57 protein-coding genes (2 of these 57 running past the window's edge) are annotated in these 55,476 nt (G+C 61.1%); 31 read left to right on the top strand and 26 right to left on the bottom strand.

Features of this window, described 5'->3' with window-relative positions; translation table 11 throughout:
* Together ACPYOI_RS01860 and ACPYOI_RS01855 are read right to left on the bottom strand one after the other, a co-directional pair.
* A protein-coding gene (locus tag ACPYOI_RS01860; protein ID WP_481414982.1) for an AAA family ATPase crosses the window boundary here: on the bottom strand, positions 1 to 915 show its 5' portion. 9 nt of this gene lie to the left of the window's left edge; the window shows 915 of its 924 coding nt (coding positions 1-915); it begins with the start codon at positions 913 to 915; the stop codon falls past the left edge of the window.
* A 21-nt stretch (positions 916 to 936) separates the two neighbouring features.
* Positions 937 to 1,431 carry a flavin reductase gene (locus ACPYOI_RS01855; protein ID WP_481414981.1) on the bottom strand — a complete coding sequence of 165 codons (495 nt, stop codon included), beginning with the start codon at positions 1,429 to 1,431 and terminating at the stop codon, positions 937 to 939.
* 173 nt (positions 1,432 to 1,604) lie between these two features.
* Between ACPYOI_RS01855 and ACPYOI_RS01850 the strand changes: the two genes are divergently transcribed.
* From ACPYOI_RS01850 to purB, 4 genes are all read left to right on the top strand, one after another.
* Positions 1,605 to 2,684, top strand: a complete 1,080-nt coding sequence (locus tag ACPYOI_RS01850) for an ABC transporter substrate-binding protein (RefSeq protein WP_481414980.1) — start codon at positions 1,605 to 1,607, stop codon at positions 2,682 to 2,684.
* A 103-nt stretch (positions 2,685 to 2,787) separates the two neighbouring features.
* Positions 2,788 to 3,465, top strand: coding sequence for a ribulose-phosphate 3-epimerase (gene rpe / locus ACPYOI_RS01845; RefSeq protein ID WP_168831155.1), 678 nt, complete (start codon positions 2,788 to 2,790; stop codon positions 3,463 to 3,465).
* Between the two features lie 85 nt (positions 3,466 to 3,550).
* Complete coding sequence (locus ACPYOI_RS01840; RefSeq protein WP_168831302.1) at positions 3,551 to 4,036, top strand: hypothetical protein; 486 nt, start codon at positions 3,551 to 3,553, stop codon at positions 4,034 to 4,036.
* A gap of 63 nt (positions 4,037 to 4,099) precedes the next feature.
* Positions 4,100 to 5,401 carry an adenylosuccinate lyase gene (gene purB, locus ACPYOI_RS01835; RefSeq protein WP_481414979.1) on the top strand — a complete coding sequence of 434 codons (1,302 nt, stop codon included), beginning with the start codon at positions 4,100 to 4,102 and terminating at the stop codon, positions 5,399 to 5,401.
* 40 nt (positions 5,402 to 5,441) lie between these two features.
* Here purB and ACPYOI_RS01830 read toward each other — a convergent pair whose 3' ends face one another.
* Positions 5,442 to 5,906 carry a low affinity iron permease family protein gene (locus ACPYOI_RS01830; protein WP_481414978.1) on the bottom strand — a complete coding sequence of 155 codons (465 nt, stop codon included), beginning with the start codon at positions 5,904 to 5,906 and terminating at the stop codon, positions 5,442 to 5,444.
* Between the two features lie 85 nt (positions 5,907 to 5,991).
* The gene (locus ACPYOI_RS01825; RefSeq protein WP_481414977.1) at positions 5,992 to 6,789 is read right to left on the bottom strand and encodes a DUF2189 domain-containing protein; all 798 of its coding nucleotides are present in this window, start codon (positions 6,787 to 6,789) and stop codon (positions 5,992 to 5,994) included.
* Between the two features lie 165 nt (positions 6,790 to 6,954).
* Between ACPYOI_RS01825 and ACPYOI_RS01820 the strand changes: the two genes are divergently transcribed.
* The 7 genes from ACPYOI_RS01820 (at position 6,955) to ACPYOI_RS01790 (ending at position 12,555) form a co-directional block, all read left to right on the top strand.
* Positions 6,955 to 7,509, top strand: a complete 555-nt coding sequence (locus tag ACPYOI_RS01820) for an RBBP9/YdeN family alpha/beta hydrolase (protein ID WP_481414976.1) — start codon at positions 6,955 to 6,957, stop codon at positions 7,507 to 7,509.
* Positions 7,510 to 7,678: 169 nt separating this feature from the next.
* Positions 7,679 to 9,910 carry a putative bifunctional diguanylate cyclase/phosphodiesterase gene (locus ACPYOI_RS01815; RefSeq protein ID WP_481415003.1) on the top strand — a complete coding sequence of 744 codons (2,232 nt, stop codon included), beginning with the start codon at positions 7,679 to 7,681 and terminating at the stop codon, positions 9,908 to 9,910.
* Positions 9,911 to 10,124: 214 nt separating this feature from the next.
* Positions 10,125 to 10,889: a phosphoribosylaminoimidazolesuccinocarboxamide synthase gene (gene purC, locus ACPYOI_RS01810; protein WP_168831150.1), complete on the top strand. Its 765-nt coding sequence runs from the start codon at positions 10,125 to 10,127 to the stop codon at positions 10,887 to 10,889.
* Between the two features lie 30 nt (positions 10,890 to 10,919).
* Positions 10,920 to 11,162, top strand: coding sequence for a phosphoribosylformylglycinamidine synthase subunit PurS (purS, locus tag ACPYOI_RS01805; RefSeq protein ID WP_168831149.1), 243 nt, complete (start codon positions 10,920 to 10,922; stop codon positions 11,160 to 11,162).
* Between the two features lie 19 nt (positions 11,163 to 11,181).
* Entirely contained in the window at positions 11,182 to 11,439 is a 258-nt protein-coding gene (locus tag ACPYOI_RS01800) for a hypothetical protein (RefSeq protein WP_481414975.1), read from the top strand.
* Complete coding sequence (gene purQ, locus ACPYOI_RS01795; RefSeq protein WP_481414974.1) at positions 11,436 to 12,110, top strand: phosphoribosylformylglycinamidine synthase subunit PurQ; 675 nt, start codon at positions 11,436 to 11,438, stop codon at positions 12,108 to 12,110. Before ACPYOI_RS01800 ends, purQ begins: the two co-directional genes overlap by 4 nt.
* A gap of 46 nt (positions 12,111 to 12,156) precedes the next feature.
* On the top strand, positions 12,157 to 12,555 hold the full coding sequence (locus ACPYOI_RS01790) for a hypothetical protein (RefSeq protein ID WP_481414973.1): 399 nt from the start codon (positions 12,157 to 12,159) through the stop codon (positions 12,553 to 12,555).
* On the opposite strand, the gene ACPYOI_RS01785 is transcribed toward ACPYOI_RS01790, so the two are convergent.
* Entirely contained in the window at positions 12,556 to 12,804 is a 249-nt protein-coding gene (locus ACPYOI_RS01785; RefSeq protein ID WP_481414972.1) for a DUF1127 domain-containing protein, read from the bottom strand.
* Between the two features lie 82 nt (positions 12,805 to 12,886).
* Between ACPYOI_RS01785 and ACPYOI_RS01780 the strand changes: the two genes are divergently transcribed.
* The 4 genes from ACPYOI_RS01780 to ACPYOI_RS01765 all read left to right on the top strand — a co-directional run bounded on the left by ACPYOI_RS01780 (position 12,887) and on the right by ACPYOI_RS01765 (position 17,618).
* Positions 12,887 to 14,305: an aminotransferase-like domain-containing protein gene (locus ACPYOI_RS01780; RefSeq protein WP_481414971.1), complete on the top strand. Its 1,419-nt coding sequence runs from the start codon at positions 12,887 to 12,889 to the stop codon at positions 14,303 to 14,305.
* Between the two features lie 152 nt (positions 14,306 to 14,457).
* Positions 14,458 to 15,003, top strand: a complete 546-nt coding sequence (locus ACPYOI_RS01775; protein WP_481415002.1) for an acyloxyacyl hydrolase — start codon at positions 14,458 to 14,460, stop codon at positions 15,001 to 15,003.
* 126 nt (positions 15,004 to 15,129) lie between these two features.
* Positions 15,130 to 17,364, top strand: a complete 2,235-nt coding sequence (purL, locus tag ACPYOI_RS01770; protein ID WP_481414970.1) for a phosphoribosylformylglycinamidine synthase subunit PurL — start codon at positions 15,130 to 15,132, stop codon at positions 17,362 to 17,364.
* A gap of 20 nt (positions 17,365 to 17,384) precedes the next feature.
* On the top strand, positions 17,385 to 17,618 hold the full coding sequence (locus ACPYOI_RS01765) for a BolA/IbaG family iron-sulfur metabolism protein (protein WP_007789538.1): 234 nt from the start codon (positions 17,385 to 17,387) through the stop codon (positions 17,616 to 17,618).
* A 24-nt stretch (positions 17,619 to 17,642) separates the two neighbouring features.
* On the opposite strand, the gene ACPYOI_RS01760 is transcribed toward ACPYOI_RS01765, so the two are convergent.
* Positions 17,643 to 18,794 carry a hypothetical protein gene (locus tag ACPYOI_RS01760; RefSeq protein ID WP_481414969.1) on the bottom strand — a complete coding sequence of 384 codons (1,152 nt, stop codon included), beginning with the start codon at positions 18,792 to 18,794 and terminating at the stop codon, positions 17,643 to 17,645.
* A gap of 156 nt (positions 18,795 to 18,950) precedes the next feature.
* On the opposite strand from ACPYOI_RS01760, the gene ACPYOI_RS01755 reads away from it, so the two are divergent.
* From ACPYOI_RS01755 to ACPYOI_RS01740, 4 genes are all read left to right on the top strand, one after another.
* Positions 18,951 to 19,175 carry a hypothetical protein gene (locus tag ACPYOI_RS01755; RefSeq protein ID WP_481414968.1) on the top strand — a complete coding sequence of 75 codons (225 nt, stop codon included), beginning with the start codon at positions 18,951 to 18,953 and terminating at the stop codon, positions 19,173 to 19,175.
* A 147-nt stretch (positions 19,176 to 19,322) separates the two neighbouring features.
* Entirely contained in the window at positions 19,323 to 19,658 is a 336-nt protein-coding gene (grxD, locus tag ACPYOI_RS01750; protein ID WP_481414967.1) for a Grx4 family monothiol glutaredoxin, read from the top strand.
* A gap of 140 nt (positions 19,659 to 19,798) precedes the next feature.
* On the top strand, positions 19,799 to 21,004 hold the full coding sequence (locus ACPYOI_RS01745; protein WP_481422499.1) for a multidrug effflux MFS transporter: 1,206 nt from the start codon (positions 19,799 to 19,801) through the stop codon (positions 21,002 to 21,004).
* Between the two features lie 33 nt (positions 21,005 to 21,037).
* The gene (locus ACPYOI_RS01740; protein WP_481414966.1) at positions 21,038 to 22,318 is read left to right on the top strand and encodes a multidrug effflux MFS transporter; all 1,281 of its coding nucleotides are present in this window, start codon (positions 21,038 to 21,040) and stop codon (positions 22,316 to 22,318) included.
* 32 nt (positions 22,319 to 22,350) lie between these two features.
* On the opposite strand, the gene ACPYOI_RS01735 is transcribed toward ACPYOI_RS01740, so the two are convergent.
* From ACPYOI_RS01735 to ACPYOI_RS01690, 10 genes are all read right to left on the bottom strand, one after another.
* Entirely contained in the window at positions 22,351 to 23,175 is an 825-nt protein-coding gene (locus tag ACPYOI_RS01735) for an inositol monophosphatase family protein (protein WP_481414965.1), read from the bottom strand.
* 30 nt (positions 23,176 to 23,205) lie between these two features.
* Positions 23,206 to 24,087, bottom strand: coding sequence for a tRNA 2-thiocytidine(32) synthetase TtcA (gene ttcA / locus ACPYOI_RS01730; RefSeq protein ID WP_481414964.1), 882 nt, complete (start codon positions 24,085 to 24,087; stop codon positions 23,206 to 23,208).
* 59 nt (positions 24,088 to 24,146) lie between these two features.
* Entirely contained in the window at positions 24,147 to 25,076 is a 930-nt protein-coding gene (locus ACPYOI_RS01725) for a glutaminase (protein WP_481414963.1), read from the bottom strand.
* A gap of 69 nt (positions 25,077 to 25,145) precedes the next feature.
* Positions 25,146 to 25,763, bottom strand: a complete 618-nt coding sequence (gene rpsD, locus ACPYOI_RS01720; protein ID WP_168831134.1) for a 30S ribosomal protein S4 — start codon at positions 25,761 to 25,763, stop codon at positions 25,146 to 25,148.
* Between the two features lie 226 nt (positions 25,764 to 25,989).
* Positions 25,990 to 27,504 carry a helicase HerA domain-containing protein gene (locus tag ACPYOI_RS01715; protein ID WP_481414962.1) on the bottom strand — a complete coding sequence of 505 codons (1,515 nt, stop codon included), beginning with the start codon at positions 27,502 to 27,504 and terminating at the stop codon, positions 25,990 to 25,992.
* A gap of 156 nt (positions 27,505 to 27,660) precedes the next feature.
* A complete protein-coding gene (locus ACPYOI_RS01710) occupies positions 27,661 to 27,987 on the bottom strand; it encodes an MmcQ/YjbR family DNA-binding protein (protein WP_481414961.1) in 327 nt (108 codons plus the stop codon).
* Between the two features lie 79 nt (positions 27,988 to 28,066).
* Positions 28,067 to 28,870 carry a glutamate racemase gene (murI, locus tag ACPYOI_RS01705; protein WP_481414960.1) on the bottom strand — a complete coding sequence of 268 codons (804 nt, stop codon included), beginning with the start codon at positions 28,868 to 28,870 and terminating at the stop codon, positions 28,067 to 28,069.
* Complete coding sequence (locus tag ACPYOI_RS01700) at positions 28,851 to 29,681, bottom strand: RNA methyltransferase (RefSeq protein WP_481414959.1); 831 nt, start codon at positions 29,679 to 29,681, stop codon at positions 28,851 to 28,853. The genes murI and ACPYOI_RS01700 overlap by 20 nt, the downstream gene beginning before the upstream one ends.
* Before the next feature lie 57 nt (positions 29,682 to 29,738).
* On the bottom strand, positions 29,739 to 31,715 hold the full coding sequence (locus ACPYOI_RS01695) for an FUSC family protein (protein ID WP_481414958.1): 1,977 nt from the start codon (positions 31,713 to 31,715) through the stop codon (positions 29,739 to 29,741).
* Between the two features lie 88 nt (positions 31,716 to 31,803).
* Entirely contained in the window at positions 31,804 to 32,319 is a 516-nt protein-coding gene (locus ACPYOI_RS01690) for a hypothetical protein (RefSeq protein WP_481414957.1), read from the bottom strand.
* Between the two features lie 190 nt (positions 32,320 to 32,509).
* Between ACPYOI_RS01690 and ACPYOI_RS01685 the strand changes: the two genes are divergently transcribed.
* The 3 genes from ACPYOI_RS01685 to ACPYOI_RS01675 all read left to right on the top strand — a co-directional run bounded on the left by ACPYOI_RS01685 (position 32,510) and on the right by ACPYOI_RS01675 (position 34,956).
* On the top strand, positions 32,510 to 33,721 hold the full coding sequence (locus tag ACPYOI_RS01685) for an NADP-dependent isocitrate dehydrogenase (RefSeq protein ID WP_481414956.1): 1,212 nt from the start codon (positions 32,510 to 32,512) through the stop codon (positions 33,719 to 33,721).
* Between the two features lie 76 nt (positions 33,722 to 33,797).
* Positions 33,798 to 34,241 (top strand): N-acetyltransferase family protein, encoded by a 444-nt coding sequence (locus ACPYOI_RS01680; RefSeq protein ID WP_481414955.1) that lies wholly within the window; start codon positions 33,798 to 33,800, stop codon positions 34,239 to 34,241.
* 88 nt (positions 34,242 to 34,329) lie between these two features.
* Positions 34,330 to 34,956, top strand: a complete 627-nt coding sequence (locus tag ACPYOI_RS01675) for a glutathione S-transferase family protein (RefSeq protein WP_481414954.1) — start codon at positions 34,330 to 34,332, stop codon at positions 34,954 to 34,956.
* 41 nt (positions 34,957 to 34,997) lie between these two features.
* Here ACPYOI_RS01675 and ACPYOI_RS01670 read toward each other — a convergent pair whose 3' ends face one another.
* From ACPYOI_RS01670 to recA, 3 genes are all read right to left on the bottom strand, one after another.
* A complete protein-coding gene (locus tag ACPYOI_RS01670; protein ID WP_481414953.1) occupies positions 34,998 to 35,486 on the bottom strand; it encodes an STM3941 family protein in 489 nt (162 codons plus the stop codon).
* Positions 35,487 to 35,510: 24 nt separating this feature from the next.
* Complete coding sequence (gene alaS, locus ACPYOI_RS01665; protein WP_481414952.1) at positions 35,511 to 38,171, bottom strand: alanine--tRNA ligase; 2,661 nt, start codon at positions 38,169 to 38,171, stop codon at positions 35,511 to 35,513.
* 155 nt (positions 38,172 to 38,326) lie between these two features.
* Positions 38,327 to 39,415, bottom strand: a complete 1,089-nt coding sequence (gene recA, locus ACPYOI_RS01660) for a recombinase RecA (protein WP_168831121.1) — start codon at positions 39,413 to 39,415, stop codon at positions 38,327 to 38,329.
* A gap of 232 nt (positions 39,416 to 39,647) precedes the next feature.
* Here recA and ACPYOI_RS01655 point away from each other — a divergent pair, with 232 nt between their 5' ends.
* Positions 39,648 to 40,592, top strand: a complete 945-nt coding sequence (locus ACPYOI_RS01655; protein ID WP_481414951.1) for a carbohydrate kinase family protein — start codon at positions 39,648 to 39,650, stop codon at positions 40,590 to 40,592.
* A gap of 30 nt (positions 40,593 to 40,622) precedes the next feature.
* On the top strand, positions 40,623 to 41,549 hold the full coding sequence (locus ACPYOI_RS01650; RefSeq protein ID WP_481422496.1) for a pseudouridine-5'-phosphate glycosidase: 927 nt from the start codon (positions 40,623 to 40,625) through the stop codon (positions 41,547 to 41,549).
* Between the two features lie 27 nt (positions 41,550 to 41,576).
* On the opposite strand, the gene cckA is transcribed toward ACPYOI_RS01650, so the two are convergent.
* Entirely contained in the window at positions 41,577 to 44,183 is a 2,607-nt protein-coding gene (cckA, locus tag ACPYOI_RS01645) for a cell cycle histidine kinase CckA (protein WP_481414949.1), read from the bottom strand.
* 277 nt (positions 44,184 to 44,460) lie between these two features.
* Between cckA and ACPYOI_RS01640 the strand changes: the two genes are divergently transcribed.
* On the top strand, positions 44,461 to 45,492 hold the full coding sequence (locus ACPYOI_RS01640; RefSeq protein WP_481414948.1) for a flagellar biosynthetic protein FliO: 1,032 nt from the start codon (positions 44,461 to 44,463) through the stop codon (positions 45,490 to 45,492).
* 68 nt (positions 45,493 to 45,560) lie between these two features.
* Here the strand turns inward: ACPYOI_RS01640 and dksA are convergent, their stop codons facing one another.
* A complete protein-coding gene (gene dksA / locus ACPYOI_RS01635; protein WP_168831116.1) occupies positions 45,561 to 45,980 on the bottom strand; it encodes an RNA polymerase-binding protein DksA in 420 nt (139 codons plus the stop codon).
* 276 nt (positions 45,981 to 46,256) lie between these two features.
* On the opposite strand from dksA, the gene ACPYOI_RS01630 reads away from it, so the two are divergent.
* The 4 genes from ACPYOI_RS01630 (at position 46,257) to ACPYOI_RS01615 (ending at position 50,135) form a co-directional block, all read left to right on the top strand.
* A complete protein-coding gene (locus tag ACPYOI_RS01630; RefSeq protein WP_168831115.1) occupies positions 46,257 to 46,751 on the top strand; it encodes a SixA phosphatase family protein in 495 nt (164 codons plus the stop codon).
* 66 nt (positions 46,752 to 46,817) lie between these two features.
* Entirely contained in the window at positions 46,818 to 48,293 is a 1,476-nt protein-coding gene (locus ACPYOI_RS01625; RefSeq protein WP_481414947.1) for a YcjX family GTP-binding protein, read from the top strand.
* Positions 48,290 to 49,372, top strand: coding sequence for a YcjF family protein (locus ACPYOI_RS01620; RefSeq protein ID WP_168831113.1), 1,083 nt, complete (start codon positions 48,290 to 48,292; stop codon positions 49,370 to 49,372). Before ACPYOI_RS01625 ends, ACPYOI_RS01620 begins: the two co-directional genes overlap by 4 nt.
* A 211-nt stretch (positions 49,373 to 49,583) precedes the next feature.
* Positions 49,584 to 50,135 carry a hypothetical protein gene (locus ACPYOI_RS01615; protein WP_481414946.1) on the top strand — a complete coding sequence of 184 codons (552 nt, stop codon included), beginning with the start codon at positions 49,584 to 49,586 and terminating at the stop codon, positions 50,133 to 50,135.
* Positions 50,136 to 50,187: 52 nt separating this feature from the next.
* Here the strand turns inward: ACPYOI_RS01615 and folK are convergent, their stop codons facing one another.
* The 3 genes from folK to folP are packed head-to-tail and all read right to left on the bottom strand — an operon-like array spanning position 50,188 to position 51,931.
* Positions 50,188 to 50,691, bottom strand: coding sequence for a 2-amino-4-hydroxy-6-hydroxymethyldihydropteridine diphosphokinase (folK, locus tag ACPYOI_RS01610; RefSeq protein ID WP_481414945.1), 504 nt, complete (start codon positions 50,689 to 50,691; stop codon positions 50,188 to 50,190).
* Position 50,692: 1 nt separating this feature from the next.
* On the bottom strand, positions 50,693 to 51,067 hold the full coding sequence (folB, locus tag ACPYOI_RS01605) for a dihydroneopterin aldolase (RefSeq protein ID WP_168831111.1): 375 nt from the start codon (positions 51,065 to 51,067) through the stop codon (positions 50,693 to 50,695).
* On the bottom strand, positions 51,068 to 51,931 hold the full coding sequence (gene folP, locus ACPYOI_RS01600) for a dihydropteroate synthase (protein WP_481414944.1): 864 nt from the start codon (positions 51,929 to 51,931) through the stop codon (positions 51,068 to 51,070).
* Between the two features lie 99 nt (positions 51,932 to 52,030).
* Between folP and ACPYOI_RS01595 the strand changes: the two genes are divergently transcribed.
* Complete coding sequence (locus ACPYOI_RS01595; protein WP_481414943.1) at positions 52,031 to 52,657, top strand: DUF922 domain-containing Zn-dependent protease; 627 nt, start codon at positions 52,031 to 52,033, stop codon at positions 52,655 to 52,657.
* A 283-nt stretch (positions 52,658 to 52,940) separates the two neighbouring features.
* Here ACPYOI_RS01595 and ACPYOI_RS01590 read toward each other — a convergent pair whose 3' ends face one another.
* A complete protein-coding gene (locus tag ACPYOI_RS01590; protein WP_168831108.1) occupies positions 52,941 to 53,261 on the bottom strand; it encodes a 2Fe-2S iron-sulfur cluster-binding protein in 321 nt (106 codons plus the stop codon).
* A gap of 214 nt (positions 53,262 to 53,475) precedes the next feature.
* A complete protein-coding gene (locus ACPYOI_RS01585) occupies positions 53,476 to 53,844 on the bottom strand; it encodes an Hpt domain-containing protein (RefSeq protein ID WP_481414942.1) in 369 nt (122 codons plus the stop codon).
* A gap of 464 nt (positions 53,845 to 54,308) precedes the next feature.
* Here ACPYOI_RS01585 and ACPYOI_RS01580 point away from each other — a divergent pair, with 464 nt between their 5' ends.
* Positions 54,309 to 55,476, top strand: partial view of an apolipoprotein A-IV repeat region-like domain-containing protein gene (locus ACPYOI_RS01580; RefSeq protein WP_481422495.1) — the 5' end (the start) only. Its footprint extends 5,027 nt past the window's final position; the window shows 1,168 of its 6,195 coding nt (coding positions 1-1,168); the start codon lies at positions 54,309 to 54,311; its stop codon lies off the right edge, out of view.

Raw genomic sequence — 55,476 nt, 5'->3', positions numbered from 1 at the left:
CGCCCTGAGCTCGTCCTTGACGTCGTTAAGGACGCGAGCCCCTTCGCTGCCTTGGATACGAGCAATGTCGTCCTGGTATTTGAGCAGCGTACCGATCGTATCGGAGATCGTATCCGGATCGAGCGCCAGACGGTCGAGCTCGGTCAGCGCGGTCGCCCAGTCGATCGTCTCGGCGACGCCGGGATTCTTGAAAAGGTCGAGCGTGCGTAGTTTCTGCACGTAGGCCACGATCTGCTGCGAGAGAGCCTCATTGCAGCCAGGGACCTTCCGGCGGATGATTTCCAGTTCCTGCGCGGCTTGCGGATAATCGACCCAATGGTAGAGGCAGCGGCGCTTGAGCGCGTCGTGCACTTCGCGTGTCCGGTTCGTCGTGATGATGACGATCGGCGGCTCGGCCGCCTTGACTGTGCCGAGTTCGGGTATCGTCACCTGGAAATCCGAAAGCACCTCCAGCAGAAAGGCCTCGAACGCCTCGTCGGTGCGATCGAGCTCGTCGATCAGGAAGACAGGAGCACGGCCGTCGGCCGAGGAAAGCGCCTGCAACACGGGGCGGCGGATGAGATAGCGCTCGGAAAAGATATCGGACTCGATACGGCCGCGGTCGGTCAGGCCCGAGGCTTCGGCAAGCCTGATCTCCAGCATCTGGGCCGGATAGTTCCACTCGTAGACGGCGGATGCGATATCAAGGCCTTCGTAGCACTGCAGCCGGATGAGCGGACGATCGAGCGCCTTCGACAGGACCTTTGCGATCTCGGTCTTGCCGACGCCAGCCTCTCCTTCGAGAAACAGCGGCCGCTTCATCTTCAAGGCAAGAAAAAGAACCGTCGCGAGCGACCTGCCTGCCAGATAGTCCTGCGTAGCCAGCATGGCAATCGTCTCGTCGATGGACGCAGGCGGCAGCGAATGATCAGGCATTTCTCCTCCGATTCAGGGGAGTTATAGCGTGTGATAGTCCCGGTTCATATAGAGCAGCGCCGGTTTTGTTTCGTTGAAATGCACGCCCACGACCTCACCGAAAATGATGTGGTGGGTCGACATCTCCTTGATCTCCATGACCCTGCAATCGAACGAGGCAAGCGCATCCCAGAGCACGGGGGCGCCGGTGACGAGCTTGCCGAATTTGCCGGTCGCAAACCGCTCCTCGTCGTCCATCGGCGTGCGTCCTGAGAACGCGTCCGCGAGCGCCTGATGATGCGCGCCAAGCGTGTTCAGCGCGAAAATGCCGCTCCGGAAAAAGATCTCGTTCTTCGGGTTGCTGTTGTTGAGGCAGGCAAGCACGCAGGCCGGGCTATCGGAGACCGAGCAGGCCGCGGTGATCGTAACCCCACGCCGCGCCTCGCCGAGCGCCGTCGTCGCAAGTTGCACATGACCACCAAAGCGACTCATGGCATCGCGATAAAGCTGCGGATCGATCGGCTGCCTGCTTAGCAAATATGGTCTCCTGCGGCCCCCGCCGCTCGTTCTTGTGCCGCTAATATGGAGGTCATCCGTTATCTTTTCTACAACGAAGCCGACGAAATACGGCGTATTCGCCTGTTTTTCTTTGACGATTACCTCCGGGCAGATAAAAGAACATGAAGCACGAAAGGGAGCCGTCGATTTTCATGAACATTCTGCGTGGCATAGCTGCTTTTTCGATGCTGTTTCTTGCAGCGGCGGAAAGCCATGCCGCAGGTGTCACGATCGGCGTCGTCGCTCCCCAGAGCGGGAGCCTTCAACAGCTCGGTGCGCAGGTCTTTGCCGGGGCAAACTATCAGATCACCAAGGACGGCAATACAGTTATCACAATCAACGAACCTTGCGAGGAAAACAGCGGCGGCGCGATTGCCGATGCGCTGGTGAATGCCAAGGTGCAGGTCGCGATCGGCTTTCTCTGTAGCGAGACGCTCGAAGGGGCGCTGCCGAAACTGAAGGAAGCCAATATCCCAGCAATCACCGTCTCGGTGCGCGCCCGCATCCTGATGGAGGATGCATTGAAGAACGGCTGGCCGCTGTTTCGCCTGGCACCGCCCGATGGCGCCGAGGCTGCACGCATTATCGAAGTGATCCTCCGCGACTGGGCGGCGGACCCGATCGCACTCATCGAGGACGGCACCATCCATGGCCGCGAGTTGACCGAGGCCGTCAGAAATGCGCTCGAGGAAAAGGGGCTGAAGCCGGTCTTCACCGACACCTACCGTCCGGGTCAGGAGCAGCAGATCGCCCTCGTCCGCCGCCTGAAGAGAGCCGGAGCGACCAAGGTTTTCATCGGCGGCGATCGCGCCGACGTCGCAGTAATCGCCCGCGATGCCACAGCGGAAAAAATTCCGCTCGACATTCTGAGCGGGGATGCGATGCGCGCCGCAAACCAGCCCATAGCCATGAGGGATGGAGTGCGGGCCGTTACAATACCGGAATATGCCGACGCTCCGGCGGCAGAAACCGCGGTAAGGGCATTGCGGGCGCAGGGCATCGAGCCTGAAGGCTACGTCCTTCCCGCGGCTGCCGCCGCAGCGATCGCGCAGCAGGCGGCAACAGCGGCCGTGGCTGAAGGAAAGCCAATCGCCGAGAAGCTTATCGGCACGACCTTCCAGACGCCGCTCGGCGATCTGTCGTTCACCGCCGGCCACGAGCTTTCCGACAACCCTTACAGGCTGCTGGAGTGGCGTGATGGTGCATTTCGCGTTCCAGCCCTTCAAGACTAGAATAAGCCGCTTACGCGGAGTTTACTGAACACTGCCATGCTGTTGCCCGATTGGCCGCGCCCTGCTAAATGGCCGCGAGTTGCCTGACGAGAAAGAGAGTTTCATGACCCTGCCGATCCGGATCGCCCCCTCCATTCTTGCCGCGGACTTTGCAAAGCTCGGCCAGGAAGTGCGCGACGTCGTCGCGGCGGGCGCGGACTGGGTCCACCTCGATGTCATGGATGGCCATTTCGTCCCGAACATTTCCTTCGGCGCTGACGTCATCAAGTCGCTGCGCTCCTACACGGAGGCGACCTTCGACTGCCATCTGATGATTTCTCCGGCCGACCCTTATCTGGAAGCCTTTGCCAAGGCGGGCTGCGACCGCATCACCGTTCATGCCGAAGCAGGTCCGCATCTGCATCGCTCGCTGCAGACGATCCGCAACCTGGGCAAGCTGGCCGGCGTGACGATCAATCCGGCAACGCCGCTTTCGGCAATCGAGAACGTCCTCGACGATGTCGACCTCGTCCTCATCATGTCTGTGAATCCCGGCTTCGGCGGCCAGAAGTTCATTCCGGCAATGACCCAGAAGATTGCCGCCGCCAAGTCCCTGATCGGTGACAGGCCGATCGAACTCGAAGTGGATGGCGGCGTTGCGGTCGAAACCGCGCCGATGATCGCCAAGGCGGGCGCCAACGTGCTCGTCGCCGGCTCGGCGATCTTCAAAGGCGGCTCCATCGAAGCTTACCGGTCCACCATCAGCGAGCTGCGCAGCGCTGCGGAGGCCGGCCGTTCATGACACTACGCCGATCGGTCGCCCGTCCGGCAGGTCTGTGTGGCATGCGATCGAGAGCTGCGGCCAAAAGTCGGGTTCATTGCTGACGATGGGCCGGATACGCGCTGCCATACCGCCTTATCCCGATCTGCTCGGCGGCGCAGCACTCTGGGGCCTCATGATGATGGCGTCGGCGGTGACGGCCCTTTTTCTGCGCAACCGCCTGGAGACGCACCACGCGATCGAATTGGCGGTTCTTTATTTTGCCGGGGGACTTTTATCCTGGCCGTTCATGCTGCCGCTCGCCCGCTTCTTTGCCCATCGGCGCCGCATCGAAACGCGGTTTGCCGCCTTCTTCGTCTGCCTGACGGCGGGCACGATGCTGATGACGGCATTTCTCTTTTCCATGGACTACCGCTACTTCTACTCACGCTGGCACGCGCCCTTTGGTAGCCTCACATGGATGTTCCAGTTCATGGTCACGGGCGCGAGCTCGGTCTATCAGTTCCTGGTGCTTGGCATGCGGCTCTTCCTGCCCCTCGGCCTCGTCTGCCTGCTTGCGACCAGCTATGCGCTGGCACGACGCATGCGTTGAGATTGCCGCCCGTCTTTGGTACAGGGGCGCCAGAAAATTTTCTCTCAACGAAAGCAGTGAGCCATGATCCCGCGTTACTCCCGCCCAGAGATGGTCGCCATCTGGTCGCCCGAAACCAAGTTCCGCATCTGGTTCGAAATCGAAGCGCATGCCTGCGACGCTCTTGCCGAACTCGGCGTCATTCCGAAGTCGGCGGCAAAGACCATCTGGGAAAAAGGCAATGCCGCAAACTTCGACGTGGCCCGCATCGACGAGATCGAAGCCGTCACGAAGCATGACGTCATCGCGTTTCTGACCCATCTCGCCGAATTCGTTGGGCCGGACAGCCGCTTCGTGCATCAGGGCATGACATCGTCCGACGTGCTCGACACGACGCTCAACATCCAGCTAGTGCGCGCCGCCGACATCCTGCTCGCCGACATGGACCGCGTGCTCGCCGCCCTCAAGGCGCGCGCCTTCGAGCACAAGGACACCATTCGTATTGGCCGCAGCCATGGCATCCACGCCGAGCCGACCACCATGGGGCTCACCCTCGCCCGCTTCTACGCCGAGATGGACCGCAACCGCGCTCGCCTCGTCGCCGCGCGCGCCGAAATCGCCACCGGTGCGATCTCCGGTGCTGTCGGTACCTTCGCCAACATCGACCCGCGCGTCGAGGAGCATGTCTGCGCAAAGCTCGGCCTGACGCCGGAGCCGGTTTCAACCCAGGTCATTCCGCGCGACCGCCATGCGATGTTCTTCGCCACGCTCGGCGTCATCGCCTCCTCGATCGAAAACGTGGCGATCGAAATCCGTCACATGCAGCGCACAGAGGTTCTGGAGGCCGAGGAATTCTTCTCGCCCGGCCAGAAGGGCTCGTCGGCCATGCCGCACAAGCGCAATCCTGTGCTTACCGAAAACCTGACCGGCCTTGCCCGTCTGGTGCGCATGTCGGTCGTTCCGGCGCTGGAAAACGTGCCACTGTGGCATGAGCGGGACATCAGCCATTCGAGCGTCGAACGCGCCATCGGACCGGATACGACGGTTACGCTGGATTTTGCCTTGAACCGCCTCGCCGGAGTGATCGAAAAGCTCGTCATCTATCCCGAGAACATGGAGAAGAACCTCAACAAGTTTCGCGGTCTCGTGCATTCCCAGCGCGTGCTGCTGGCGCTGACGCAGGCCGGGGTTTCCCGCGAAGATGCCTACCGCCTCGTGCAGCGGAATGCCATGAAGGTCTGGGAACAGGGCAGGGACTTTCTTGAAGAGCTGCTCGCTGACCAGGAAGTCCGCGCGGCACTATCCGAAGAGGATATCCGCGAGAAGTTCGACCTCGGCTACCACACCAAGCACGTCGACACGATCTTCAAACGCGTTTTCGGTTAATCCTGACGCCATGCATAAAACGGCGCCGATGGCGCCGTTTTCACTTCTGCTTTCGCGATCTCGATAAGCCAGGACGCTTGCCGTTCTGCGATCTCTTGCCGTTTCCTTCGTCTTGTTGCCGCACGCGGCTCACCGCCGCCTGAGCCTGTCCCTTCGCAGCTTTCGCGACGAGTCGATCCAGATGCTCCAGGTCCTCTTCATCGAGATGCTCGATACCGATGAAGCGGTTCTCGGCCTGGCTTGTCAGGATGATCTCGTTGAGCTTCGCCTGGATCGCCCGCGTGTCGCGCGTCTGCGCGTTCTGCAGCACGAATACCATCAGGAAGGTGACGATCGTGGTGCCGGTATTGATGACCAGCTGCCATGTTTCCGAATAGTCGAAGACCGGGCCGAGGACAGCCCAAATAACAACTGCCACGAGCGCCAGGACAAAGATCACCGGCTTGCCCGCCCATTCCGATACCTTGGTGGCGAAGCGCGCAAAGACGTGCTGCGGCGTTCCCATGAAAAACCTCCCTCAAAGCACTGTTAAGTAACTTGGAAGGAGGTTTTCAGGTTCCATCAGGCTAACGTGCAGACTGCATTTCCTGTCAGGCCGGCGCGACCAGCTTTCTGTAGAGATGCCATGTCGCGTGCCCGAGGATAGGCATCACCAGCGCCAGGCCCACAAACAACGGGATCGTGCCGATGACGAGCGCCGCCGCGACAATCAGGCCCCATAGGAAAACCGGCACCGGATTGCGGACCGTCGCACGGATGGAAGCCGCCATCGCAGCGACCAATCCTACGTCGCGATCAAGCAGTAGGGGGAACGTGACGACTGTGGTCGCCAGAACGACAATGGCGAAGACCAAGCCCAGAAGATTGCCCCAGACAATCAGCTGCATTCCCTGAGGCGTGCTGAAAATCTGCGAGAGGAACACGCCGATCGATCGCGGGAAGACATCTCCGAACAAGCTCGTGTAAAGTGTCTGCGCTGCCACCAGCCAGACGATGAAAAAGCCGAACAACAGCAACCCGCCGACGATGATGGACGGCAAGGCCGGCGAGTGCCTGACTTCGAGCGCATGTTTCCATGAAGTATCGAGCCCAGCCTCGCGGCGGCGGCTGATTTCGTAGAGCCCGATTGCGGCAATCGGGCCGACCAGTGCGAAACCGGACATCAACGGGAAGATTATCGGCAGGAGGTTGGCGTCCGATGTCGCCAGCGCAAGGAAAATGCCGGCGATCGGGTACATGAGGCACAGGAACACGTAATGGGAAGGCTTCTCGCGAAAATCATCGATGCCGCGCCGCAGCGCGTCGAACACGTCCGAGATACTGATTTTGTTGATGGCAAGGCGTGCGTAGCGCTCGCCGGCTCCTGTCATTACATGAAATGCCGTCATGGCTTTCTCCTCCGTGAGCCGATCAACCGGCGGCGGAAAAGTATCGGCCATAACTCAGCCGACACGAGAAACCGCAACCGGCAATGGCGCGATGATAACTAATTTAGTGGCTGTTGTCGCCTTTCCCTTGACAGAAGGGCCAAGCTTTCTCACATCGGCGGCATCATGAAAGCGTCTGACGTAGATATTCTCATCATCCCGGGCTATACGAATTCCGGTCCGGAACACTGGCAAAGCCGCTGGCAAGCGAAGCTCAGCACGGCGCGGCGCGTCGAGCAGGCGGAATGGTCGAAGCCGGTACGCGACGATTGGGTGGCGCGCATCGCCGAGGAGGTGAATGCCTCCACGCGCCCCGTGGTTCTTGTCGCTCATTCACTCGGCATCCCCTCGGCGATCCATGCAATTCCGCAGTTCAGGAACAAGGTGGCAGGCGCCTTCCTCGTGGCGCCGCCCGAGGTCACCAACCCGAATATCCGCCCGAAGCATTTGATGACGTTCGGCCCCTACCCGCGCGATCCGCTGCCATTCCCTGCGATCATGGTGGCGAGCCGCAACGATCCCTTCGGCAGCTACGAACACGCGGACGACATTGCCGCAAGCTGGGGCTCGTTTTTGATTGATGCCGGCGAGTCCGGCCATATCAACGCCGAGTCCGGCCATGGCCCATGGCCGGAGGGGACGATGGTCTTCGCGCAATTTTTGAGCCGGCTGAAACCGTAACCTGTGGACATCCCAAGATTGAACAGCATTTCGGGATCCGCTTAAGAATTATTTTATTGAATGACTTCAGACTACCAGAACGCGAAATTCAGCGAGACGCCGTTTGAAGCAGCAAGAAAAGAAAAGCGCGAGCAAGATTGACGGCAAGCCCAAGGCTTCGGCAAAGCGGATGCAGGCGCGGGATCCATCCGATCTGGCCGATAGGGAGAGCCGCTGGAATTACGCCCTCGTCGGCTCCGGGCTTGGCGTCTGGGATCACAACGATCGCGCCGGAACCAAATACTATTCCGACACCTGGAAAGAAATCCGCGGCATGCCCGTGGACGAAGATTACCAGGGGAAATACGAGGAATGGCTGACGCTTCTTCATCCCGATGACCGCGATTACGTCATTGAGGCCATCCCGAAGCAGATCGCCGGCGACCCGGACTATCACGTCTTCGAATACCGCGAACGCCACAGGCAGGGCCACTGGGTTTGGATCGAATGCCGCGGCGCCTGCGTGGAATGGGACGAAAGCGGCGCCCCTGCCCGCATCGTCGGCACGGACACGGACATCACTGCCCGCAAGCGATCGGAGGAAATGCTCGAACAGCTTTCGCGCAGGCTCGATCTTGCACTCGAAATCACGCGGATCGGCGTATTCGAAGCCGATCTCGAGGCCGGAATGGTGGAATGGGATGATCGCCTCCTGACGATGTACGGGGTCGAAGGGACGCCACGCATAAAGCGCGCCGAAGAATGGGAGCAGGCGCTGCATCCCGACGATCGAGAGTGCACGCTGAACAGCCTCAGCGAAAGCCTGGAAAAGGATCGCGGTCTGCTGCAGGAGTTTCGCATCATCCGAGGCGACGGCGCCGAACGGGTCATTCGCTCCCGATCGGCCTTCTTCCTTGATGCGGAAGGCAAGCGAAAGTTGGTCGGCGCCAGCTGGGATGTCACTGAAGAAGTCAATCTTCGCAACGATCTGCAGAAGGCCAAGGAGCTGGCGGAAGCCCGCAATCAGGAGCTCGAAGCCGCCAGGGCAAGCATCGAACACCTGGCCCTTCATGATTATCTCACCGGTCTGCCAAACCGGCGTTATCTCGACCGCATGCTCGATGAACGCGCCGCCACGTGCCGCGAGAACGGCCTGACGCTCGCGGTCCTGCATATCGATCTCGATCGCTTCAAGCAGATCAACGACACGCTCGGTCATCGTGCAGGCGATGCGATGTTGAAACACGCAGCCAAGTTGCTGAAGGGGTGCGTACGCTCCACCGATTTCGTTGCCCGCATTGGCGGGGACGAGTTCGTCGTGCTCTGTACGATCGACAGTGCGTCCAAGAAGCTTTCCAACATCGCTGTCCGCATCATTCGCGAGCTCAACAAGCCGGTTCGCTACGAGGGGCACGACTGCCGTTTCGGCGCCAGCATCGGTATTGCCGCCGACGGCGGCCCGGAGCTCGACCCAAGGCAACTGCTGCTCAATGCTGACATTGCGCTTTACCGGGCCAAAGCCTCGGGCCGCAATCGGCATGAGTTCTTTTCAAAGGACGCCCGCCGCAACATCATCGCCGTCAAACGGCTATCGGATGAGATACTGCTGGGACTCGAGCGCGACGAATTCATTCCCTACTATCAATTGCAGTTCGATGCCCGCACCCTGGACGTCGCCGGAGTCGAGACGCTCGCCAGGTGGCGGCATCCGGAGCACGGACTGCTCGCACCGGACCACTTCTTGACGATAGCCGAAGATCTCGATGCGGTTTCGACGATCGATGCGCTTATCCTTGAAAAGGCGCTCGCCGATCGGGCCGGCTGGGCCGAGGAGGGTTTCGTCACGCCGAAAATCTCGGTCAACGTCTCCTCACGGCGGCTGGCCGATCCGGGCCTTGCCAAGAAGCTGCGGGCTCAGAAAATCGAACCGGGCGTCGTCTCCTTTGAGCTGCTGGAATCCATATCGCTCGACGACTGCGATGACGCGGTCCTCGCCAATCTGCGGCAATTCCGCAAGCTTGGTATAGATATCGAGATCGATGACTTTGGGACAGGTCGCGCCTCGATCGTCAGCCTGCTCAAGCTCAGCCCGCGCAGACTTAAGATCGATCGGGAACTGATCCGCATGCTGCCGCAATCGGCCGAGCAGAGAAAACTTGTCCGCTCGATCATCGACATCGGCCGTTCGCTGAACATCGGTGTTACTGCCGAGGGCGTCGAAACGACGGATCATGTCCGCATCCTTCGCGATCTCGGCTGCGACACGCTGCAGGGCTATGCATTGGCCCGGCCGATGCCGGCCTCGCAGGTTCCGGCTTTTGTACGCGACGAACACTGGCGGCAGGGCGAAACCGCCTCTCGCCGCCCCAAAGGCGCCGCCCGCCAGCCGCTCAATGGCAGCCGCGCAAATAAATCCGCATAAGCGGAGAGAACGGCTTTGATTCCACAGGTTCACGAAAAACTGTAAACTTGTCTTAGAAAATCTTCGATTCTCTTGAGCGGCGTTCCTAAATATCAGGAATCCGGGGAAGGAATGACAGGCACATTGTGAAACTCTCCCTTTTCCTTTATGGGGACGCCACGAGATCGATCCACTTGCGCCATCCCAAGAGCGCCAACGATAGAGAACAATTAAAATGAACCGTCGCCGCCGTATCTACGAGGGCAAGGCCAAGATTTTATATGAGGGACCGGAACCCGGCACGTTGATCCAGTTCTTCAAGGACGACGCCACGGCCTTCAACAAGAAGAAGCACGAAGTCATCGATGGCAAGGGCGTTCTGAACAACCGGATTTCGGAGTACATCTTCAGCCATCTGAACAAGATTGGCATTCCGACCCACTTCATCCGGCGGCTCAACATGCGCGAGCAGTTGATCCGCGAAGTGGAAATGATCCCGCTCGAGATCGTCGTGCGCAATGTCGCCGCCGGTTCGCTTGCCAAGCGGCTCGGCATCGAAGAAGGCGTCGTGCTGCCGCGCTCGATCATCGAATTCTACTACAAGTCGGATGCGCTGGACGATCCGATGGTTTCCGAAGAGCACATCACGGCCTTCGGCTGGGCGAACCCGGCCGAGCTCGACGACATCATGGCGCTTGCGATCCGCGTCAACGACTTCATGACCGGCCTCTTCCTCGGCGTCGGTATCCAGCTTGTCGATTTCAAGATCGAATGCGGCCGCCTCTTTGAAGGCGACATGATGCGCATCATCCTCGCCGACGAGATTTCGCCCGACTCCTGCCGCCTCTGGGATATCGAAACCCGTGAGAAAATGGACAAGGACCGTTTCCGCCGCGATATGGGCGGGCTTCTCGAAGCCTATTCCGAAGTCGCGCGCCGCCTCGGCATCATCAACGAAAACGAGCCTGTGCGCGGCACTGGCCCCGTTTTGGTCAAGTAAGACGTTCTGGTCAAAGACAGGGAAGAAGAAGTGATTAAGGCTCGTGTAACCGTCACGCTGAAAAACGGCGTTCTCGATCCGCAGGGCAAGGCAATCGAAGGCGCCCTTACCGGCCTCGGCTTCGCCGGCATCGGCCATGTCCGTCAAGGCAAGGTGTTCGACCTGGAGCTCGAAGGCGCAGACAAGGCCAAGGCTGAGGCCGACCTCAAGGCGATGTGCGAGAAACTCCTCGCCAACACGGTAATCGAGAACTATACTATTTCTCTCGACTAAAGGTTGCGGAGATTTTGAGATGGCTGAAGTGAATCAAGAGCTCACGTATGAGTTGTTGAGAAAGATGCACCAGCGTATCGACAAGATCGATGTTTCTCTCGGAGAAATCCGGAGCGAAATGCATAGCATGCGCGGTACGATGATTTCGATGCAGCAGGATATTCATAACATCTATGGAGTCCTTGCACGGCATGAAGATCGGCTCGAACGCATAGAAAATCGTCTCGAACTTCGAGAATTGGCAGAAGCACAAGCAAGGTTTGAACCGCACCCATGAAATCAGCCGTCGTTCAACTCCCGGGCCTCAATCGCGACCGCGACATGATCGCCGCGCTCACCAAGATTTCCGGCAAGGCGCCGGTCACCGTCTGGCAGACCGAGACCGAGATTCCGGATAGCGTCGACCTGATCGTCATACCGGGCGGCTTTTCTTATGGCGACTATCTGCGCTGCGGGGCGATTGCCGCACGCATGCCCGTCATGCAGGCGATCATCGACAAGGCTCAGAAGGGCGTAAAGGTACTTGGCGTCTGCAACGGCTTTCAGATCCTCGTCGAAGCAGGCCTCCTGCCCGGCGCGCTGATGCGCAACGCCTCGCTGAAGTTCGTCTGCCGCGAAATCAAGCTCGAAGTCGTCAACGCCGATACCGACTTCACCCGCGCCTATGCCAAGGGCCAGATCATCCGCTCTCCGGTTGCTCACCACGACGGCAACTATTTCGCGGATGCCGAAACGCTGGCGGCGATCGAAGGCAACGGTCAGGTGGTTTTCCGCTATGCAGAAGGCACCAACCCAAACGGCTCCATGAATGATATTGCCGGCGTGATGAATGCCAAGGGCAACGTGCTCGGCATGATGCCGCATCCGGAAAACCTCATCGAGGCCGCCCATGGCGGTTCCGACGGACGCGGCCTGTTTGCTTCGGCGCTCGACGTAATCGCTGCTTAACCTTCGCCGCGTAAGACGCATTCGACAGGTTCACCGGAGCAGATTGATGCGTCTTTCCACGAATATCGCCGCCGTCGCAACTATCGGTGCGATGGGCTTTCTGGTTTCGTCGTGCCAGTCCCACGCCCCGTCTTCGGGCCCTGCTCGCGATGCGCTGTCGACGATGGAGCGCGTTGCCGTCGGCGCCAATTCGTGCTGGTTCAAATCCGGCGACGCTGCCTTCGCAGCCTATCGCCTGGCACCGGAACTGACCTCCTTCTCCGGCCGGCCGCGCATCCTGGTCGTCCACAAGAACACTCCGGAAGGCAGGCCGCTGCTCGTTGTCCAGGCCGAAGGCAACCCTGCCCGGCTGCAGGCATTCGGTCCGATGATGTCCGAGCCGGTCGCCGGTCGCATTGCCGCCGACGTGACCCGATGGTCGGGTGGCGGCAAGGCTTGCCGTTGATCAATCCCAAAAGAACGACTTACTGACTTCCTTGGCTGCATCGGCGGGCTCAAGACCGATATCGCTCAATTGCCAATCCGACATCTCCCGCAAGACCTTGCGCCCTTGGCGTTTCTCGCTCCAGGAAGACAGCCTCTCTAGGATTCTCGCCAACAGCGTCCGCTGCCGGATGACGCCTTCCAATTTGTCCTGCTTGTTCACAGGCACAATCGTTACAATGCTCTGATCAATCTTCGGTAAGATGGACATCGCCGTCTAAAATCCGCGCCGTTGCTGATGATTGATTCATATCCTTGACAGTCGAATGGTGACAATCTATCGAATTGTTACCATGACAAATTGGCTCCCTGATCTATCGCGCGGCTCCGGCCCGGTCTATATGCGTCTGGCCGACAGCATCGAATCCGCCATTGCCGCGGGCACCCTCGCCGCAGGTAGCAAATTGCCGCCGCAGCGAAACCTTGCCTATGATATCGGCGTGACGATTGGCACCGTTGGTCGGGCCTATGCCCTTGTTCACGAGCGCGGACTGGTGGCCGGCGAAGTCGGCCGCGGGACCTATGTGCTTGATCGGGCGCAGACACCGCCGAGCGAGCAGGCCGATCCGTTGACGATTTCGCTTGGCGGCACACGTGTCCTCGACGCGCCGGCGGACAAGATCCGGTTCGACACCACCGCAGCACCTGATCTCGGCCAAGGCAGGATCATCGGTCAGATCCTGGCGGAGATCGGCGAGCAGAACATTTCCGAAATCTCCTCCTACTCCCGCAAGTTCCCGCGCAACTGGTTCCAGGCCGGTCAGCAATGGCTGGCACGAAATGGCTGGACGCCTCAGACGGAAAATATCGTTCCGACACTCGGCGCGCACGCGGCAGCCATCTCCATCATTTCCGCGGTGTCCTCGCCCGGTGACAAGATCGTCTTTGAAAACCTGAGCTACACGCAGGTAAGCCGCAGCGCCCGCCTGCTGGGGCGGCGAACGATCACGGTCGATTCAGATGAGAACGGCGTCCTTCCCGATGATTTCGAGCGCCTGTGTGTCCAGCAGCATCCGAAACTCGCCTTCCTGATGCCGACGGCGCACAATCCAACGCTGGCGACCATGCCGTACGAGCGCCGCGCGGCGATTGTGGCAACGGCCCGCAAGCATGGCGTCTGGCTCATCGAAGACGACCTCTACGGCGGCATGACCGGCGACGAAACACCATTGCTTACCTCGCTTGCGCCGGATCGTACCTTCCTCGTCAACGGGCTTTCGAAATCGGTCGCTGCCGGCGTCCGCGGCGGATGGGTCGCCTGCCCCCCGCATTTCGCCCAACGGATCAAGGTCACGCATAAGATGATCACGGGGGGCTTGTCGTTCATTCTGGCGGAGACTTGCGCGCGTCTCGTGGAAAGCGGCAGTGCGCACGCCATGCGCAAGGCAAGCGTCACCGAACTTGCCGCACGCGAGCGGCTAGCTCGTGAATCGCTGGATGGCTTCGATTTCGAATCGCATCCGCATGTTCCCTTCCTCTGGCTGAGGCTTCCGGACCCCTGGATGTCCGGTACCTTCAAGAACGCAGCCTTCCGCGACGGCGTGCTTGTCGATGACGAGGATGAGTTCAAGGTCGCCCGTGCGGACAGGGTCTATCACCGCGTGCGCATCGGCTTCTCCTCATCGAAGAGCAAGGATGAGCTTAAAAACGGCCTGATCATTTTGCGGAGCCTTCTTGAGGGCGGCGGTTCGGCGTATATCGGCGAAATCTGATGCTGCGGCAAATTGGAGTCACGAAGACAAAACGTCGACCGCACACTGGATCGCGCCTCGACTCATGCTAACACTCCCTCGTGGCGCGCGATTGTGCGGAGTGAGGAGAGCGGCGGATGGCGATACTTGATCGCGACTGCGTATTGCGTTCCATGGGTATCGTCTTGTTGGCGCTGCTGGCTGACATCACCGAGGTCTCGGCATCTGCCTATGCGCAGGACCAGATATTCGATGAGCTGCGCTTTGGCGCCTCGACGTCGATCCAGGGCGGCCACGAGCGGGAAGACGGCATCTTTCCGGAAGTTACCGTCTTTTTCGATCCGTTTGGTGCCGATTCCGCCACGACCTGGACCCAGACGCTTGCGCGCCCGCGTATCCATCTCGGTACGTCGATTGGAACGGAGGGTGAAGCGACCCAGTTCTTCACCGGCTTTTCCTGGACTGCCAACTTTACCGATAAGCTTTTTGCCGAGGCCGGTTTCGGCGGCGTCATTCACACTGGCGAACTCGACAAGAACGACGATGGCCCCGCGCTCGGCTGCCGCGTGTTGTTCCACGAGTATATCGGCGCGGGCTACCGTTTCGACAACCACTGGAATGTCATGGCGCAGGTTGCCCATTCCTCGAATGCAAATCTTTGCGACGGCCCCAATGAGGGCATGACCCGCGCGGGCGTCCAACTCGGGTACAAATTCTAGGCACTTGCAGCATTAAAAGGCCTGCCGCCCGCTGTTTGTTGACGGCGGGCATTTTCCTGTCGCGCGCCGCCCTTACATAAGCTAAAGACACCGCAAACGCGCAACGGCAGGGACTTTCGAGAGCTCATGACCATATCCAATACCCGCCCGATCACCCCCGAACTCATCGCCAGCCACGGCCTGAAGCCGGATGAATATCAGCGGATACTGGAACTGATCGGGCGCGAGCCGACCTTCACCGAACTCGGCATATTCTCGGCCATGTGGAACGAGCATTGCTCCTACAAATCCTCCAAAAAGTGGCTGCGCACGCTGCCGACCAAGGGTCCGCGTGTCATCCAGGGCCCCGGCGAAAATGCCGGCGTGGTCGATATCGATGACGGCGATTGCGTCGTCTTCAAGATGGAGAGCCACAACCACCCGTCTTACATCGAACCCTATCAGGGTGCGGCAACCGGTGTCGGCGGCATCCTGCGCGATGTCTTTACCATGGGCGCCCGCCCGATCGCCGCCATGAACGCCCTTCGTTTCGGCGAACCTGACCATCCAAAGACCCGCCACCTCGTTTCCGGCGTCGTTTCAGGTGTCGGTGGCTATGGAAATTCCTTTGGCGTTCCGACCGTCGGCGGCGAGGTGGAGTTCGACGAACGCTACAACGGCAACATCCTCGTCAACGCCTTTGCCGCGGGTCTCGCGAAGTCGAATGCCATCTTCCTATCAGAAGCCAAGGGCGTCGGCCTTCCGGTCGTCTATCTCGGCGCCAAGACCGGTCGTGACGGCGTCGGTGGCGCGACAATGGCCTCGGCGGAATTCGACGAGTCGATCGAGGAAAAGCGCCCGACGGTTCAGGTCGGCGACCCCTTCACCGAGAAGTGCCTGCTCGAAGCCTGCCTTGAACTGATGAAGACAGGCGCCGTCATCGCCATTCAGGACATGGGGGCCGCCGGCCTCACTTGCTCTGCGGTCGAAATGGGCGCCAAGGGTGACCTCGGCATCCTGCTCGAACTCGACAAGGTTCCGGTTCGCGAAGAGCAGATGACCGCTTACGAAATGATGCTCTCCGAAAGCCAGGAGCGTATGCTCATGGTCCTCCGCCCGGAGAAGGAAAAGGAAGCCGAGGCGATCTTCCACAAGTGGGGCCTCGATTTCGCAATCGTCGGCACGACCACGGACGATCTGCGGTTCCGCGTCGCCCATCAGGGCGAGGAAGTCGCCAACCTGCCGATCAAGGACCTCGGCGACCAGGCGCCGGAATACGACCGTCCGTGGCGCGAGTCCGGCAAGCGAGCTCCCCTGCCCGCAGAACTCGTTGCTGCACCGGAAGATTACAGCCAGGCACTGCTCAAGCTCGTCGGCTCGCCGAACCAGTCGAGCCGCCGCTGGGTTTACGAACAGTACGACACACTGATCCAGGGCAATTCGCTGCAGCTTCCGGGCGGCGATGCCGGCGTCGTCCGCGTCGAGGGCCACCCGACCAAGGCGCTTGCCTTCTCGTCCGACGTCACCCCGCGCTACGTCGAAGCCTGCCCGTTCGAGGGCGGCAAGCAGGCCGTCGCCGAATGCTGGCGCAACATCACTGCGACCGGTGCGGAGCCGCTGGCAGCAACGGATAACCTCAATTTCGGCAATCCCGAGAAACCGGAAATCATGGGCCAATTCGTCGAAGCCGTGAAGGGCATCGGCGAAGCCTGCCGTGCGCTCGACTTCCCGATCGTTTCCGGCAACGTGTCGCTCTACAATGAGACCAACGGTGTCGCGATCCTGCCGACGCCGACGATTGCAGGCGTCGGCCTGCTGCCCGACTGGAAGGCGATGGCCCGCATCGGCAGCGCTGCCGATGGCGACCAGCTGATCATGATCGGAACCGACGGCAGCCACCTCGGCTCCTCGATCTATCTGCGCGACATCCTAGGCAGCAGTGATGGCCCGGCACCGGACGTCGATCTTTTCGCGGAACGCCGCAACGGCGACTTCGTCCGTTCGGTCATCCGCAACGGCCAGGCAACGGCCTGCCACGACATTTCCTCAGGCGGCCTGGCGCTGGCGCTGGCCGAAATGGCGATGGCAGCGGGCAAGGGCATGCATGTCACGCTTGCCGAAGGCAAAGGCGCCCCGCACGCGCTCCTCTTCGGCGAGGATCAGGCGCGCTATGTCATTGCCGTCAAGGCCGACGTCGCCAACTTCATCTGCGCCAATGCGGAAGGTGCTGGCGTGCCCTTCCGGCGCCTGGGACCGGTGACCGGCAGCGAACTCGTTATCGATGATCTGCTCTCGCTATCCATTCAGGAATTGCGCAGCGCCCATGAATCGTGGTTCCCTGATTTCATGAATGACGCCGCAGCCGTTATCGCTGCGGAATGATGCGCAAGGAGTAAACGATCATGCCAATGAAGCCCGGCGATATCGAAGACATGATCAAGGCCGGGATCCCCGGTGCCAAAGTGACGATCCGCGACCTCGCTGGCGACGGTGACCACTATGCCGCCGAAGTCGTGGCCGAAGCCTTCCGAGGCAAGAGCCGCGTACAGCAGCACCAGATGGTGTACGAGGCGCTGAAGGGAAACATGGGTGGCATCCTGCATGCGCTGGCGCTGCAGACATCGGCCCCCGATTGATGCTTCGAGAATAGGAATGCCCGGTTACAAGCCGGGCATCTTCTGCAGTCCGCCGTCGGCGAAACGGGCGGCGGGTACAGGCCCGGCTGTCAGCAGCGTGAAGTCGAAGGCTGCCCTCAGATCCGGTCCCAGCACATACTGCCGGTGCACCCGAAGGAAATCCCGCTTGATCTTCCTGTAATGATCGGACGTCAGCATCTGCTTGACGCGGATGAACTGCATCTTAGCCTGCGGCGCGTCCGGATGACCTGCCACGGCAACGACCGGCACCTTGTAAAAGTGAATGGCGTCAGTCAGGCATTGCACGTCGAGCCAGAAGACGGATTGGCAACGCGCGATCAGCCCTACACGCGCCCGCAAGGTCTTTGCCGACGATAGCAGCGCGCATTGCAGGACCGCCGAACCGAGCGACGCAAACACGACCGTCTTGCCGTCGAAGATCGCCGGCTCTTTTTCGAGCAGCGCTCCGATCACGTGCGCAGCCGCGCTCGCACCCATGCTGTGCGACGAGATCACATATTCGTCGGCCTCCTCCTGCAGCGCCTCTCGCACCGCTGCCGCACAACGCTCGAGCCATTCGTTGAACTCGGGGCGATCCATGCGGGCGAGCGCAACCGCCATTTCCCAATCCGAGAACAGATGCAGCGTGTAGAAGCGCTCTGCGAACGGCAGGAAGAGATTGACGAAGAAGGCCGCAGCCCCCGGCAGGCTCCATGCAAGATGCCAGGCCGGGAGGCCGAAGCCCGCCGGCGCGAGCGCAATCGTCACAGCCAGAAGCAGCCCGAGCAGCATCTGCAGAAACGGAAAGATGAAGAAAAGACCGAAGCGCCACGCGTGACGGAAATACCCAGCCAATCCCCCGTCTGTAACGATGCGTCCGCAGGCGAAAAAGCCGTCGAGCATGCGCTTGGCCGTCGACTTCGCCCGAAGGTGCTGGACCAGCACATCATGATCGAAAACATGAACCTTGCTCACCGTCCGCCACAGATGGGAGGCGGCAGCCACGTCGAAACTGCTAAACCCGTGGAACGCATTCAACTCGCAGATCTTTGCCTCGAAGCGCCAGACTTTTCCGCTCTGACTCGCCGCTCGTTCGTAACGCATCCGATGGGCGTTGCCATCCAGGGGCTCGAAACCGGGGAAGTGAAGCACGACCCTCTTCTTGATCAATTCCACAAAATATCTTTCCGGCAGGCTCGGGCCTCGCCAATTCGCAAATAGCGCATGCATCTGAAATACGGCGGAAAAAGCGCCGAAGCGCTGAAGGCCGCTTGCTAACGGAAAGCATCAGGAATTCAATAGCCAGACAACGCTTTTGGTGCGGGAGGGTTCATGGCCGATATCGTAAAGGAACTGGTGAGTGGCGTGGTGGAAAGCGTGCTAAAGGAGATCCTCAAGAAAACGACGGGCCGCACCGCAACGAAGCGGAAGAAGCGCCAAACGCGCTCACCCACGACCGGCCGTTTCACGCGCAAGGCCGCAACCGCAAAACCCGCGAGGAAGCAGGTCAGCAAGCGCCGCACCGCCGCCGGCCGCAGCAGGCAGCGCAGCCGCTAGTTTTCCAGCTCCTATCGCCGCCGCATTCCCGCAAAAGACACGTTCTTTTTTGGTCGGGGCGGGTGGAATTTGAGCCAGCGCATGCTATTTAAGGCTAGCGATTGAAACGGCGGGCCTTTAACTCGCCTGTTGAAAGGATTAGGTCTCATGAGCGGTATCAACGAATTCATCGACAACGAAGTCAAGACGAACGACGTCGTCCTTTTCATGAAGGGCACGCCGCAGTTTCCGCAGTGCGGTTTCTCCGGCCAGCTCGTCCAGATTCTCGACTATCTCGGCGTCGATTATAAGGGCATCAATGTGCTCGCCGATTCGGAAATCCGCCAGGGCATCAAGGATTATTCGAATTGGCCGACGATCCCGCAGCTTTATGTGAAGGGCGAGTTCATCGGCGGCTGCGACATCGTGCGGGAAATGTTCCAGGCCGGTGAATTGCAGCAGCACTTCCAGGAAAAAGGCGTCGCGCTTCGCGGCGCCGCCTGACAGGTCACCGGGCGTCCGTCCGGTTTCCATATTTGTTCTAATTTGAGTCCGAGGCGCTGTGCTGAACAGCGCCTTAACCTGTTTATGGGAATTGCATTGTGACACATTCATCACAAGCCGTGTCCGCGGGCCAGAAGCCCATGGGCAGGCGTGAATTTATCGCGCTTGCGGCCTTCCTGATGGCGACCAATTCGCTGGCGATCGACATCATGCTACCGGCTCTGCAGCAAATCGGCGCCAATCTAGGCGTCGAGAGCGAAAACCACCGCCAATTCGTCGTCTCTGCCTATCTTCTCGGTTTCGGCGGCGCCCAGCTTTTTTTCGGGCCGCTTTCCGACCGTTTCGGCCGCCGCCTGCCGCTTCTCATCGGTTTGGTGATCTATATCGCCTCGGCGATTGGAATCGCTTTCATTCCTTCTTTCACCGGCTTGCTTGCGTTGCGCCTCATCCAGGGCATCGGGTCAGCCGCAACGCGCGTCATTACCATTTCGATCGTCCGCGACATCTACGGCGGCCGGCAGATGGCAGAGGTCATGTCGCTGATCATGATGGTTTTCATGATCGTCCCGGTCATCGCGCCGGGTAGCGGCCAGGTCATCATGCTCTTTGCTAGCTGGCACATGATCTTCGTGTTCATCGCCGCGTTGGCGGCCATGATCGGCGTCTGGGCCTATCTACGCCTGCCGGAAACACTCGATCCGCGCAACGTCCGGCCCTTTACCGCCCGCTCCGTGCTGGGCGGCTTCAAGCTTGTCCTGATGAACCGCATCGCGCTCTGCTACACGCTCGCCACCACCTTCATTTTCGGCTCGCTGTTCGGCTTCATCAATTCCGCCCAGCAGATCTACGTCGGCATCTACGATCTTGGCGTCTATTTTCCCTTCGCCTTCGCCGGTGTTGCAGCCTTCATGTCGATATCGTCCTTCCTGAACTCGCGCTTCGTCGGCAAATTCGGCATGCGGCGCCTGTCGCATGCATCGTTGCTCGGCTTCCTCACCGTCAACACCATCTGGATGATCGTGCAGGTGTCGAGCTCTGAACCGATGCCCTTCTTCCTCTTCATCACCTTCTTCGGCCTTGCGATGTTCCATTTCGGCTGGATCGGCTCGAACTTCAACTCGCTGGCAATGGAACCGCTGGGTCATGTGGCAGGCACCGCCTCCTCCGTTCTCGGTTTCATGAGCACGGTCGGCGGGGCAATCATCGGAGCAGGTATTGGCCAGGCCTACGACGGCACCGCCCTGCCGATGGTTGCCGGCTATTTCACCGTGTCGATTATCGGGCTCGTATTCGTCCTCATCGCGGAAAAAGGCCTTCTGTTTCAGCCGCAAAACTCGCCTGCCTGAGCGGGCCATTTTTACAATGACAGGATTTCAGAAATGACGCCGCAGCATAAGCCGCATATTGAAAATCAGGGCTCCAGCCGGATCGGCATGGGCTTTGCGGAATTTGTGATCACGATCGCCATCATGACTGCCAGCATCGCCATGGCGATCGACAGCATGCTGCCGGCGCTGCCTGCCATCGGCCATTCGCTGGGCGTGATGAGCACCAATGACGCGCAGCTGGTCATCGGCGTCTTCTTCTTCGGCTTCGGCATCTCGCAGATCGCCTTCGGCACGCTCTCCGATACTTTCGGCCGCCGCAAGATCCTGCTTGGTGGCATGGCCGTCTATGTCGTTGCCATGTTCGCCGCTGCCTGGACCAGCAGCTTCCACATGCTGCTCGTCATGCGCTTCATCCAGGGCATCGGCGGCGCGGCGGTCCGCATCACCACGATGTCTATCGTGCGGGATTGCTTCGGCGGCCGCGAGATGGCGCGCGTCATGTCCTTTGTGATGATCGTTTTCATGATCGTACCGATCGTCGCGCCGTCTGTTGGCCAGCTGATCATCACCTACGCCGACTGGCACTGGATCTTCATTCTGCTCGGCATCGTCGGCTCGATCCTCTTTACCTGGGCACTGCTGCGTCTCAAGGAGTCGCTGCCTGAGAACGAGCGCATTCCGCTCTCCGTCGGCTCGGTCGTCGACGGTTTCAGAACCGTCCTCACCAACCGCGTCACCTGCGGCTACATGATCGGCCTGACGATGTTCACGGGCGTCATCAGTGCCTATGTGATCTCTGTCCAGCAGGTCTTCGGCGAGGTCTATGGCCTCGGCGACTGGCTGCCGATTGCCTTCGCGGCAACGGCGGGCGGCATCGCGGTCGCGAACTTCGCCAACGGCTTCTTTGTCCGCCTCTTCGGCATGCGCCGCATCTCGCACACCGCGATGGTTCTCTTCACGATCGTTTCGGCCTTCGGCTATGTCATGGCGCTCGATACCAGCGTCAATTTCGCGCTGGACTACGCTCTGTTTTCGGTCCTGCTGATGATGTTTGCGGTCATCGCCACCAACTTCACGGCGATCAGCCTGGAGCCGATGGGCAACCTTGCGGGCACGGCAACCTCCATTACCGGTTTCGTCTCGACGACCGTCGGCGCATTGCTCGGCGGCACCGTCGGCCAGCTTTTCAACGGGACGGTTCAGCCGCTTTTCGGCGGCTTCGCTGTCTTCGGCGCGATCAGCATTTTGGCGACACTCTGGGCTGAGAAGGGCAAGCTCTTCACCCACCCCGGCGACAGCCCGCAGCTCGAGCCGGGCGCCGCACACTTCTAATGAAAAGCCCGCCGATCTGGCGGGCTTTCTTTTTAGATGGTGAAGACCTCGCGCCGCAGCAGCTCCCAGGACGCCCTGTCCGGTGCGATCAGCAATCCGCCGTCGACATGGTGCGGCAGGTAGGGCGTTCCATCGAAGCGGGCGGCATAGGCACCCGCCTCCTGGCAGATCAGCGTGCCCGCCAGATGGTCCCAGGGCATCAGCTTGTTGTACATGAGGTAGTGCACGTGGCCGGATGCAAATGTCCGGTATTCATGCGCTGCACAGCGGTAGTTCGCAAGGAAGCGAACCTTCGCGAGGTTTGCTAGGATTTCCGCACGCCGCCCCTTTGGCAGATAGCCGACCGATGCCATGCCGACCATTTGTTCCAGCGGAACCGGAGCCGTCACGGAAAGCCGCTCCGCCTCGCCTTCCGGCCGCCGCAGCCAGGCACCGCCGCCCTTCTCCGCCATCACCCAATCGTCGCCCATCGGGTCATAGATGATGCCGGCAACGGTTTCGCCCCGCGACACCACGGACGCCATGACCCCGAAGGCGGGAATCCCGGAGGCGAAATTGAACGTGCCATCAACCGGATCGACGACGATCGCAAGCTCGGCTCCCTGCAGCTTTTCGAGCAGCGCCGGGTCGGCCGCGACCGACTCCTCGCCGATGAACACCGCTTGCGGCCAGAGCCGCGCGGCCTCCGCCTTCATCATCCGCTCGGCCTGCTCGTCGGCTTCCGTCACGAGATCGGTCGCCTCGGTCTTGACGCGAACATCGCCGCTTCCGAGCCGCCGGAAGCGCGGCAATATCTCGGCCTTCGCCGCCCGCCGCAGGAGATCGGCTAGCGTCGTCACATCAACTGTCGAAGTCATGGCATTTCCTTGATTGGGAGGAGCGTCCAGTTACTCGCCCTTTGGCGACACTTCTGTGACCGTCAGGCTCGAAAAATCGAAAAGCTTCGGATCGAGCAGGTGCGAGGGGTTCACATGCGCGAGCGCTCGCAGCATCGTGTCCTTGCGGCCCGGCATGCGCCGCTCGATATCGGCAAGCATGTCCTTCATCGCGTTGCGCTGCAGGCCGTCCTGCGAGCCGCAGAGATCGCATGGTATGATCGGAAACTCCATCGCCGCCGCGAATTTCGCCATGTCGTCTTCGGCGCAATAGGCGAGCGGCCTCAGCACCATGAGGTTACCCTCATCGTTGAGCAGCTTTGCCGGCATCGAGGCAAGCCGCCCTCCGTGAAAGAAGTTCATGAAGAAGGTTTCGAGGATATCCTCGCGGTGATGCCCGAGAACCAGTGCATCGCAACCCTCTTCCTTGGCAATGCGGTAGAGATTGCCACGGCGAAGACGCGAACAGAGCGAGCAATAGGTGGCGCCTTCAGGCACCTTCTCCTTCACGATCGAATAGGTGTCACGGTATTCGATGCGGTGCTTGACGCCGATTTTGGCCAAATAATCCGGCAACACATGCTTCGGAAAATTCGGCTGGCCCTGATCCAGATTGCAGGCGATCAGCTCCACCGGCAAAAGGCCGCGCCATTGCAGTTCGAGAAGCAGCGCCAGCAGCCCGTAGGAATCCTTGCCGCCGGAAAGGCCGATCAGCCAACGCTTCTGGCCCTTCAGCATGTCGAAATCGTCGAAGGCCTGACGCACCTGGCGGAGCAGGCGCTTGCGCAATTTGTTGAACGAGACGGAACGCGGCGCATCTGCAAAGAGCGCATGGCCGATCGTGCCATCCTCGCGCGTGTCAAAATCGTCCGCAATATTCGCTGCGATGTTCATGGTCCCATCCAAATCGGCTACGGCCCTGCCTTAGCAGAAAGCGCGGCGGCAACACAGCGTCAATCGCCGAAAACCGACCAGCCGGTGCGCGCCGCCAGCATTTCGAGCGCCAGCGAGCCAAGCTGCGAGTTGCCAACCTTGTTCAAACCGGGCGACCAGACCGCGATCGACGCAATCCCCGGCGCCACCGCAAAGATGCCGCCGCCGACGCCGCTCTTGCCGGGCAGGCCGACATGATAGGCAAAGTCGCCTGAACCGTCATAGTGCCCGCACATCAGCATCAGCGCATTGATGCGCCGCGCCCGCTTCGGCGAAACGACCGAATGCCCGGTCGTCGGATTGCTCCCGCGTGCCGCGAGAAACAGTCCCGCTTTCGCAAGCTGCTCGCATGTCATCGCCAGAGCACACTGGTGGAAATAGACGCCGAGGACGTGATCGACCGGATGATCGATATTCTTGTAGGCACGCATGAAATTGGCGAGCGCAAAGTTGCGGTAGCCGGTCTGCGTTTCGGACTTCGCCACTTTGTCATCGATCGTCACCGACTCGTCGTCGGCAAGGTAGCGCACAAAACGCAGCAATTCGCCGATTGCCTCGCGCGGCGCGTGGCCAGCCATGACGACGTCGGTGACGGCAATCGCGCCGGCATTGATGAATGGGTTGCGCGGGATCCCGTGCTCGTGCTCGAGCTGCACGATGGAGTTGAAGGACGAACCCGACGGCTCGCGGCCGACACGCTTCCAGAGCCCCTCGCCCACCTTGCCGAGCGCCAGCGTCAGCATGAAGACCTTGGAAATGCTCTGGATGGAGAACGGCACAGCCGCGTCGCCGACGCGATAAATGTTCCCGTTAACCGTGACGATCGCCATGCCGAACTGCTTCGGATCGACCTTGGCCAGTTCCGGAATGTAATCGGCGACCGCGCCTTCGCCGATGCGGGGCGTCAGATCCTTGTAGATGCTGTCGAGGACTGCCTGCAAATCCACCATGGCTTCTCTCCAGAGACAAAAAAGCCGCCCCTGAAGGCGGCTTTTCCGTATGCGAACGTCTCGCGCTGATTAACGCGAATAGAATTCGACCACCAGATGCGGCTCCATGACGACCGGATAGGGTACGTCGGAGAGCGTAGGAACGCGGGCGAAGGTCGCAACCATCTTGTTGTGATCAACTTCGATGTAGTCCGGAACGTCGCGCTCAGCGAGGCTAACGGATTCCAGAACCGTAACGAGCTGCTTCGACTTCTGGCGAACTTCGATAACGTCGCCGGCCTTGCAACGGTAAGAGCCGATGTTGACGCGTACGCCATTCACGGTCACGTGGCCGTGGTTGACGAACTGGCGGGCAGCGAAAACGGTCGGAACGAACTTGGCGCGATAGACGATCGCGTCGAGACGCGACTCCAGAAGGCCAATCAGCTTTTCAGCCGTATTGCCCTTGACGCGGTTAGCTTCGTCGTAGATCGCACGGAACTGCTTTTCGCGCAGGTCACCATAGTAACCCTTCAGCTTCTGCTTGGCGCGCAGCTGCACACCGAAGTCCGAAAGCTTGCCCTTGCGGCGCTGACCATGCTGGCCCGGGCCGTATTCGCGGCGGTTCACCGGGGACTTCGGACGGCCCCAGATGTTTTCGCCCATACGGCGGTCAATCTTGTACTTGGACGATTCGCGCTTGCTCATCGTATTTCCTTTCAGAGTGTTAGGACGGTTCGTTGCCAAACCGCGTGAAGGAAACACGCCCTCCTTTGGCTTTCTCTCGAAAGCCCGACAGGATCATCCGGTTACGCGAACAGGACAAATCCACGGGACATGTCAAATGAAACACCGGACATCTCTGCCCGGTGCTGGCGCGGTGTTTATGGGTTCGTCGTGAAAATGTCAACAGCGACTTGCCCGAAAAGCCAAGCTATTCCGCCGCTTGCGGTTGATCGCTGCTATCCGGTGCATTCGCGTCACCCGGCGCCGTCTGGCAGTTCATGTCCGGGAAAGCCACGATGCGTTTGCCGGAGAAATCCGTGTGCACGACGATCGTCCCCTGTTCCTCGAAATAACCGAGAAGACGGCGCGCCCGACGCGCCGAGTGCGTCCCGTAGGCACGGGCGATGCGGGCGTCCGACGGGCATGGCTCGCCGCAGACCGCGGCCTTGGCGAGCATCAGGAACACGCCCTGCAGATCGTCGGTCACCGTCGCCGACAGCGACAGAGCTGTCGCCCAGGCATCGGTTGCGGCAGTCGCAGCATCGACGCCGGAACGCGAGATCGCAACACGCCGGCGGAAATCCGGCAAGGAGATCGGCGGCCCGGGCACGCGACGCATGCGCAGGCGCACCAGGAATTCCTGGTAGAGCACCGAATCCGTCCGGAAACCCGACGCGGGATCATCGAGGATTTCAGCCAGCACGGCCGACAAGCGTTCCTCGCGCTCTTCGGCGGAAAGCTCCGGCTGGCTGGCGCGCGGCTCGGCCGGCGCAGCGGTCGCTGCAGGCGCCGAGCGAGAAAGCTCGGCCAGAATGTCGGTCGTCGGACGTGGCGCTGGCGGTGCACGCCGAACGAGCGGCCGCTGAAATTCCTCCGGGTCCGGCGTGAAGATCAGGTCTTCCACATCCTGCGGCGCGTCCGGCAGCGGCATCAGCTTCGGGCTGTTGGAACGGGCCGAGGTCTCGACCGCGCCGATCTCAATCGGCAGCGGACGCCGCGACAGCGCCGGACCAAGCGCTACGAAATTCCCGCGCTTCAGATCGCGGAACATCTCGGCCTGACGCCGGTCCATGCCGAGAAGGTCGGCGGCGCGCGCCATGTCGATATCGAGAAAGGTGCGGCCCATCAGGAAGTTCGAAGCCTCCGCCGCAACGTTCTTGGCAAGCTTGGCCAGACGCTGGGTAGCGATCACGCCGGCAAGCCCCCGCTTACGACCGCGACACATCAGGTTGGTCATCGCGCCAAGCGACATCTTGCGCGCATCTTCCGCGACATCGCCACCGACCGATGGCGCAAACATCTGCGCTTCGTCGACCACGACCAGAACTGGATACCAATATTCGCGATCGGCATCGAACATGCCGTTGAGAAAGGCCGCCGCCGCTCGCATCTGCTCTTCGAGATCAAGGCCTTCGAGCGTCAGCACGCAGGAGACGCGGTGCTGACGGATGCGGTTGGCGATGCCCGCAAGCTCCGCCTCGGTCCGCTCGCCGTCGACGACCACATGGCCGAACCGGTCGCTAAGTGTGACGAAATCGCCTTCCGGATCGATGACGACCTGCTGCACCCATGGCGCCGACTGTTCGAGCAGCCGCCGCAGCAGATGCGACTTGCCGGAACCGGAATTGCCCTGCACGAGAAGGCGGGTCGCCAGCAGCTCCTCGATATCGAGCGTCGCCGGGCTGTTGCCGGACGCCATTCCCATATCGATACCAACCTGCAATGCAACGATCCTATTCAGATGAGACTCAATAATGCGGAGCGCCATTGTCCTGAAACGGCGCGCTCCCGTCTATCAAAGATTTCCCAGCATTTCGCCCTTACATTTCTAAAACCCACAGCGAATGCGGACATTTAGGCCGGCCACGCCGTCCGGACTTCATCGCCGCGCTGGTTTTCTGGGCTGAGCACGCTCCCAGGCCATGCGCAATGCATTCTCGAGATCCTCCTCGCCCAGCCGCGACAGATCGGCAGTCGTCCAGCCCTGCCTGCCCCAGGCATTCGGCACCGGCGAGAAGGCCTCCGGCAGCATCATGCATTTGAACTGCTGTTCGTCGGGCGTGAACTTGAAATTCGCCGTCCGGCTGTCGGCGGCGAGCGTGACGTAGTTCCGCGCGACCTTGAATGCCATGCGGTCGAAATGCGGGGCCTCGACCGTACCCTCCAGAGAGAGTGCGATACGCCGCAAGTCCTCGCCCGTCGCCATTGCACTATCTCCGACGCTGATCCGACTGTGAGCGTTATTTCTAGCACGATTGCTTCCCGGAAGCGTCGAGCATCCGCCCTCAGCCGACCTTCAGCCCGAAGCCCTGTATCAGCCGCCGCGTGGCGAAGTCGGGATTGCCAGAGGTGAACACTGCGAAGTCGAAGCCATCGGGATGAACCGCCCCGGCCACGTGCGGCACGAGGCTGCGGGCGCGCCTTGCAATGGCTTCCGCGGGGTCGAGCCAGTCCACCGGCCAGGGCGCCAGGCGGCGAAAGACATTGGCCATGAACGGGTAATGCGTGCAGGCCAGCACGATGATATCGGTCTTGCGGCCGTCCTTCTCGACGAAGCATTGGTCGATCTCGGCATAGACTGCGTCGTCGGAAACGGCATCTCCGCGAATGTAGGCTTCCACCATCCGCGCCAGGTTTTCCGAGCCGACGAGCCGCACATGGCACTGCTGCGCGAAGGACTGGATGAGATCGCGCGTATAGGCACGCTTCACGGTTCCGGGGGTCGCGAGCACCGATACGAGGCCCGAGCGTGTCCGCTCCGCCGCAGGCTTGATCGCCGGCACGGTGCCGACGAACGTCATCTGCGGGAAGGCCGCGCGAAGATCGGCGCCGACCAGCGTAAAAGCCGTGTTGCAGGCAATGATGCAGACTTCCGGATCGTATTCCGCAAGCAGCTTGGCAAAGAGATCGATGACGCGCTCCTTGAGCGCCTGCTCCTCCCAGCCGCCATAGGGAAATCCGGCATCGTCGGCGACGTAGAGGAAACTGCGTTCGGGCATGAGCACGCGGGCTTCGCGGAGCACGGTGAGCCCCCCGATGCCGGAATCGAATACCAGAACCGGTTTCAGCTCATTCGCCGCTGCTGTCATCTTTCTGCTGTTCCTTGATGTCTGCAGGGAACCGGCCACCGCGCGGTGACTTGCGCGAGAAGCGGTCGAGGGAGGAGATCACACCGCGCAACACGCTAATTTCCTGTTCCGTGAAGGCGCGCCGCGAGAGAACTGCGCGCAGGTTGTCCACCATTTTGGGCTTTTTCCCGGCAGGATGGAAATAACCGCGCGCATCCAGCGCCTCTTCCAGCTGATCGAACAGGCCGAAGAGCTGTTCCTTGGTCGACTGCGTCTGCGACATCGCCTGAAACGGCACCGCTCCGGCGTCTTCCATGCCGGATTTCATCCATTCATAGGACATCAGGAGAACCGCCTGCGCGATGTTCAACGAGGCAAAGGCAGGGTTGACGGGGAAGGTGACGATCTCGTCGGCAAGCGCCACTTCCTCGTTGGTCAGCCCCCAGCGTTCACGTCCAAACAGGATGCCGGTCCCCTCGCCTGCGCGAAACTTCGCGCGCAGCGTCTCGGCCGCAACCACCGGCGACCGGACGGGCTTGAATCCATCCCGCTCGCGCGCTGTCGTCGCATAGACGAAATTCAGGTCGGCAACCGCCTGCTCCAATGTGTCATAAACCTTCGTGGCTTCGATGACGTGATCGGCCTTGGAGGCCGCGGCCTGCGCCTTCTCGTTCGGCCAGCCGTCGCGCGGATTGACTAGGCGCAACTCCGCAAGGCCGAAATTCGCCATTGCGCGCGCCACCATGCCGATGTTCTCGCCCATCTGGGGCTCCACCAGAATGATGACCGGCCCCTCGGCCAGAAGTTTACGCTCGCTGTTCGTGCCTGCCATGAAACGCCGTCCTTGCTTTCAATGCGGAATAGCTTTGCTCAGCGCAAACGGCAAGGCCTATGCTTGCGGGTAAAGCCGGTCGAGCATGCCGCCGATCATTTCCGCGGCAAGCCGGGCGCCGCCGCGTGAAAGCGGTAAATGCCGCCCCGCCGAAGCCGGTGTCGTCCGCTCGACGAAGAAGCATTCGGAGCGGCGTGCGGAAATCGTACCGAGCCTCGATCTTGCATCGGCAATCGATGCCCTCATGTCCTCGTCTTCCGAAATGTCCGCCCCGAAAGTCCCGGCCATGAGGCGAGCCCAATAGGTCGTGGCCAGAAAAGTCGCCAGCGTCCGCCTGATCCGGCCGGGCCGCGTCACCAAGGACCAGGACGAACCGAGCGGGCGCGCCGCAACGGTCAGGTCGCGATAAGCCGCATCGAGTTCTTGCGAAAACGGGATCAGCTCGAAACGGGACTTGCCATCAAGCGCTGCGGCAAGCAGCACATCGAGCGCCGAGTACCATTTCTTGAGGGCCGCATCCAGCGCTCCGCGCGTTCGCGCGGGAAACACCAGAAATGCGACGGCCGTTCCTGCGAGCACGCCGATCAGCGTTTCCCCGATACGCAACCGCAGCAGATCGAGCGTCAGTGCGCCGGTCAACCCGTAAACCAGACAAAGCACAATCGATACGAAGAACGTCATCGTCGCGTAGGAGACCGACAGGAAATAGAACCCGAGGAAAATGCAGAGGACAGCGACCGGAACGGCAATCGCCTGATGACCGGAAAGCAACGTCGCAAGTGCGAGCCCGATGGCAATGCCGAACAGCGTCCCCAGCGACCGCTGCAGCGCTTTCATGGCCGTGTCGCCGCGCGAATTCGTGTTGATGAAGACCAGGAAGGACGCAAGCACCGCCCAGAACCAGCGTTCGCGCGACAGCAGGAGCCCGAATGCCATCGCCAGCGCCGAAGCAAGCGTGATCTGCAACGACGCTTTGATCAGCGGATTCCGGACCGAAAAATCGATCGCCGGGGCAGCCGGCTTTCCGCTGGCTGCATCGATCGTTGCAAATCCTGAAATTCGGCCTTCCTCGATTGTCTTCGCCAGCTGATGTTTGGCCTGCCCGAGCCACAAGAGCGCGCGGCACGTTTCCACTGCCGCCTTGTCGTCCCCGTCTGCCAACCCGTCCGTCAGCGTGCTCTCACTGCCTTCGATCACCGCGTGGACGAGCGCAAAATCGGGCGGCTTCTGCAGGGTGAGAACGATGGTGCTCTCGGCAGCGAGATGCAGGTCGAACAACCGCACGGCCAGTTCTTCAGCGGGATCCGCTCCGCCGTCGAACACGCCGCCGGGCGGTCGCGGAATGAAGCTTTCCGCCATCAGAACCACTTCCTTCAGCCGCTCCTCGAGCTGCCGCAGCTCCTGCCGGTCGCTCTCTTGAACAAAGCCCTCCGAGGCGAGCGCTGCAAGCTTGAAGAGGATCTGATTGACCCTTCCCTGCACGCTTTCCAGCGACCTCAGGAGGTCGCTCCGCCAGTTGTCGGGCAACATCAGAACGGACACGACCTGTCCGATGGCGGCCGAAACGACGGGCCCGATTGCAATCAGCGGCAACTCGTCGAGCTTCGGGTGGAAATAAGACCCCATGAAATAGGAAAAAAACGCAAACATGCCGATCGCATGACCGCGCGGCCCGAACACCCGGCTCGATGTTGCAAGCAGGATCACTACAAGAAAGACGGCGTCCGACAGGTAGCGGTGCTCTTCAAGGCCTGCCGCAATGCCGAGCGCCACGAGACTGGCGATGCAGCCGAGCAGCCGGGTGACGAGCTGGCGCGAATAGCCCTTGTCGCGCACGGCGACGCCCCCTTCGACCGAAAGCACGATCCCGAGACCATAAGCGACCTGCGGCAGCGGTGTGACCAGGAAATGGAAGGCAATCAGGATGACGGTGGAAAAGACGACCGTCAGCGTTACCCGCGATGCCATGCGAAGCCGAGAAAGCGCCGGATCATTGGCAAGAAGCCAATCGCGAAAGTCAAAGCCGGAAAACAATGTGGACACCTTTCATGCGGCAGATCATGAGATGCCCTTTCTGCGAGATACTGCCGCGCCACCGGAAGCAACTCAAATCCGAACGACGTCAATTGCCGTCGATGATATCCGTCATGATCGCTTTCAGCGAGGTAGACTCCTTCGTCTCGCTGTCCTCGTTGACGATATCGTCAACCACCGGCTTGCCGCCTTCATCGATCAGTTCGAAGCGAACCGTTGAAACCACTTGCGCCTCCGGTCCATCCGCGCAATCCATCTTTCGAAAGCGCACGACGACCTCCGTCTTTCCATTGGCCGGCGGCGGCGTGATCGAAATATCCTTCAGCGGGCACGCATCCTCGCCGTTGACGATCACATCGTAATCGAAGGGCGAAATGCCGTCTTCCATCGCCGGATGCTTTTCGGCCTCATGATACTTCGCGACGAAGTCGCTGCTGAAACGCTGATCGATTTTCGCAGCATCGAAGATGTCGATCCACTCGGTATCGGCGCCCGACCAGTTGCTCACCGTCGCGTCCATGATCTCCTTCACGGGATCGGCAACGTCGGCGGCGTGCAGAGCGCCAGGTGCGGCAAGGAGACACAGCAAGGCTATCGTCTTCATCAAAAATATCCATCGGGCAACAAGCGGTGGCGGGACACTAGCCGAATCCGTGCGCTTGGCAATGGCCGCGCAAAAACCACGCCGCGGGCCGCTTGCGGCTTTGCGTTCCCGGTTCACAATGCTATAGCGCTCCGGACCCTATCACCCACCGGGACACCTGTTCCCATGCTAGCTTGAACGAGGCAGATACATGAAGAAGATCAAGGTCGCCAATCCCGTCGCCGATCTCGACGGCGATGAAATGACGCGCATCATTTGGCAGCTTATCAAGGACAAGCTGATCCATCCGTATCTCGACCTCAACATCGACTACTACGACCTCTCGGTTCAGAACCGCGACGCCACCAACGACCAGGTTACCGTTGATGCGGCCAACGCCATCAAGAAGTACGGCGTCGGCATCAAGTGCGCGACGATCACGCCGGATGAAGCGCGCGTGAAGGAATTCAACCTCAAGGAAATGTGGAAGAGCCCCAACGGCACGATCCGCAACATCCTGGGCGGCGTCATCTTCCGCGAGCCGATCATCTGCAAGAACGTTCCGCGCCTCGTTCCGGGCTGGACGCAGCCGATCGTCGTCGGCCGTCACGCTTTCGGCGACCAGTACCGCGCGACCGACTTCAAGTTCCCGGGCAAGGGCAAGCTGACCATCAAGTTCGTCGGCGAAGACGGCCAGGTCATCGAGAAGGAAGTCTTCAACGCGCCGGGCTCCGGCGTCGCCATGGCTATGTACAACCTCGATGAATCGATCCGCGAATTCGCCCGCGCCTCGATGATGTACGGTCTGATGCGCAAGTGGCCGGTTTACCTCTCCACGAAGAACACCATCCTCAAGGCCTATGACGGCCGCTTCAAGGACATCTTCGAGGAAATCTACGAGACCGAATTCAAGGATCAGTTCAAGGAAGCCGGCATCACTTACGAGCACCGTCTGATCGACGACATGGTCGCCTCGGCCCTCAAGTGGTCCGGTGGTTATGTCTGGGCCTGCAAGAACTACGACGGCGACGTTCAGTCCGACACTGTCGCGCAGGGCTTCGGTTCCCTCGGCCTCATGACCTCGGTTCTGCTGACGCCGGACGGCAAGACGGTTGAAGCCGAAGCCGCTCACGGCACGGTTACCCGCCACTACCGCCAGCACCAGAAGGGTCAGGAAACGTCGACGAACTCGATCGCCTCGATCTTCGCCTGGACCCGCGGCCTCGCACACCGCGCCAAGCTCGACGACAACGCAGAACTCGCCAAGTTCGCTTCGACCCTCGAAAAGGTCTGCGTCGACACCGTCGAAGCCGGCTTCATGACCAAGGACCTGGCGCTCTTGATCGGCCCCGATCAGCCCTGGCTCTCCACGACGGCGTTCCTCGACAAGATCGACGAGAACCTTCAGAAGGCCATGGCATAAGCCATCAGAAAGAAGCAAAACGAGCGGCGGGGATTTCCCCGCCGTTTTCGTTTCAACGGCAATAAGGGAACAGAAAATGACGACAATCCGCCTGCTTCAACCATCCGATCGTGCCGCCTGGGAGCCGCTCTGGCAGGGCTACCAGCGCTTCTATGAAGTCGCCATTCCGGCCGCGACGACCGAGCTGACTTGGTCGCGGTTCCATGATCCGGCGGAACCAATGCACGCCTTCGGCGCCTTCGACGAGACCGGCCGCCTCGTTGGCATCGTGCATGCAATTTTTCATCGATCCACATGGCTTCCGCAATGGACCTGCTACCTGCAGGACTTATACGTCGAGGCGGACCAGCGCGGTCTCGGAACCGGCGCAGCACTCATCGACAGGGTTGCCGATCTCGCCCGCGAGCACGGAGCCGGGCGCCTCTACTGGATGACGCACGAGACGAACGAGCGGGCACAGCGGCTCTACGACCAGATTGCACAGCGCTCCGGCTTCATTCAATACCGCAAACAGCTGTGATTGTTGCCACGAATTGACCGTCGCCTCTGTTAGGCATTGCCGCATCGTTCGCCTGCGCCAGATATCAGGCACCGAGGAGGAGATTATCATGAGCGAAGAGCTGGTGTTCTACACCAATCCGATGTCGCGCGGCCGTATCGCCCGCTGGATGCTTGAGGAGACAGGCGCTCCCTACCGCACGGAAATCATGAGATTCGGCGACACCATCAAGTCGCCTGAATACCTGGCCGTGAACCCGATGGGTAAAGTGCCTGCCATCAAGCATGGCAAGACGATAGTCACGGAATGTGCCGCGATCTGCGCCTATCTCGCCGAGACCTTCCCGGAAAGAGAGCTCGCTCCGAAGCCGGAAGAGCGCGGCAGCTATTATCGCTGGATGTTCTTCGTCGCCGGACCGCTCGAAGCAGCAGCTACCAATAGTGCGCTCGGCTTTGTAACCCCTGCAGAAAAGGCTCGCATGGCCGGCTACGGCAGTTTTGCCGATGTGATGGACACGCTCGAAAAGGCTGTAATCGAGAACCCCTATATCGCCGGCGATCGCTTTACCGCCGCCGACGTTTACGTCGGCTCCCACATCGGCTGGGGTCTGGGCATCGGCACGATCGAGAAGCGGCAGGGTTTCGTGGATTATGCCGCCCGCGTGGCCAATCGCGAAGGCTACCGGCGAGCCACCATGCTGGACGACGAAGCCATGAAGGCGATGCAGGCCGCATGAAATAACATAGCGGCAGAGGCTACGGCCGAAAATCGGCCGCGCTATTCCTCGCCGCGCTTGCCGACCAGCTCGAGTACGCGATCTGCGGGCATAGTAAGCCCGCTCATGGCGACGGTGATGAAGTCTTCGGACTTGCCCATCGCCTTGTTGTTGAGCTTGGTCATGCGCCGAAGCGAGAGCGCGGCCACAGCCTGCGGCTTGATTTGCAGCTCGATGAATTTCTGCCGATGAACCTGGAAGAGGCGGGCGGCAAGCAGATCATCCCACTTGATCCGCTCTTTGGCCGCATCAGGAATCATTAGACCCTCGGCAGAAAAATCGAGTGCCGGTCGGCGGTCCAAAGCCTTGATAAGCAGGAGGATGAAGCTGATGAAGAAGAAGCCGCCGCCGATGATGCCGATCAAAAGGGGCAGATTGCCTGCCCCTTCCCGCTGGTAGCCGCCGAAGCCGACAAAGCCAAGCAGCACCGCCATCACCAGGGCAAGCAGCGTCAGCCCGACCATCTTTGCCTGCGAGCGATAAACCTTCATCGAAGCCCCAACCTATTGCGATACTCAGCCAGCAAGCGCTGCCGCGACAGCCTCGATCGCGTCTTCGGCCTTGGATCCGTCGGGCCCACCGGCCTGCGCCATATCCGGTCGCCCGCCGCCGCCCTTGCCGCCAAGAGCGGCCGATGCGACGCGCACCAGATCGACGGCGCTGAACCGTCCCGTCAGGTCCGGCGTCACGGCGACGACTGCGCTCGCCTTGCCGTCTTCGGAAACACCGATCAGCGTCACGACTCCCGAGCCGATGCTGGACTTGCCGTCGTCGGCGAGCCCCTTCAGATCTTTCGGGTCGACACCTGTGACTGCCTTGCCCAGAAACTTCACACCGGCAACTTCGCGTGCGGCATCGGCCGATCCACCCTGTCCGCCGCCCATGGCAAGCTTGCGCTTGGCATCCGCCAGTTCGCGCTCCAGCTTGCGGCGCTCGTCCACAAGCGCTTCGACGCGCGAGAGCACTTCGGAAGGCTGAACCTTCAGCGACGAAGCAAGCGATTTCACGCGTTCGTCCTGTTCGGTCAGATATTCGCGGGCGGTTTCACCGGTCACCGCCTCGAGGCGGCGAACGCCGGCCCCGACCGCGCTCTCACCGAGGATGCGAACCAGGCCGATCTGGCCCGTCGCCGAGACATGCGTGCCGCCACAAAGCTCGATCGAGTAAGGCTTGCCGGCCTTCGTGCCGCGCACGCCCTCACCCATCGCAACGACGCGCACTTCATCGCCGTACTTCTCGCCGAAAAGCGCCATGGCACCCTCGGCAATCGCGTCATCGACGCTCATTAGGCGCGTCGTGACCGGCGCGTTCTGCAGCACGATCTCGTTGGCCATGTCCTCGACGACCTTGAGCTCCTCGGCGGACATCGGCTTCGGATGCGAGACGTCGAAGCGCAGGCGCTCGGGTGCGACCAGCGAGCCCTTCTGCGCCACATGCGTGCCGAGCACTTCGCGGAGCGCCTCGTGCAGCAAGTGCGTTGCCGAGTGGTTCGCCCGCAGCCGCGACCGGCGTGCATGGTCGACGGTCAGCGCGACGGCGTCGCCCGCCTTGATCGAACCTTCGGCGACGATACCGGAATGCACGAAGAGGCCTTCGCCCTTCTTCTGCGTGTCGGTGATCTCGACCTTCGCGTGATCCGAGCTGATGATGCCGGTATCGCCCACCTGACCGCCGGATTCGCCGTAGAATGGCGTCTGGTTGACGACGATCTGCACCTTGTCGCCGGCGGTAGCGGATTCGACGGCAGCGCCATCCTTGACGATCGCCTGAACGACACCTTCGGCCGTCTCGGTATCATAGCCCAGGAATTCGGTTGCGCCGTGCTGTTCCTTGAGCTCGAACCAGATGGTCTCGGTCGCTTTGTCGCCGGAACCCGCCCAGTGCGACCGGGCTTCCGCCTTCTGGCGCCCCATTGCATCGGTAAAGCCGGCCAGATCCACGCCGATCTCGCGGGCACGCAGCGCATCCTGCGTCAGGTCGAGCGGGAAACCGTAGGTGTCATAGAGCTTGAATGCCGTCTCGCCATCGAGCATGTCGCCCTTGCCAAGCGTCGTCGTGGCATCCGAAAGCAGCGACAGGCCACGTTCCAGCGTCTTGCGGAAACGGGTTTCCTCAAGCTTCAGCGTCTCGGAGATCAGCGCTTCGGCGCGTACCAGCTCGGGATAGGCGCGGCCCATCTGCTGGACCAACGCCGGCAGCAGCTTCCAGATCAGCGGTTCCTTGGCACCCAGCAGCTGGGCATGGCGCATGGCGCGGCGCATGATGCGGCGCAACACGTAGCCGCGGCCTTCGTTCGACGGTAGAACACCATCAGCGATCAGAAACGCCGAGGAACGCAGATGGTCGGCGATGACCCGGTGGCTCGCGCGGCGCTCGCCCTCGGCCTTCACGCCGGTCGCCTCTTCCGAAGCTTCGATCAGCGCCCGGAACAGGTCGATGTCGTAGTTGTCGTGCTTGCCCTGCAGCACGGCGGCAACGCGTTCCAGCCCCATGCCGGTGTCGATGGAGGGACGCGGCAGGTCGACACGCTCTTCCTTCGTCACCTGCTCGTACTGCATGAAGACGAGGTTCCAGATCTCGATGAAGCGGTCGCCATCCTCCTCGGGCGAACCCGGCGGGCCGCCCCAGATCTGCTCGCCATGATCGTAGAAGATTTCCGAACAGGGGCCGCAAGGGCCGGTATCTCCCATCGCCCAGAAATTGTCGCTGGTCGGAATGCGGATGATCTTGTCATCCGGAAGGCCGGCGATCTTCTTCCAGAGGTTAAAGGCGTCGTCGTCGGTGTGATAGACGGTGACCAGCAGGCGCTTGGCGTCGAGACCGAATTCCTTGGTGATCAGGTTCCAGGCAAGCTCGATCGCGCGCTCCTTGAAATAATCGCCGAACGAGAAGTTGCCGAGCATTTCGAAGAAGGTGTGGTGGCGCGCGGTATATCCGACATTGTCGAGGTCGTTGTGCTTGCCGCCGGCGCGAACGCATTTCTGCGCCGTCGATGCGGTCTTGTAGGGGCGCTGTTCCAGACCGGTGAAGACGTTCTTGAACTGCACCATCCCGGCATTGGTGAACATCAGCGTCGGGTCGTTACGCGGCACGAGCGGGCTCGACGGCACGATCTCGTGGCCGTTCTTCTTGAAATAGTCGAGAAAGCTCGACCGGATATCATTCACACCGCTCATGCTATGCCCTTCAATGCTGCCCGAGGCAGGTCAAAACTCAAATCCAGTGGCTTTTAACGTTCACCCTTGCCACTGTCCAGCAGACAAACAAAACCGGCCGCATTCTGGTCAGGAATGCGGCCGGTTTCGATATGCCGGAGTGGCAGCTGTAAAAACTACATATCCGTGTCGGTGTCGCCATCGTTGGCGTCCGGTCCACCATTCTGCAGGAACCGGTCGGCGATAAGACCCGCATTCTGACGAAGGGCCATCTCGATCTCGCGGGCGAGATCCGGATTGTCACGCAGGAAGAGCTTGGCGTTCTCGCGGCCCTGGCCGAGACGCTGGCTGTTGTAGGAGAACCAGGCACCGGACTTCTCGACGATGCCGGCCTTGACGCCGAGATCGACCAGCTCGCCGGTCTTCGATACGCCTTCACCATACATGATGTCGAATTCGACCTGCTTGAACGGAGGCGCCATCTTGTTCTTGACGACTTTGACGCGGGTCTGGTTGCCGATCACCTCTTCGCGCTCCTTGACCGCGCCGATGCGGCGGATGTCGAGGCGGACAGAGGCGTAGAACTTCAGCGCGTTTCCGCCCGTCGTCGTTTCCGGCGAGCCGAACATGACGCCGATCTTCATGCGGATCTGGTTGATGAAGATGACCATGGTGTTCGACTTGGAGATCGACGCCGTCAACTTGCGCAGCGCCTGGCTCATCAGGCGCGCCTGAAGGCCTGGAAGACTGTCGCCCATCTCGCCCTCGATTTCGGCACGCGGCGTCAGCGCCGCAACCGAGTCGACAACGAGAACGTCGACCGCTCCCGAGCGTACCAGCGTATCGGTGATTTCGAGTGCCTGCTCGCCGGTATCCGGCTGGGAGATCAAAAGGTTCTGGAGATCGACGCCGAGCTTGCGGGCATAGACCGGATCGAGCGCATGTTCCGCATCCACGAATGCGCAGATGCCGCCCTTCTTCTGCGCTTCGGCGATCGTCTGCAGTGCCAGCGTCGTCTTGCCCGAGCTTTCCGGTCCGTAGATTTCGATGATGCGGCCCTTCGGAAGACCGCCGATGCCGAGCGCGATATCGAGGCTGAGGGAACCGGTCGATACCGTTTCGACCTCGATGACGCTCTCGTTCGCGCCAAGTTTCATGATCGAGCCCTTGCCGAACGACCGCTCGATCTGTGAGAGTGCCGCTTCAAGTGCCTTGCTTTTGTCCACCGATTTGTCCTCTACAAGCCGCAATGTATTCTGTGACATTCGATCCACCTTTAGGTTATTGAAGCCGCTCTAGCAATGTCGCCGTTGATATCGGGTTTGTACGCCATTTGTTCTCATTTCGCAAGTGGGGTCCAAATGGTTGAAAGAAAAAGGCAAAACGGTCTGTGTTCTACGTTTGTTTTATTGATGCAAAGCAACGGCTTAGATTGCGGCGCAAGCACGCGGGGGCTCCTCTGCGGCCCCGTCGATTCGATCATCGGGAACTGAAGACATGAAGAACAGGATTCTCGTTCTCGGCGGCGCGCATATCGATCGGCGCGGGCGTATCTCCGGCGAGACGGCGCCGGGGGCCAGCAACCCCGGCGAATGGTTCGAGGAGCCGGGCGGCGGCGCCTTCAATGCCGCCAGGAACCTCGCGCGGCTCGGCTTCGATGTGACGATGATTTCCCCGCGCGGCGGCGATCCGACGGGCGAATTGGTGACGGAGGCAGCCTACGCGGCCGGTATCGACGACCGGCCCTTCGTCTTTCTCGACCGCAAGACCCCAAGTTACACCGCGATAATCGAGCGGGATGGCAATCTGGTGGTGGCGCTGGCCGACATGGAACTCTACCGCTACTTCGTCCCGCGACGGCTGGCGATCCGCTGGGTGCGCGAAGCCTTCGCCGCCACCGACCTCATCCTTTTCGACGCAAACCTGCCGGAAGATACGATCACCGCGCTCGTGAGCCGCGCCAATGCGCTCGGCAAACCGGTTGCCGCGATCGCCATATCCCCGGCAAAGGTCGTCAAGCTCAGGCCTTCCATTAGTGGCATCGACCATCTTTTCCTCAACGAGGCGGAAGCCGCGGCCCTGACCGGCCGGCGCCCGGAGAGGCCGGAAGACTGGCTGTCACTGCTCGGCGACATGGGCCTCAAAGGCGGCGTCGTCACGCGCGGGCAGCGCGAGCTGATCGCTTTCGGCCCGGATGGCGCCTTCTGCCTGCAGCCTCCATCGGTCGAGACCGTCGCCGACGTCACCGGTGCAGGCGACTCGCTCGCAGCCGGCATCCTTTCCGCCTTGATGCACGGGGCGCCGCTCGAGGAGGCCATCCGGCATGGCGCGGCGGCGGCCGCGCTGACCGTCCAGTCGCCGCATGCCGTCAATGAAAGGCTGACACCCAGCCTGCTTGCGGACACACTGGCTCTTGTTCAGAGCGCAAGAATTCTGCATTGAATCTGCAGCACCGATGAAACGGAAGAGACAATGACCAAACCGATCTCCCCTCTCCTGCCGGTCTCCTATTCCAAGGAGGTTGCCGCTGCAAAGCAGCGCGGCGCGCCGCTGGTGGCACTCGAATCGACCATCATCACCCATGGCATGCCTTACCCCGGCAATATCGAAATGGCCCGCAGCGTCGAGGCGATCATCCGCGAGCAGGGTGCAGCGCCGGCAACGATTGCCGTCATTCACGGCATTCTGCATGTCGGGTTGGAGCCGGAGGAGCTCGAGAAGCTCGCGCAGGAAAAAGACGTGATGAAGGTCTCGCGTGCCGACCTCGCCTTCGCAGTTGCCGAGCGCCGCACGGGCGCCACAACGGTTGCCGCAACGATGATTGCGGCGGCCCGCGCCGGCATCAAGGTCTTTGCCACCGGCGGTATCGGCGGCGTACATCGGGGTGCCGAAGAAAGCTTCGATATCTCCGCTGACCTGCCGGAACTTGCCCGCACCGGCGTCATCGTCGTCTGCGCCGGCGCCAAGGCGATCCTCGACATTCCGAAGACACTCGAAGTGCTGGAAACCAGCGGCGTCCCGGTCGTCACCTACGAAAGCGAAGAGTTTCCGGCCTTCTGGTCGCGCTCCTCGGGCTTGAGAAGCCCCCTGTCGCTGAACAGCCCGGCCGCCATCGCCAATTTCCAGGCCACCCGCGAGCAGCTCGGCATCGACGGCGGCATGCTCGTTGCCAATCCGGTCCCGGAAGCCGACGAGATCCCGCGCGAGGAGATGGAGATCTATATCGAGCGGGCGCTGGACAGTGCCGAGCGCGATGAAATCTTTGGCAAGGCCGTTACGCCCTATCTCCTCAGCACCATCTTCGATCTGACGGAAGGCCGCAGCCTTAAGACCAATATCGCGCTGGTCGAGAACAACGCACGTCTGGCAGCCGAGATCGCCGTCGCACTGGACGATTGAAGTCCGCGGGAGGCGCTTGCCGCCTCCCTATTCGCTTTCGAGAGTTTCCTTGACGACGACGGCAAGCTGCTTCAGCGAGAAGGGCTTCGGCAGGAAGCCGAACTTGGCGTCCGGCGGCAGATTGCGGGCAAAAGCGTCTTCCGCATAGCCGGAAACAAAGATGAACTTCATGTCCGGATATCTCTTGCGCAGTTCGCGCAACAGCGACGGCCCGTCCATTTCCGGCATGACGACATCCGAAACGACGACGTCCACCTTGCCGTCCAGTTCGTCCATGATGTCGAGTGCTTCGGTGCCTGAACCTGCCTCGTGGACCGTATAGCCGCGGGTCTCCAGCATTCGCTTGCCGCCCCGGCGCACTGCCTCCTCGTCCTCGACGAGCAGGATGACGGCATTGCCCGTCAGGTCTTCCGGCTGCTCCGGCTGAGCTGCGGCCGCCTGCTCGGACTGTCCGGCTTCCATCACCTCGAGAGCTTCGGCCTCGGCGGCAACAGCCGCATCGGCAATATGGCGAGGCAGGAAGATGCGGAACGTGGTTCCCTTGCCGACTTCGGATTCCGGCTGAATGTAGCCGCCGGATTGCTTGACGATGCCGTAGACCATCGCAAGCCCGAGACCCGTTCCCTTGCCCACCTCCTTGGTCGTGAAGAAGGGCTCGAAGATCTTGTCCATGATCTCGGGCGCGATCCCGGTCCCCGTGTCGGCGACCTCGACCAGCACCATATCCTCATGCGGCATGTAGGAATAATTGAACCCGGCCACCTCGGCCGCCGTCACGTTGCGGGTGCGCAGCGTCAGCTTGCCGCCCTCGGGCATGGCATCGCGCGCGTTGACGCAAAGATTGATCAGCACCTGCTCGAACTGCGACAGGTCGGTCTTTACCGGCCAGAGGTCGCGGCCGTATTCGACATCGAGCTTGACGTTTGTGCCGGACAGCAACCGGTCGACGAGCATGCGCAGATCGCCGACGACATCCGTGAGGGTCAAGACGGTCGGCCGCATCGTCTGCTTGCGCGAGAACGCCAGCAGCTGGCGCACGAGAACGGCCGCGCGGTTGGCATTGCGCTTGATTTCCATCAGATCGGCAAAGCTTGCATCGGCGGGACGCGCCTGCAGCAGCAGATGGTCGGAAGACAAAAGGATCGCCGTCAGCACGTTGTTGAAGTCGTGCGCTATGCCGCCCGCAAGCGTGCCGACTGCATTCATTTTCTGCGTCTGGGCCATCTGGGCTTCCAGCGCCTTCTGTTCCGTCGTCTCGACGGCGTAGACGATGGCCGCTTCTTCCGGCGCCTCGTCGCTTTGATCGATGACGGCGTTGACGTAGAAGCGGAAATGCCGCCCTTCGTCGTTCGGCATGCGTGAATCGATCGGCGCAATATCGCCCTGGCGGTCCTTCGCGGCGGCCAGCGCATCCGTCAGCCTCTGGCGGTCGCTTTCCTGAACGATGACTTCGAGGGCTGCGCCATTGTCGACATCGTCGCGCGACACGATGCCGGAGAAGAGCTTGAGGAACGGCGCATTCGTGCGAAGGATACGGCCGTTCCCGTCGACCGACGCGATCGCCATCGGCGTGTTGTTGAAGAAGCGTGTAAAGCGCATCGCGGCAGCCGAAGCCGACTGCTCGCTCTCGGTGCCCGCCTGCCGCCTTAGCACGATCGTCCGGCTTTCGCCCGGTGCGCCGTCGCGTGTGGACGTCACGCTGTGGACAATCTGAACCGGCAGGCTCTGGCCGTTCGCCTTCTTGAGGTCGAGGTCAAGCGTGTCCGTCTTCTTGAGCCCGGGCTCGGCCTGCACCGATTGGATGAGAGCCAGCCCGCCGCCCGCCACGAGATCGCCGATCGTCATCGACCCTGGCACAAACTTGGTGAGATCGACTCCCAGCCATTCGGCAAGCGTCGCATTCACGTAGAAGATCTCGCCCTTGCGCCCCGCTGAGAAGAAGCCGGCCGGCGCATGGTCAAGATAGTCGATCGCGTTCTGCAGTTCCTTGAAGAATCGCTCCTGGTCGTCCCGCTCGGAGGTGATGTCGCTGATCTGCCAGATATGCAGGGGCTTTCGGGGGCTCTCCTCGGTTTTCAGCGTTCGCGCCTTGAGGCGGTACCAATGAGCGCCCGAACCGTTCGACGACGGCCCAAGAGCCCGCAGCAGACGGAATTCCTCCTGCCCCTCCCGGCCCTCTCGAAGCCCGTTCGTCAGCCGGTACAACGCCTCGTTCGACTCCCGATGCCGGGAAAGCAGCGCTTCAAGCGTCTGGACCTCGGTCGGCTTGCGCGCGCCGGTGAGCTTCCCGTAGGCAGCGTTGGCGTAGATGATGCGGCCCTTCTCGTCGGTAATCAGCGAACCGTCGGGGTGGCTGTTGAGAAACGACCGGGCGAGGCTGTCCGATTGCCGTTGCGGCATCACTTCGATGAAGCCGATGACCGAGGAAACCAGGAAGAAGATGCCGACCATTGCCAGCACGCCAAGGACACCAAGCACCATCTGGTTATCGAGTGACTCTTTGAAGAAAACAAATGCTGCCGCGGCAGCAACAAGCACCAGCGCCAGAAGAATGATGCGAACAGCCGTCCCGGAGCGCCCTCCGCGATCCACGATCGGGGCGTTGTAGTCGTCAGCCTGACGTGGTGTCGTCATCTATTCCTCGCATGAGCCTGTCTGGCTTTGTGATAATCTTAAGACAAAGCAGGAATCAGGCGTTCGTTCATTATTAGCAATTTGCGGCGCTTGCAAAAACACTGTGAGTGGCCAAGAAAGCTTGAATTCACAGGCAACAGGGCCAGTTTCGCAACCAAGTATTTCCGGATGAAACCTGCGCTTGCGACGCCGCCGTGACTGGACAAGCATGCGACCTATTGCCTAAGGAATTGAAAAGCCGTCACATATGATGAGGCCGCAACGGGAGTAAAGGATCATGTTCGACGATGTAATGGGCGCTTATGGCAGCCGTTTCCTCCTCGCAGCCGGCGGGGTCGGCATCGCCCTGCTGGTCTTGATCGGCATCTTCTGGATCCTCCGCAGCCGGGCGCCTTCGCCTTTCGTGCGCGGCGGCAAGAATCGTCAGCCCCGTCTGCAGGTTCTGGATGCGGCAGCTGTCGATACGCGCCGCCGGCTGGTGCTCGTGCGCCGTGACGATGTCGAGCATCTCATCATGATCGGCGGCCCGACCGACATCGTCATCGAAAGCCGGATTGGGCAGGAGAGCGAAGATCGATTCGAGCCCGCTTTCAAGCCCATACCGGCGCCCCAGCCTACCCCGGTGATCGCAGCGCCAGAACCGCCGGTGGTGCCGCAGCCGAAGCTGGCAGCACCCGTCGAGCGTGAAGCTGAAGCGCCGGAGGTCCGAACTCCTGCGCCCGCCGTCGAGCCACGTTCTGGTCCCCCCGAACGCGTTGTTGCGGCGCATCCTGCACCGGCGCCCGCAATACCGCCTATGGCGGCGCCACCGGTTCCGGCAGCAAACATCGAACCCGAGACCGCCCCGTCTGCTGCACAGCCGCCCGTCATTCCAAGGGCTCCCGAAAAGGCTCCGGAACGCCCAGTCGCCCCGGTTGTGGAGGCAGCCAGCGCCGCCGATGTCCTCGATGCCGCGCGCCAGCGGGTGCTGCCGCAGCAGCGATTGGAGCCGCAGCTCTCGACCCGACCGGCGCAAAGCCCGCCAACCGTCGAGCAAGGCATACCGGTGGTCAGAGGCGAGGCAGCCGCCGCCGCTCCAAAGAGCTCAGTCAGCGATTTCGAACGGATCCTTCAAGAAGAGATGGACAATACGCTGGCTGCGCAGCGCGTCGTACCTGTTGCCAACGCCCCTGCCCGGCCTGCTCCGTCGCCGTCCGGCAGCCTGCCGCGCCGCGATCCGGAAATGGCGCCGATCACCGGCGCCGATTCCGACCTACAGAAGGAAGTGGCGCGTATCTTTGGCGAGATGAGCGTCAACCGCGAAAAATAAGCGCGCTGCGCGAACAAAAAAGGCACCGCGACGGCGGTGCTTTTTTTGTTTGAGGAGCGCCTGAAGGCCTATTCGTCCCGATAGACCTTTTCGCGCCGCTCGTGGCGCTCCTGCGCTTCGATCGACAGCGTTGCGATCGGCCGCGCGTCGAGACGCTTGATGCCGATCGGCTCGCCTGTTTCCTCGCAATAGCCGTAGGTACCGTCTTCGATACGCTGCAATGCTGCATCGATCTTGGAGATCAGCTTTCGCTGCCGGTCGCGGGCCCGTAGTTCAATCGCCCGATCTGTTTCGGAAGAAGCCCGGTCTGCGAGGTCCGGATGATTGGCGCTTTCCTCAGCGAGATGGTCCAGTGTCTCGCGCGCTTCTCTAAGGATGTCGTTTTTCCATGCGACCAGCTTAGCTCTGAAGTAAGCCCGCTGGTTTGTGTTCATAAATTCCTCGTCCTCCGAGGGAACGTAACTGCTAAGATCGATCTTCTCACTCAACGCGATTCTCCTGAAGAACATCTCATCTGGCCGGGTGTATATCCCAAGCGCCGTCGCCGATTCAAGCCAAATACGACACGTTAACAGATTTTTAAATCTGTCATATTTTTACGCTAACAGGCTATTTTCCAAGCACTATTAGGACTGCTGGATTTTGCTTCTTGTTCAAGATGACGTGTTGTAGTTCGTGTTTTGTGCGGCAAGCGGCGCGGATGCGGTTGACGCCGGCGATCGGCGGAGGCTACTGAAAAGGTTCATTCGCTCGTGGATTCTTCTATGGCCGCAATTTTGCCTCCGCCTTCACGAATCTATCTGTTGCGGCATGCCGAGGCCGCCTGGGCGCAGCCCGGCGAACGGGATTTCGACCGGCCGCTGAGCGACAAGGGTTATGACGAGGCGGAAATCGTCGCCGACCGCGCAGCCGACAAAGGCTACCGGCCGGATCTTTTGATCAGCTCCACCGCAAGGCGTTGCCGCGAGACCACCGATGCCATGCATCGTGCAATGGGGCTGTCGCTGGATATCCGCTACGTCGATGAGCTCTACAACGCCACCCCACAGATCTACTTCGAGATCATCGATTCCCAGACGGTCGGCTCCGTCATGCTCGTCGGTCATAATCCGACGGGCGAGCTAACACTGGAAGCGCTCATCGGCCACGATGCCCTGCTCCGCGCACTGCCGGGCGGCTTTCCCCCGGCCGGCCTTGCGGTCCTCGATTTCGACAACGGTTCCGCGAGCTGGAAGCTGACCGACTTCCTGCGCGATTAAAGCCGCTTCTTTTTGTGGACGGCTTCCCGTCCTATATGCTTGAGCACTGACAACCGGAAACCCGCCTTGCCGCCAAGCCTGACATCATTCGCCGACGACGCGCGCATCGCACTCGACAATCTCGCGGATCGCGCCTCAAGCCTCGTGAATCCGGCCATCCGCCTCGGGGTCACCGGGCTCTCCCGCTCAGGCAAGACCGTCTTCATCTCGTCGCTCGTGCATAACCTGCTGCACGGCGGGCGCTTGCCGCTTTTCGAGCCCGTACAGTCCGGCCGGGTATCGGCCGTCCGCCTGGAGCATCAACCGGACGACGCGGTGCCGCGATTCCAGTATGAGGATCACATCCGCGCTCTGGTGAAAGAGCGGATATGGCCGGATTCGACCCGCGCCATTTCCGAACTGCGCATCACGCTGGAGTATCAGAGCGCCAGCGGCTGGAACCGTCTGTTTTCGCCCGGCCGCCTCTCGATCGATATCGTCGATTATCCCGGAGAATGGCTGCTCGATCTGCCGCTTCTTGCCAAGGACTACAGGACATTCAGCGAGGAAACGCTGGAGCTCGCCCGCAAGGGTGTCCGCGCGGAACTCTCCCGCGACTGGCTGGCAGTCACCGGGGCGGCCGACGTCGACGCGCCGGCCGATGAGATGCGCGCACGCGATCTCGCCGCCGCTTTCACCGGCTACCTGAAGGCCTGCAAGGCCGACGAGCGCTCGTTGTCGACATTGCCGCCGGGCCGCTTTCTATTGCCCGGCGATCTTGAGGGATCGCCCGCGCTCACTTTCGCGCCTCTCGAATTTCCATCCAAAGGCAAGCCCGCCAAGGGATCGCTCTGGGCGATGATGGAGCGCCGCTACGAGTCCTATAAAGCCGTCGTCGTCAAACCTTTCTTCCGCGAACATTTTGCGCGGCTCGACCGCCAGATCGTTCTTGTCGATGCGCTGCAGGCCCTGAACCGCGGCCCCGAGGCGATGCAGGACCTGGAACGGGCGCTGACCGACGTTCTTGCCTGTTTCCGCCCCGGCACCAACTCACTCCTCTCCTCGCTTCTCGGCCGCCGCATCGATCGTGTTCTTGTCGCCGCCACAAAGGCCGATCATCTGCATCACGAGAGCCACGACCGCCTGGATGCACTGACGCGCCGTCTCGTAGATCGCGCCATTCAGCGGATTGGTATGGCTGGCGCTGGCATCGACGTCATGGCGCTTGCCTCCGTGCGCGCCACCCGCGAGGCGACCGTCAAGCGCGACGGTCACGAATTGCCGGTCATCGTCGGCACGCCGATCGAAGGCGAGACGATCGCCGGTGAACGCTTTGACGGCCTCAGGAAGACGGCTATCTTTCCCGGGGATCTTCCGGAAAACCCGGAGAGCCTGTTCGACAGCATTGAATCCGGAAGCCCAGATGCCCAATTGCCGGACGTGAATGTCGTTCGCTTCCGGCCGCCGCAGCTCGAGGAAACCGGTGCCGGCATAAAGCTCTCGGTACCGCATATCCGGCTCGACCGGGCCATGCAGTTTCTGTTTGGAGACCGTCTCGCATGAGCAAACCCGCCTCAGGAGATTCAGATCTGCCGCGCCGCGCCCCGGCCGCCTTCGCCTACGAGGACGATCCGCGCCCCGTTGAGACGGAAAAGAAGGCCGAACGCCGCAAACCCGCAAGCTTTGGCGGCGAAGTGGTGCTCACCCCGGACGAGGAGGACCCCTTCCTCAACCCGGACGGGGATATCGCCCCCTTCCCCGTCGCCGCGCCGCGCAAGAGGCGTACGTCCTTCGCCAAGATCGCCCTTGGCGCCTTCGGTGTGCTCCTGTCGCTCGCCTTCGGTCTCTGGACCGACAGCCTGATCCGCGATCTCTTTTCCCGTGCGGACTGGCTGGGCTACACGGCGCTGGCGGCGCTCGCGATCGGCATCCTCGCAGTCATCGCCATCGTGATCCGCGAGACCGCGGGCATCATGCGCCTTGCCGCGGTTCAGACCATCAAGGCGGAGGCGGAGGCCGCCATCCTTGAGACGAAGCCCGCCAGGGCGCGTGCCCTGGTGAAGAACCTTGCAAGTCTGCTTGCTGGCAAGCCCGAGACCGCCAAGGGCCGCGCGACCCTGACGGCCGCCGAAGGCGACATCATCGACGCACCGCATCTCGTCGCGCTCGCCGAACGTGAATTGCTGGCGCCTCTGGACCGGCAGGCGAGAGCGCTGATCGTCAATGCATCCAAACGTGTTTCGATCGTCACTGCCGTTAGCCCCCGTGCCGTCGTCGATCTGCTCTATGTCCTGTACGAAGCCTCGCGCCTGATCCGCGCCATGGCGGAGCTCTATGGCGGCAGGCCCGGCACGCTCGGCATGATCCGCCTGATGCGGGACGTTCTTGCTCATCTCGCCGTCACCGGCTCCATCGCCGTCGGCGACAGCCTCGTACAGCAGGTTCTCGGTCATGGCCTCGCCTCCAAGCTCTCGGCCCGGCTCGGCGAAGGCGTCATCAACGGGCTGATGACCGCCCGCATCGGCATAGCGGCGATGGATCTCTGCCGTCCGCTTGCCTTTCGCGCGCTGAAGCGCCCCGGGATCGGTGATTTCATCGGCGATCTCGCCCCGTCGATGGCGGCGCGCACGAGCAACAAATGACATCGCTGTCGTTTTTCTGCCCGCCCGCCTTCCGTAACGGACGAATGCGCGAACGATAGGAAGTTCAGCGTATTAGCGGCAGAAATTGAATCCTGCGGTATTTCAAAACTCCTTTACTTCCAGTGCATTTCGGCACATTGGAAACTAAGCATTAACCATTATTCGGCAAAACTCCGAGCTACGAACGGGTGGTGGTTGCCAAGGAAAATCCATGTATTCGCGCAAGTTTCTCTTCGTATGCGGGCTCGCCGCCGCGGCCTTGTTTCCAATGGCAGATGGTACGACGGCTGCCAGCGCCGCGACACGCGACAAGGCTTTCTTCGAATCTGTAGCGGGCACTTGGCGGGGTCCGGGCGAAATCGTCGCCGGCAAATACAAGGGCACGAAATTCAGCTGCAATCTGATCGGCTCGGCCGTGAACGACGGCGGGACGGGCATCAAGCTGGATGGGTCCTGCCGCGTGGGCGTATTCAAGCAGCCGATGACAGCCGTGATCGCGCAAGCGGGTAGCAGCTATAAGGGCAAGTTCCTCGATGGTGCCGCCGGCAAGGGTCTCGACGTGGTCTCGGGAACCGTCACACAGGATACGGTCGTCGTCGGCTTGAACCGCGCCAAGCTGAACGGCGCGATGATCGCACGCGTCCGCGACGACAAGACGATGAACGTGACCGTGTCCGTCAAGGTCGACGACCGCATGATCCCGGTCATCGGCCTCACGCTGACCCGCCAGGTCGATGAAATGACCGTCGGCTCCGTTCAGTAAGAAATACGGTCATACGGGAACATGAAGCGGCGGTTCTCCGCCGCTCTTTTTGTCAGCTGCTGCGCCACCAGTCGCGGTCGGCATCGGCAACCTCGATGCCCTGGATATCCGCGTCGGAAAGCCAGTCTGCCACCGTCCGACCCTTGACGATGAGGCCCGGCGCTATATCGGCAAGCGGCGTGAGAACGAACCCGCGGTCGGTCATGCGCGGATGCGGCAGCTCCAGTCGCGGCGCCTCCTGCTCCAGATTGCCGAAAGTCAGCAGATCGATGTCGAGCGTGCGCGGCCCCCAGCGCTCGATGCGCTCGCGTTTCATGTCTCGCTCGATACCGAGACAAACGTCGAGCAGCGCCTCCGGTTCGAGCCGCGTGTCAAGCGCCGCGCATGCATTGAAGAAGAAGGATTGGTCCGTCTTGCCCCAGGGCGGCGTGCGATAGAGCAGCGAAACCGCGACGACGCGGCAATCATCACGCGCGTCGAGCAGCCGCAACGCGGCAGCCATTGATTTCACGGGATCGCCGAGATTGCCGCCCAGCCCAAGCGTCGCGGACCTCACATCAACGGCCGGCAAAGTGTTCAATGCTCACCTGTACGAAATCGAGAACGCCTGGCACCGGCGCATTCGGCTTGCGCACCGTAATCTTGGCGCGCGTGATCTGGTGGAACTTGTCGCAAAGGCCCTTGGCGATATCGAGTGCCAGCGATTCGATCAGATAACGGCGCCTGCCTGTCACGATCTCCTCGATGACTGCGAAGGCGACTCCGTAATTCACGGTATCGTCGATCGAGTCGCTTTCGAGAGCGTCCCCCGCAATGACATCGAGCTCGGCATCCACGAAGAATCGCTGGCCGAGGAACTCCTCTTCGTCGTGCACGCCGTGACGCGCGAAGAAGGCGCAATTTTGCAGCGTGATTGTATATTGCATGCCCATTCAGCCTTCTCCCCGCTCGAAATTCCTGCGCGCAGCCAGCATAGCATCCGCCATGACCAGTGCGTCCCTGTTGATTGCGACATTGTGCACCCGGAAAACCGCTGCGCCCTGCAACCGCAAAAGCGCACTTGTCGCTGCCGTCGCAACATCGCGCTCAGCCGCGTCGTGCCCTGTCACCGTGCCTATGAAGCGTTTGCGCGAGGTCCCGGCGATGAGCGGCAATCCGAAACGGTGCAGCTCGGAAAATCTTGCCATCAGCTCCAGGTTCTCATCGGCATCCTTGGCAAAGCCGAACCCAGGATCGAGCACGATCCGCTCACGCGAAACGCCGGCTTCCGCCGCGATCTCCAGAGAGCGAGCGAGAAAATGATGCTGGTCGGCAATCACGTCGGGAAGCTTCTCGCGTTCCCGGCCCGTATGCATGAGGCAGAGCCCGGCGCCGGTATCGGCCGAAACCTTCGCGATCGCCGCATCCTTCTGCAATCCGAAGACGTCGTTGATGATATGCGCGCCGACCCCGACCGCAAGCCGCGCCGTCTCCGCCCGGTAGGTATCAACCGAAATCAGTGCGTCGCTTCTGCCGCGCAGCGCCTCGATCACCGGCAGCACGCGCGCCTGCTCTTCCGAAGGGCTGACCGAGGCAGCGCCCGGACGCGTCGACTCCCCACCGACGTCGATGATCTCCGCCCCGTCTGCGACAGCCTGGAGGGCATGCGCAACGGCGGCATCGACGCTTTCATAACGTCCGCCATCGGAAAAGGAATCCGGCGTTACGTTGATGATCGCCATGATAACGCCACGCGGTCCGAGTTCTATTTCGCGGCCGTGTGCCAGCCGCCAGAAACTGCTTTGAAGCTGTCTCACGGGGGTTATCCCACTGATCAAAAAAGCCTAAGCTCTGTATTGCGCTTGGGGTGCCTATGCCCCAAGCTCGGTCAAACTTCAACACGGGTAGCGTCAAGAATGCCTTCTGCTTCGCGTTATATGCGTCTCGTGCTTGCTTTTTCCATGACGCTTGCGCTCTGCAGCCAAGCCGCGGCCGAAGTCATTGCGACTAAGACTTATTCCTACTTCGATATCCGTGGAAGAACGGCAGGCCAGCTCGATGACGAACTGAGCCGGCGCGGACCAACCGCAAGCGGCTCGTCGGCCCGTCATCCAGGCGCCACCAAAATCCGCTTCAGCGGCGAGGCAAGCTACGTCCAGAAGAACGGCCGCTGCCGCCTCGCCAGCGCGAAAGTCGTCGTTCACACGCAGATCATCCTGCCACGCTGGCGAAACCGCCGGGGCGCAAGCAAGGAACTGTCGATGGTCTGGGATGCGCTCTCAAGCGACATCAAGAGACACGAGGAGCGTCACGCGGAAATCGCCCGAACGATGGCACGCCGCATGGAGCAAAGGATCCGTTCGCTGCCCGCCCAGCGCAGCTGCGAGGCCATGCAGGAGCTGGTCTCGGAGGAATCCGGCCGCGGAATAGAAGAGCACGACAGGTTGCAGGCGCAATTCGACCGCGTCGAGGCCGTCAATTTTGAGCGCCGGATGATGCGTCTGCTCAGCAACCGAATCAATGCGTCGGCGCGCAGGAATTAGCCAAATTTCGGGCAAGGGCCGCTCGGAACTGTGTGCTATACAAGCAACCCTGTGTAAAAAAAGCCCACGTCCTCCACAGCCTCTCGGCATAATGGGATATGCGACTCAGCCGCCACGCGCTAATATGAACACATACGAAAGTTTAGACGGGGTACGCCTGATCTTTCGTATTGGTTCTCCTGGCGCGTTGTAAGCCGCGGGCGGTCCTCCCTCGTCCGATTGGTTATGCGCCCGCCTCGCCTCGCTCGTCCGTCTGGCGTGCGAGGCTTCTTTTTGAAGCCGATCAGGCCTGCCGCTCGGGCACGTGCACGGTCAGCCCGTCGAGAGCCGCCTTCATCCGGATCTGACAGGAAAGCCGCGAGCTCGGACGGACGTCAAAGGCGAAGTCGAGCATATCCTCTTCCATCGGTTCCGGCGGGCCAACGCGATCCGTCCACTCATCGTCGACGTAAACGTGGCAGGTCGCGCAGGCGCATGCGCCGCCGCATTCCGCTTCGATGCCCGGCACCGAGTTACGCACGGCATTTTCCATCACGGTGGAGCCTTGGTCAGCATCCAGCTCGAAGCGCGTGCCGTCAAAGGCGACGATAGTCAGTTTGGGCATGTTGTTTTCCGGTAAACGTAGAGGGGAGGATCAGAATTTTTCTTCCAACAAATCTGATAGGCAGTCAACATCGACCGCCTTCACGGTTTAATTCCACATTTAAAAACGACAGGCTTTTCCGTTTGCGCCATGCAGCTGGTCACAAAAAGACCGCCGCTCCGGCATGGAGCGGCGGACAGAGCGCCCGACAATTCTCAGCTCTATAGGTCAGGACCTAGCGGCTGAGTTTCAGAATGAAGTTTTCAGCCTCCACGATGGCGGCCCCGACCGCGGCCATGTTGGCCGCATCGCTGCAATCGGCCTCGAGCTTGTCCGCCGCAGCAGACACCCGGAAGGCACCGACCGAGCTCGCTGCGCCTTTCAAACGATGGGCTACGGCTGCCATGCTCTTCGTGTCGCCTGAAGACAGCTTCTGCAGGCAAGCGCGAGCCTGCCGCGCAAACATCTGCAGGACCTCGGCTTCCAGGGCCTTGTCGCCCATCGTCTGCTTCGCCAGATGAACAAGGTCTATCGGACGGCCTTTTGAAGGGCATGGCCCCGTGGAATTATCCGGCGCCTCGAACGCGATACTGACTGCTGCCATGTGCAAATTCTCCTGTTTCCGACGCCGCCTTTAAAGCCATGCTGCGTTGGGAGAATGGCAGTCGCGTTAAATTTCGGGACAGTTCGGAGGGAATTCTCGCGCTATGGTTAACGGCCGTTAAACATGCTGAAATTATCGGATTTTCCGCCTCTCCTAACGTTAAATGATGTTAACAACATGTTAACGAGTAGCGCTTGGCAAGGGTTCGTTAATTGTCTCAGCAGGCCGGATGTGTCACTACGATACTCGTATAGTAAGTTTCTGGTACGTGCCTTTGCGGCCTAAGTGGATAGTGGTAATGTTTTGATACCGTCCGTTTGCAAAAGCGGCTATCTACTCTGAAATGACATGCTTATCCGTGCCTCGGTGGGGGGTGGAAAGCGTCAGAGGCAAAGGTTAGATCCGGGCGCGGCGCTGTCCGGAAATGCGGCTGAACCGGCTGAGATGTAACGAGGCGTAACCGAATGGCGAACAATAAATATAGCGAGTCGATCGAGGACAAGGCGTTCCAGGCACTGGACGAAGCACTCCAAATCGACTTCAGCCAGCAAAGCGCACCGCCTCGCGGCGGCAAAACGCCCAACCCTCCGGCAGCCAAAGCATCGGACACGCCATCTGCCCGCAGCGATCAGTCCGAGCAGAGCCCGCGCCGCCCTGGCCGCGGCGCCCGGCCCCCCGAGCCGCCTGCGCCACGTTCGCCGGCGTTGGAGCCGGCAAACGACGCCAACCGCATGACCGCCGCCACCATCCTGAAATCGCTGGACGGCGGCTCGACGCGTCCGGCCGTCCGCAACGCGACGCTCGTCTCGCTGCTTTGGATCGTCGGCGGTCTCGGTCTGATCGCCCTGCTCTACTCCCCGCAGATCTGGCAGGTCCGTTCGCTCTCCGATCTCGTGGCGTTGCCCGGCGTCGTTGCCGGGATCGTCGGCATCGTCGTGCCGGTCCTTCTGTTCTACGCTTTTGCGATCATGATTTCGCGTGCCCAGGACATGCGCAATGCGGCCCGCTCGATGGCGGAAGTCGCTCTTCGCCTTTCCGAACCGGAAACCATCGCTTCCGAGCGCATCATGACCGTGGGCCAGGCCGTTCGCCGCGAAGTCTCCGCCATGAACGAAGGCATCGAGCGTACGATCGCGCGCGCCTCCGAGCTCGAGACGCTGGTTCATTCCGAGGTGAACGCACTTGAGCGCAGCTATGCCGATAACGAGCTGCGCGTGCGCGGCCTGGTGCACGAACTCGGCTCCGAGCGTGAATCCATCATCAACCATGCGGAACGCATTCGCAGCTCGATCGTCGGCGTCCACGATCAACTGAAGGAGGACCTCTCGCTTGCCACGGAGGAAATCGCCGTCCGGCTGGCGACCTCCGGCGAGGCCTTCGCCTCGATGATCGACACGCGCGCTGCAACGCTGACCGAGAAGTCGGAAACGGCGATCCAGTCGCTCGGGACGCTTCTCGCGGCCAAGACCGATTCGCTGCTGCAGACACTGACCTCGTCCGGTTTTGCGCTGGCTCATGAATTCGACACGCGCCTGGAATCGCTCACAACCAGCCTTAGCGCGCATGGTGAAAAGCTGATTGGCCAGTTCCAAACCCGCGCCTCCACGATGGACAGCACCGCCGAGAAGCTGA

Source organism: Rhizobium sp. SVR5-2C (assembly GCF_056755115.1).
This window is presented reverse-complemented; position numbering and strand designations above follow the sequence as displayed.

Excerpts from the sequence above, each read along its gene's own strand:
- ACPYOI_RS01740 (WP_481414966.1), top strand. The coding sequence starts at position 21,038 with ATGACGCCGCAGCATAAGCCGCATATTGAAAATCAGGGCTCCAGCCGG.
- rpsD (WP_168831134.1), bottom strand. The coding sequence starts at position 25,763 with ATGAGCAAGCGCGAATCGTCCAAGTACAAGATTGACCGCCGTATGGGC.
- ACPYOI_RS01710 (WP_481414961.1), bottom strand. The coding sequence starts at position 27,987 with ATGGCGACGGGCGAGGACTTGCGGCGTATCGCACTCTCTCTGGAGGGT.
- ACPYOI_RS01655 (WP_481414951.1), top strand. The coding sequence starts at position 39,648 with ATGAAGAACAGGATTCTCGTTCTCGGCGGCGCGCATATCGATCGGCGC.
- ACPYOI_RS01615 (WP_481414946.1), top strand. The coding sequence starts at position 49,584 with ATGTATTCGCGCAAGTTTCTCTTCGTATGCGGGCTCGCCGCCGCGGCC.
- ACPYOI_RS01815 (WP_481415003.1), top strand. The coding sequence starts at position 7,679 with ATGCAGGCGCGGGATCCATCCGATCTGGCCGATAGGGAGAGCCGCTGG.
- ACPYOI_RS01765 (WP_007789538.1), top strand. The coding sequence starts at position 17,385 with ATGCCAATGAAGCCCGGCGATATCGAAGACATGATCAAGGCCGGGATC.
- purL (WP_481414970.1), top strand. The coding sequence starts at position 15,130 with ATGACCATATCCAATACCCGCCCGATCACCCCCGAACTCATCGCCAGC.
- ACPYOI_RS01685 (WP_481414956.1), top strand. The coding sequence starts at position 32,510 with ATGAAGAAGATCAAGGTCGCCAATCCCGTCGCCGATCTCGACGGCGAT.
- grxD (WP_481414967.1), top strand. The coding sequence starts at position 19,323 with ATGAGCGGTATCAACGAATTCATCGACAACGAAGTCAAGACGAACGAC.
- ACPYOI_RS01840 (WP_168831302.1), top strand. The coding sequence starts at position 3,551 with ATGGGCCGGATACGCGCTGCCATACCGCCTTATCCCGATCTGCTCGGC.
- ACPYOI_RS01780 (WP_481414971.1), top strand. The coding sequence starts at position 12,887 with ATGACAAATTGGCTCCCTGATCTATCGCGCGGCTCCGGCCCGGTCTAT.
- recA (WP_168831121.1), bottom strand. The coding sequence starts at position 39,415 with ATGTCACAGAATACATTGCGGCTTGTAGAGGACAAATCGGTGGACAAA.
- ACPYOI_RS01850 (WP_481414980.1), top strand. The coding sequence starts at position 1,605 with ATGAACATTCTGCGTGGCATAGCTGCTTTTTCGATGCTGTTTCTTGCA.
- ACPYOI_RS01670 (WP_481414953.1), bottom strand. The coding sequence starts at position 35,486 with ATGAAGGTTTATCGCTCGCAGGCAAAGATGGTCGGGCTGACGCTGCTT.
- ACPYOI_RS01700 (WP_481414959.1), bottom strand. The coding sequence starts at position 29,681 with ATGGCAGGCACGAACAGCGAGCGTAAACTTCTGGCCGAGGGGCCGGTC.
- alaS (WP_481414952.1), bottom strand. The coding sequence starts at position 38,171 with ATGAGCGGTGTGAATGATATCCGGTCGAGCTTTCTCGACTATTTCAAG.
- ACPYOI_RS01735 (WP_481414965.1), bottom strand. The coding sequence starts at position 23,175 with ATGACTTCGACAGTTGATGTGACGACGCTAGCCGATCTCCTGCGGCGG.
- ACPYOI_RS01690 (WP_481414957.1), bottom strand. The coding sequence starts at position 32,319 with ATGAAGACGATAGCCTTGCTGTGTCTCCTTGCCGCACCTGGCGCTCTG.
- purB (WP_481414979.1), top strand. The coding sequence starts at position 4,100 with ATGATCCCGCGTTACTCCCGCCCAGAGATGGTCGCCATCTGGTCGCCC.
- rpe (WP_168831155.1), top strand. The coding sequence starts at position 2,788 with ATGACCCTGCCGATCCGGATCGCCCCCTCCATTCTTGCCGCGGACTTT.
- ACPYOI_RS01825 (WP_481414977.1), bottom strand. The coding sequence starts at position 6,789 with ATGACGGCATTTCATGTAATGACAGGAGCCGGCGAGCGCTACGCACGC.
- ACPYOI_RS01755 (WP_481414968.1), top strand. The coding sequence starts at position 18,951 with ATGGCCGATATCGTAAAGGAACTGGTGAGTGGCGTGGTGGAAAGCGTG.
- ttcA (WP_481414964.1), bottom strand. The coding sequence starts at position 24,087 with ATGAACATCGCAGCGAATATTGCGGACGATTTTGACACGCGCGAGGAT.
- ACPYOI_RS01725 (WP_481414963.1), bottom strand. The coding sequence starts at position 25,076 with ATGGTGGATTTGCAGGCAGTCCTCGACAGCATCTACAAGGATCTGACG.
- purC (WP_168831150.1), top strand. The coding sequence starts at position 10,125 with ATGAACCGTCGCCGCCGTATCTACGAGGGCAAGGCCAAGATTTTATAT.
- ACPYOI_RS01745 (WP_481422499.1), top strand. The coding sequence starts at position 19,799 with ATGGGCAGGCGTGAATTTATCGCGCTTGCGGCCTTCCTGATGGCGACC.
- ACPYOI_RS01820 (WP_481414976.1), top strand. The coding sequence starts at position 6,955 with ATGAAAGCGTCTGACGTAGATATTCTCATCATCCCGGGCTATACGAAT.
- murI (WP_481414960.1), bottom strand. The coding sequence starts at position 28,870 with ATGACAGCAGCGGCGAATGAGCTGAAACCGGTTCTGGTATTCGATTCC.
- ACPYOI_RS01585 (WP_481414942.1), bottom strand. The coding sequence starts at position 53,844 with ATGGCAGCAGTCAGTATCGCGTTCGAGGCGCCGGATAATTCCACGGGG.
- folB (WP_168831111.1), bottom strand. The coding sequence starts at position 51,067 with ATGGGCATGCAATATACAATCACGCTGCAAAATTGCGCCTTCTTCGCG.
- purQ (WP_481414974.1), top strand. The coding sequence starts at position 11,436 with ATGAAATCAGCCGTCGTTCAACTCCCGGGCCTCAATCGCGACCGCGAC.
- ACPYOI_RS01590 (WP_168831108.1), bottom strand. The coding sequence starts at position 53,261 with ATGCCCAAACTGACTATCGTCGCCTTTGACGGCACGCGCTTCGAGCTG.
- ACPYOI_RS01680 (WP_481414955.1), top strand. The coding sequence starts at position 33,798 with ATGACGACAATCCGCCTGCTTCAACCATCCGATCGTGCCGCCTGGGAG.
- ACPYOI_RS01790 (WP_481414973.1), top strand. The coding sequence starts at position 12,157 with ATGCGTCTTTCCACGAATATCGCCGCCGTCGCAACTATCGGTGCGATG.
- ACPYOI_RS01640 (WP_481414948.1), top strand. The coding sequence starts at position 44,461 with ATGTTCGACGATGTAATGGGCGCTTATGGCAGCCGTTTCCTCCTCGCA.
- ACPYOI_RS01630 (WP_168831115.1), top strand. The coding sequence starts at position 46,257 with ATGGCCGCAATTTTGCCTCCGCCTTCACGAATCTATCTGTTGCGGCAT.
- ACPYOI_RS01620 (WP_168831113.1), top strand. The coding sequence starts at position 48,290 with ATGAGCAAACCCGCCTCAGGAGATTCAGATCTGCCGCGCCGCGCCCCG.
- cckA (WP_481414949.1), bottom strand. The coding sequence starts at position 44,183 with ATGACGACACCACGTCAGGCTGACGACTACAACGCCCCGATCGTGGAT.
- ACPYOI_RS01650 (WP_481422496.1), top strand. The coding sequence starts at position 40,623 with ATGACCAAACCGATCTCCCCTCTCCTGCCGGTCTCCTATTCCAAGGAG.
- ACPYOI_RS01675 (WP_481414954.1), top strand. The coding sequence starts at position 34,330 with ATGAGCGAAGAGCTGGTGTTCTACACCAATCCGATGTCGCGCGGCCGT.
- ACPYOI_RS01775 (WP_481415002.1), top strand. The coding sequence starts at position 14,458 with ATGGGTATCGTCTTGTTGGCGCTGCTGGCTGACATCACCGAGGTCTCG.
- ACPYOI_RS01830 (WP_481414978.1), bottom strand. The coding sequence starts at position 5,906 with ATGGGAACGCCGCAGCACGTCTTTGCGCGCTTCGCCACCAAGGTATCG.
- ACPYOI_RS01800 (WP_481414975.1), top strand. The coding sequence starts at position 11,182 with ATGGCTGAAGTGAATCAAGAGCTCACGTATGAGTTGTTGAGAAAGATG.
- ACPYOI_RS01785 (WP_481414972.1), bottom strand. The coding sequence starts at position 12,804 with ATGTCCATCTTACCGAAGATTGATCAGAGCATTGTAACGATTGTGCCT.
- ACPYOI_RS01595 (WP_481414943.1), top strand. The coding sequence starts at position 52,031 with ATGCCTTCTGCTTCGCGTTATATGCGTCTCGTGCTTGCTTTTTCCATG.